A 41,480-nucleotide genomic window follows, 5' to 3' on the forward strand; every position below is an offset into this window, starting at 1 on the left:
TACAGTATAAACCACCCATTTTTTTCTACTCTTCAAACTATCCACCTCGTTTTCTGAAACATTCACTATATAGTATTTATGTAAATCTTAAATAATTATAACACTAAAAAAAATAAATTTGCAGAAATATTTATAAAACTAAGGGCTGTTTCAAAATAATTTGTGAAACAACCCTTTAAATGAATCAATTAAACATTTAAGAATTTTCTAACGGACACTACGCTGCCTGCTCCCCCTATAATTACGCCGGCCAGCACAAACAGTGCCAGCATGCTGGTGAGCACATATTGGGGGCTAATCAGTTGGATCATCATAAATGCAGCTGATGCTTTAACATAAAGTACCCTGTACAGATAATACAATATAATATTTGACACTACAGCTCCCACTACGCCTATTATTATACCTTCTATAATGAAAGGCCATCTTATGAACCAATCTGTGGCTCCAATATATTTCATTATGCCTATTTCTTTTCTTCTCGAATAAACTGTTATTTTTATGGTGTTTCCTATCAAAAACAGTGAAACTCCTATGAGCACTACAAATATAATGCTCCCTACCCATTTTATAGTTCTGGTTATAGCTATAACCTTATCTACAATACCTCTTCCATCCTGAATACTGTATATACCAGGCATACCCTTTATGTTGTCAACTACCTGGGATATAATTTCAGGTTTCTCCACCTTAACTATGTATGAACTTGGAATTGGATTGTCCTTGTCCAGCCCTTCCACCAGTGACTTATTCTGTTCTCCCAATTGATTTTTAAATTTATCAAGTGCCTGACCTTTTGTCTCATAGTTCAGACTTACTATTCCGTCCATATCTTTTATCTTATTTTCAATATCCCTTTTCTGGGATGTAGTTATTTTATCCTCCAGATACACTTTTACTTCTACCTTGGATTGGATTTCCAGCACCCCTTGTTTGATAGTAAGCATTGTAAGCATGGATATGCCGAATATAAAAAGTGTAGCCGCCACCGTGGCTGCTGCTGCTATGCTTATAGTCTTGTTTCTCTTTAAACTTCTAAATGCATCTTTTATAAAAAAGCCCATGGCACTAATCCTCATAACCGTATGCACCCCTTTGCTCATCTCTTACTATAATGCCCTTTTCTATTGCTATAACCCTTTTCCTCATGGAATTTACTATATCACTTGCATGGGTTGCCATCAATACTGTAGTTCCAGCATGATTTATGTCATTTATAGTATCCATTATATCCATAGAAGTATCTGGATCCAAATTTCCCGTAGGTTCATCTGCTATCAATATGGATGGATTATTCACTATGGCCCTTGCCAGTGAAACCCTCTGCTGTTCTCCACCTGAAAGCTCATGGGGAAATGATTTGTACTTATGTGCCAGTCCAACCAGAGATAGTACAACAGGAACCTTTTTTCTTATTTCTCTCACAGGGGCCTCAATGACCCTCATGGCAAAAGCTACATTTTCATAAACATTAAGGGTGGGGATCAATCTAAAATCCTGGAAAACAACTCCCAGTTTTCTTCTATATAAAGGTATCTGTCTTCTCTTCAAATTCGTAACATCTACATTGTTGACTATTATACTTCCAGTTGTTGGTTCAACTTCCTTCAAAATAGTCTTCACAAATGTACTTTTCCCCGCACCGCTGGGTCCAACTAAAAACACAAACTCTCCTTTTTCAATATCCAGATTTATATTAGATAATGCAAATATGTTGTTGTTGTAGACCTTGCTCACGTTCTTAAACTGTATCATCTAAACCTCTCCTTATATTTAACAAGTTTTTAAGCTTGTACATTACAAGGTTCATTATATCATAATAATGTAAAAAACCAAAAGTTAATTATATGAAATTATTATTAATAAAAGCGGTGTCATATTAAATTCATATAACACCGCTTTTTACCATATTTATTTTAAAGTGAGTCCCTTTTTCACAGCTTTAGCTATGTCTTCTCCTGTAAGTCCATAGGCCTTCAAAAGTTCATCCGGCTTTCCACTTTCGCCAAAAGTATCTTTCACACCTACTCTTATAACCGTAGTAGGCAGATTTTCACTCAAAACTTCACATACAGCAGAACCAAGTCCGCCAATGATGCTGTGTTCTTCTGCGGTTATAACCACACCTGTTTTCCTGGCAGCTTCCACTATAGCCTCTTTATCTATGGGTTTTATTGTATGGATATTTAAAACGGACACCTTTATCCCTTCTTCAGCCAGGGTATTATAAGCCTCTAATGCTGCATCCACCATTATTCCCGTGGCAATGATAACTGCATCTCTCCCCTCTCTGAGTTTTACAGCTTTCCCAACTTCAAATTTATAATCCTCATTGTCATTTATAACAGATACCTTAGATCTTCCCAGCCTCACATAACAGGGTCCCTGCATTTCAGCCACAGCCCTGACCGCAGCCTCTGCCTCCACCGCATCACTTGGACAGATGACTGTCATGTTGGGAATGCTTCTCATAAGAGATATATCCTCTATAGACTGGTGGGAAGCTCCATCTTCTCCTACGGTAAGTCCTGCATGGGTAGCACATATTTTAACATTTAAATTTGGATAACATATGGAATTTCTAATCTGTTCAAAAGCCCTTCCAGTTGCAAACATGGCAAAGGTACTTACAAATGGTATTTTATCACAGGTGGATATCCCCGCTGCTGCTGCCATCATGTTGGCTTCTGCTATACCCATATCCATAAACCTTTCTGGATATGCCTTCTTAAATTCAATAGTCTTGGTGGATTTTGAAAGATCCGCATCAAAAACCACTATTTTTTCATTTTCAGCTCCCAATTCCTTTAAAGCTTTTCCATAAGCTTCTCTAGTTGCTATTTTATTTGACATTACTCTTCACCTCCTATATCTTTTAGTGCCTGTTCACATTGTTCTATATTTGGTGCAGAACCGTGCCATCCCACTTGATTCTCCATGAAGGATACTCCCTTGCCTTTCACAGTCTTGCACACTATTACAGTCGGTTTATCCTTAACTGACTTTGCCTCTTCAATGGCATCTGTGATCTGCTTAAAATCATGTCCATCTATTTCTATTACATGCCACCTGAATGCCTTGAATTTGTCACCAATAGGGTAGGCGGACATGACCTCTTCACAGGTACCATCTATCTGAAGTCCATTTGCATCTACAAAAGCTGTCAAATTATCCAGTTTATAATGAGCCGCAGCCATGGAAGCTTCCCAGACCTCTCCTTCTTCAAGCTCTCCATCACCCAGCAGGGTATAAACTCTATAATTTTTTTTATCAATTTTACCGCCAAGTGCCATACCGACAGCAGCAGACACTCCCTGACCCAGAGAGCCTGTAGACATGTCAACACCAGGGACTTCGTTCATATTGGGATGTCCCTGAAGTATAGATCCCAATTTTCTAAGTGATTTCAATTCATCTACATTAAAATATCCTTTTCTGGCAAGAGTACTGTATAGTACCGGAGCTGCATGTCCTTTTGACAATACAAATCTATCCCTATTTAGATCTCTTGGTTTTTCAGGATCAACGTTCATTTCATAAAAATATAATGTAGTCAAAATTTCCACTGCAGACAGGGAACCACCGGGATGGCCTGAACCAGCCTTTGTCAGCATCTTTATTATGTCTTTTCTTATAACTGAAGCAATTTTTTTGAGTTCCTCTATGTTTTTTCTCACAACTTTAACCTCCTACTGATACTGCTAATACAGTTTCAGCTTTATTTTAACATAAAATTTTACTTTAACCTACATTAAAAAGTACAAAACTTCGCCCCTGTGCTTTTTAAACACCGGGGCTTATAATCAATAGTAAAAAAAATAACCAGTTTTTACTATTAAAGTTAAAAATTATAGGCTATTAGAATTCAACTGAAAACTCATTGAAGTCCAACACTTACTAAAAGTGCACCATCTACTTTTTTCATATCATTATCTGTCATATGACCAATTTTTTCTTTCAATCTTCTTTTATCCAGGGTTCTTATCTGTTCCAGCAATACCACCGAATCCTTATTGAGACCATAGGCCTCCGAGGATATTTCCACATGAGTCGGAAGTTTTGCTTTATTTATCTGAGAGGTAATAGCTGCAACGATTACGGTTGGACTATATTTATTACCTACATCATTTTGTATGATAATAACAGGCCTTACCCCCCCTTGTTCAGACCCAACTACAGGGCTTAGATCAGCATAAAATATATCTCCTCTTTTCACTATTGTTGTCATCTGGCAAATCACTCTCCGAAAGCTTCGCTTCATATTCTTTTAATTCCTTTATGTCACTTGCAAAGCCCATTTCTGAAAATTCAAGATTAAGTTGTGCCATTTCCCTATATCCTTTTTCCATTTCTGATATTTCATTCAACCTTTTTTTCTCACTAATATATAATATGATAACTTCCCTAATAAATTCACTCCTTTTTTTGCAATCTTCCTTAAGTGCCTTGTTGAATTCATTATATAGTGTTTCTGAGAGGTCTATTACTAATCTTTTAGAATTTGACATATACAAATTAATACCTCCTATTACCCTACGCAAAAGATATATACAAGCTCATTATAGTACCAAATCTGCAGGCATGTCAAAGAAATTATCTATAATTTCACCAATTTTCTACTTGTATTTTTTGCCATAGGGTTTTTTATCTCTATAACTATTCTAATATAACTTTTCAATATTCTCATTTAAGTATATTACAATTTATATGTAAAAATTTTCAGATATTAATTTAAACACTGTATGTATCAATTTTTATATCATCACAAATGGCACCTATATACGTAAGTACTTATTGCATCTGGAAAAATCAATATTAGGCATTAACCAATCCTAATAATTATGTAATACTATACTAATACAGATATAATTTCATATATACATATTATTTATACTGTACCAATTTTTAAATTTATATTCATAATATTGTCATATATAAAAGCAAAGTATGTAAAATTTATTGAAAAATGTAAATTGCCAATATACTACATAATTATATAAATCGCCATCAGGGCTGCACGCAAATGCTTCATAATTTCGCATATGTAATATCAAACCTACTATTCATAATGCATACTGCCAGCTGTTAAAATGCCGGCAGTCATCTTCGTTACCTTATCAAATAATTTTTTACTTTTATCACTTCCCCATTTTTTATATACACCCTTGGAATCCTCTTGCTCATCATACAGAGTACCTCATAACTTATGGTACCAAGAATTTTTGCTATATCCTCCGCATTAAACCTCAAGCCGTCCTTTTCTCCTATAAGCACAACTTCGTCTCCCACATTGACCTCACCTGCATCAGTAACATCCACCATACACTGATCCATACATATATTACCTACTACCGGAGCAAATTTCCCATTTATTATGACTTTTGCCTTACCAAACAGCATTCTGGTATATCCGTCTGCATACCCTATGGGCAAAGTTGCAATGACACTTTTCCTTTTGGATTGAAATTTTCTGCCATATCCCACATACTGTCCGGCTTCCAGTGTCTTTACATGAACTACACTGGCCTTTAAAGTCATAAGAGGTTTTATATTCAGTTCATTCTTGTCCACCTCATTGGAGGGATAATATCCATAAATTATTATTCCAGGCCTGACTGAATCGCAGTAGGTATCCGGCAGCTCCATTATAGCTGCACTGTTGGCTATATCTCTCATGTTTATCTTTATTTTCTTCTCCATCAGCTTATCGTAGAATAATTTATACTTTTCAAATTGCTCCTGGGAATATGTTTTATCCAATTCGTCTGCTGTAGAAAAATGTGAAAACAGACTTTGTATTTCTATATTGGGCAGCTGGCTTATCTTATAAATCTCATCTACGCTGTCATCATTTATTAAAAATCCTATCCTGCCCATTCCTGTATCCACAGCAATATGTATCTTTGCAGTTTTTCCTTTGTCTACAGCTGCTTTGGACAACTTACAGGCATACTCATAGGAGGGCGCTATGGTTTCTACATCATAATCCAATATATCGCCAATAAGGGTATGAGGTATTATGCCAAGCACCATTATGGGTGATTTAATCCCCTTTTGCCTAAGTTCTACTGCCTCATCCAAAACAGCTACTGCCAGCCTTTCCACTCCATTTTCAAGAAGTACCTGAGAAACCTCGAAAGCTCCATGTCCATAGGCATCAGCTTTCACAACTCCTATCAACCTCTTATGACCAACTTTTGATTTTATCTGACCTATATTGTATGTAAGGTTGTCTAAATTAACCTCTTCCCATACCGGTCTGTAATTTCTAAACATCAATGCATCACCTCTGTATAATTGAATGAAAATCAACAATTTTAGTCCGTTAACTCAATTATATACCTTTTTCACAAAAATTGTGAGTACAATATTTCAATATCAATTTATCTCAAACATATTTTCATTCATATCCAGGTTTGCCTTGAAATCAGTATAGTGTACATCTACTCTCTTTCTGCCTGTAGAATCAAATATTTTTAGATAAACAGGTATATTGTGCTTTAAATTCACATACAATTCAGCCCTGCTTATATTTTTGTTGTTTCCAGGTATATCCAAATGAATAATCTGATACTCCTCCTCACTTACCTTTTTAAAGGAATTATCAATCTTTTCATTGGTATAGAGCAGCGATATATACTCTTCTACAAAGCAAAGCTTAAATAAGCTGTTGAAATTTTTATCCATACTGTATTTATCCTTGTTATCAATGTCCTTCACAAAAACTTTATTTCCCCTATAAATAATTACTCTATCTTTACTCAGATCAAATCTATCTCCATACCTGCTGTCATAATACTGTCTGCCGCTGTAATTTACTTTCTGTTTGTCATTTTCTATTTGAATGTTCACACTGCAGGTGTAGCTATTCAGATCCTTTAAATAATATATTACTTTTTCTGTATTTTGAATATTCCTTCCATGAAATAAAAAAATAACAAGTAAAACAAAAGATATACCTATCACTATTAACAGCTTTTTATTCACGTCATTCCTCCTGATTTACAGCTTTTCACTATTAATCTATTCTATTATATCTTCTGATATTACTTTTTTTTGAGTCTATTTCACTGCATCAATTCCTTTATCGAAAAAGGCAGCTGTTCCAAAATATGACTGGCATTTACACAAAACATGTCCCGGGACAGCTTTTCCCCTGAATAACCATGTACAAACGCAGCTATACATGCTGCCTCAAAAGGACAGTATTTCTGAGCTGCAAAAGAAGCTATAATACCAGTCAGACAGTCTCCCATACCTCCGGAAGCCATGGATGAATTTCCCATGGGATTTACAGCTGCTGCATTTCCATCCGTAATAATGGTATTGTAACCTTTTAAGAGTACAATCACCTCATTTTCAGCTGCAAAATCCCTGGCTACCTTCAGCCTGTTTTTCTCTATATATTCAATGTCAAAGCCTGTAATTCTAGACATTTCACCAAGATGAGGCGTCAAAATAACTTTGCATTTTCTACCCTTTAAAATATGGAGATTTCCCTTAAGTACATTGATTCCATCCGCATCAATAACTACATTTTTCCTGGATATGCCCAAGACTTCATCAACTAAATTCAAAGTACTGTCTCCAGTCCCCATACCCGGTCCTATGGCAACAGCATCACTTTTCTCTATTGCCTTTTTCAAATTTAAATCATTTTCCAGCTGAATTGTCATGCCTTCTACCAGTTTTGAACTCAATATTGGCTGTATATCTTTATGGCACCCCAGGGTAACAAGTCCTGCACCGCTCCTAACAGCTCCCTGGGCACATATATAGGCAGCTCCGGTAAATCCTTGAGATCCACCCAGAATAAGCACCCTTCCATAGTCCCCTTTGTGTCCCAATTTATTTCTTTTCTTCAATTTATTTTTTATATAGCTTTTATCCATTATGAATCGGGGTTCGATAAACTTTTGGACAGCCATTTCTGGAATTCCTATATTCTCTACAACCACCTCTCCCGTATACTCATCACTTCCATATCTTAAAAAGCCCTGCTTATACAATTGAAATGTGACAGTCTTATCTGCCTTTACACAGTTACCCATGATTTCTCCAGTATCTCCATTAAATCCAGAGGGAACATCTATAGAAACAGTATATTTGCTGTTTTCATTTATCGATGATATGACAGAATCCTGTATACCCCGTATGTTTCTGGAAAGTCCTGTGCCAAATATGCCATCAATAACAATCTGGCTTTCTTTTATACTTTCCCTAAGCGACAGCATATCCTTCAAAGAATTTACATTGTCCACGCTTATGTGCAGATTTTTCAATATATTATAATTTATACTGCATTCATCGCTCATACCTTCTTCTTTTCCCACTAAAAATACATGAACCTTTTTATCTAAATTATACAGGTGTCTTGCTATGACAAAACCATCTCCGCCATTGTTCCCTTTTGCACAAATTATACAGAAGCTATGGCAGTTTTCCAGATCTATATTCTTGACAACTTTCAAAGCTGCATTTTCCATTAAAACAATACTTGGTATTTTAAATTCACTTATGGCACACTCATCTATCTTCCTGCATGTCTCTATGGATGCCATTCTCAATTTCATCCACCTCCATTACCGCATAAGCTATAGCATTATCCACACCATGTGATATACTCAGATGGATTTTATAGTTTCCGCACTTATTTGCTATTAATCTGGCTTTTCCCTTTAATATCACATTGGGTCTGCCAGAAGCCGCCCTGTCTATTTCAACTTCTTTGAAATCAAATCCTCTAAATCCGGTACCCAACGCTTTTACCACAGCTTCCTTTGCCGCAAATCTTCCAGCTACAAATTCAGGCCTTAAATTTCTATTTTTAAGGTACTCTATTTCATTTTTGCTGAAAACCCTGTCCATAAAATTTGCATGTTTACTAATGGCTTCTTTAATTCTTCTGATTTCAACTATATCCACTCCGATTCCAAATATCAAAATAATTACACCCCCGTTCAATAATTTAATTATACAGCATTTATTACATTTTTCATTAAACAATAAATAAATTTTAATTAAAAAAAGAGGATTTCTCCTCCTTTCTAATATGCTATATAACTTACTTGTTTATCAAAATCCAGAATATATTCATCTACATAATCTCCTATTACATCAACCAGATGTATAGGCGATACCTGATTGTCATACAACAACTTCAGCAGATTATGTACCTTATATCTTTCAGGACTTATACTTTTAATACACTCCCGCTGTACATTTACCAGCTTCCCATCCATTACATCATGTCTCTCCACTTCAATTCCATAGGATTGAACTTTCACAACTTCATTCTGATATGGCACTGACACCTTTTCCTTTAACAACCTGTAAAAATATAAGTATTTCATATTCCTTACTATTTTATTAAAACTAAGATTTTCAACTATCATAAACTCTTCCCCCCGTAATCAGCTAATATTATCAACTAAAACCATATTAGCATATAACTGCAGAAAAATGTGTCAGTTCATGATTAGCCGAATTATAAATTATCTCTCATATATGACAATAAAAATCTTTCACCTGACTTGTGAAAAGTATAAATATACTTTTATGCTATTTATTAACAGTTTTTATTGAGTTTTTGTGTCGAATTTAGATGTATAATGACTATTTATTCTTTTATAATTTCTTTACATAAAATTATAAAATGATATTATTTTATCTGCAAAATCTATGTTTCCCTATAATCTTTATAAGGGGTCTCGACCATATCCATGAACTAGTGGCTGTAGCAGGATTAAAATAGTATATAGCTCCACCGGAAGGATCCCATCCGTTTAGTGCATCTCTTGCCGCATTTATGGAACTCTGTTCCATGTTGGCATGAATCTGGCCATCCACTATAGCAGTAAAAGCACCCGGCTGATATATTACCCCTGGCACCGTGGATGGAAATCTAGGATCCCTGGTTCTGTTCAGTATTACAGCTCCCACGGCCACCTGACCTTCATAAGGTTCTCCTCTGGCTTCACCATTTATCAAACGAGCTATCAGCATTACATTCTGGTTGCTGCTCCCACTTCCTGAGGCAGTACTTCCGCTTGAGGTATTTATTCCCAGTGCCGCCAGGGTGGCATCACCTGCTACACCATCAGGAGTCAATCCGTTTTTGGATTGAAAATACTTCACAGCAGTATAAGTCTGATATCCATAAGCCCCATCTACACTTCCATTATAATATCCCCAATTTTTAAGTTTCGTCTGGATTTGTATTACCGCATTTCCTTTAGAGCCATATGAATAGGCTATGGCCTTTACTGCATTGTTATAAGGAACCAAAAAAAGGGAAGTGGATATATATGTCAGTAATATAGCCAGGATCAGCACTATTTTTGTTTTTAAATTCATAACCTTTTTGGCCATATGACCATCTCTCCTTTAGTATTTATTGAATCTATATTTATCCCTGCTCGAGCATAGTTTATGCACAAATGTCATAAAAAATACATAAAAAAAAGCTGCCAAAATGGCAGCCTTTTTATCCCACTTTTCTCAATCTCTTTTTCCAGCTGGGTATCAATATATCCTCAACAATATCATTTATCACCACTATACCGCACAATTTATCTTCATCATCCGTTACAGGCATGGAAAGGAGATTGTATTTTGAACATTCTTCTATAGCCCTGTTTATTCTTTCATTATGGTTTATGCTTACTACATCATCCACCATGATTTCTTTCAATTTGGTTTCAGCACCTGCCAGTATCAGGCTCTTCAGCGATATAACACCTTGAAGTCTTCCTTTATCGTCCACAATATATATATAATAAGATACTTCATCATCTGGATTGATCTCCCTGAACAATTCAATGGTTTCATTAACTGTTATATTTACATTAAACGAAATAAAATCTTTTTTCATAATGCTCCCCACAGTTTCATCATTGTAATCCATGAGAGTCCTTACTTCTTCAGCATCTCCCTTTTTCATATTTAAAAGTATTTTTTCTGCTGTATCTTCATCGACTTCATCCAGGATATCCGCAATCTCATCCTTAGGCATATTAAACAACACTTCATCCCTCTTGGACTGGCTTAAATTTTCCAGAATATCTGCCTGTATCTTCGGTTGTATTTCTTCTAAAGTATCTGCTGCCAGACCTTGATCCAAACTCTCAAACACCTTTTTTCTATAATTCACATCCATATCTTCCAATATATCTGCCAGATCTGCCGGATGAAGTTTTGAAAGTTTTTTATATGGCACAGAGAGCTTCAAATTATTATTCACCATTTCAAGGGATTCTACATTGTCCCAAATTATAAGGCTGTCCTCTGGTTTTTTATTGAATATATCATAAAGTTTATTTACAATATGTTCCACACCAAGTCTTCTGCTTAAAGCCAGTACACCTGTATCCACAGCTACTACCCTGTATTCACCAGCTATCTTGGCAATCCTGAGATCATTCACTCTCACTAATTTTTTACCGTTTATATCCACAATCTGTTTGTCCAGAAGATGCTTTGACAAAAGGTAGGAGTAACTCTGAAGTATTATTCCCCTTATACCTTCCCCTTTGATTATTATTCTTCCATCATCATCATAAAAATCTATATTCCTGCATTCGCAGTCGGATATTTCCATACCTTCCTTTATCCTGTATCCTATAGCTCTCGGCATACCGTGATCCGTGGATACATATATATCCAGAAGTTTTCCCACATACTCGTTGAATTCATTATAGACCTTCTTATAAAGAACTTTACTCAAGAAGAAACTAGTTAACTTTTTCATAAATATTCCTCCTTCGATCTACGGAGAAATATTTAAATCACAAAAAAGTTAAAAGCAAATTGACTGGATTATCTTGTGAAATCTATTAAAATACTTCTCCGTATATTTCTATTAAATTTTGTACAAAGCTGCACCGACCTCCATAAGGTCCGTTTTCCATTTGACCACACCACCCAAATTAAAAAAATTAAAAAAGAGCCTTAACGGCTCTCCATATACACTAAAACTTTTTAATCGTCCGAGTTTTAGCACTATATAGCTTTAGACAATCTGTCAAGCTGCATTAAATAAAACCTTAATCCGGTAATATCTGTTGACCCATTGGCATCTCTCGATGTTTCCGGGCATCAGCATATGTCTATATAGGAGCCTCACCTAACATAACACGTATAAAATATTATCATTTACATTATAATTATATTACAAATTTACCAGAATGCAATAAGTAAATGCTAAATTTATCAACATTTATCTAATAAATTTTTACTCCCTTCTTTATTATATGTTATACATCTATTTTGATACACAAATTATCCATTGAAATTAACGATTAGGAGCTAAATAGTATAATCATCAACTGATCAGAGCTTATTATTTTTCATGTGTTATAATAAAATTAAAAGAAAAAACCAGAATGGAGAATGCAAATTGCAGCTAAATAAAAATTTTCTACCCATATGCAAGAAAGATATGGAACTGAATAATATAGAACAATTGGACTTTATATTTATAACTGGAGATGCTTATGTGGATCACCCTTCTTTCGGCACTGCCATAATATCCAGAATTTTAGAAAGGGAAGGTTTTAAAGTTGGAATAATATCTCAGCCGAATTGGCAAAGCATAGATGATTTCAAAAAATTGGGCAGACCCAGACTGGCATTTTTAATCAACTCCGGAAATATGGATTCCATGGTGAACCACTATACTGCCACCAGAAAAAAGAGACATGAAGATCTCTACTCTCCAGGCGGAAAACCAGGCTGCAGACCTGACAGGGCATTAATTGTATACTGCAACAGAGCCAGAGAAGCCTACAAGGACGTTCCCATAATAATAGGAGGAATAGAGGCCAGCTTGAGAAGATTTGCCCATTATGACTACTGGAGCGACAAAATAAGAAGAAGTATTCTTTTGGATTCCAAATCCGACATACTGGTATATGGTATGGGGGAGAAATCCATAGTACAAATAGCAAACCTATTGAAATACGGCATGAATATCCACAATATCACAGATATAAGGGGAACTTTATATTCTTCCAGAAATAAAAGCCAACTAAAAGAATATGTAGAAGTGCCTTCCTTTGAGGAAGTACTGGAAGACAAGAGAGCCTATGGAGAAAGCTTCAAGCTGGAATATCTGGAACAGGATGCGGTAAGGGGAAAAATACTGGTGCAGAAACACGGTGATCAGTACATTGTTCAAAATCCGCCACAGTATCCATTGACGGAAGAGGAAATGGATATAATATACTCCCTGCCCTACACCAGAACTTATCACCCAATATACAAAAAATTAGGAGGAATACCTGCCATAAAGGAAATACGTTTTTCCATTACCAGCCACAGAGGCTGCTATGGAGGCTGTTCCTTCTGTGCTCTGACTTTCCACCAGGGAAGAACTATACAACACAGAAGTGAGAAATCCATAATCCAGGAGGCAGAACTTCTGACCACGCTGGATGACTTTAAAGGTTATATACATGACGTGGGAGGACCCACTGCAAATTTCAGACACAGAGCCTGCAAAATTCAGGAAAAAGCAGGAGTGTGCAGAAACAGGCAGTGCCTATTTCCCTTTCCCTGTAAAAATCTGATTATAGATCATAGTGAATACTCGAATTTGTTGAAAAAAATAAGAAAAATACCTGGCATAAAGAAAGTATTTATACGTTCTGGAATACGGTATGATTATCTGATAAACGATAAAAATACAGATTTTTTCACAGAACTGTGCAGGTACCACATAAGCGGGCAGCTGAAAGTGGCCCCTGAACATATAAGCGACAAAGTACTGTCACAAATGGGGAAGCCAAGAATGGATGTTTATAATAAATTTGTAAAAAAATACTTTGAAATAAACAAAAAGCTGGGTAAGGAACAGTACCTGGTACCTTATTTAATGTCCAGTCATCCCGGAAGTGATCTAAATGCAGCCATACAACTGGCGCTGTATATAAAAAAAATGGGTTATACCCCGGAACAGGTTCAGGATTTTTACCCTACGCCCGGAAGCTTGTCTACAACCATGTACTACACTGGTATGAACCCTCTAACCGGCGAGAAAGTCTATGTACCGAAAAAACAGAAGGAAAAAAACATGCAGAGAGCTCTTTTACAATTTAACCTTCCCAAAAACTACAGACTTGTAAAAGAAGCTCTGACTGCTGCCGGTCGTAATGATTTAATAGGAAACGATTCTCACTGTCTGATTCCCAAAAATCCACCCAGAAAAAAGCATTTTTCATGAGTAAACTCCACCTGTGTCTAAAAATTCAGCTGGGCAGCGATTTTTTTCTCACTTTGTTTAAGGCATAGATCAATACAATTATCCAGCTGATATCACCTAATATGGTCTGTGCCAGTATTTTTATCCCCAGCAGCCAGGTTATAAATTCTGCAGAAGTTATAACTGCAGCAAGTATCATCAAGTATATTCCAAATTTATTTGGATTGTTTTTTCCCATAAATGCCAATGTAAAAAATATTACCAGAGTATTAAACACTACATATGCCCAGTATACATAGGAATCTTTGGGAAGAGCGAGAGAATATCCCCATATCAGTGAATACTGATTAACATTTTCCAATACAGCTTCATAATTATAAATTACAAACACATATAATCCACACAATAGAATTGATATTATAAATATGTAATAAAATTTAATATTGTCTTTTCTCATAAAAATGTACATTACAGTAAAAGCCATCAGCGGAATGGCAATTAGATTTAAGAAAAAAGGTATCTTCAGCATATATAAGTATTTCATGTCATCATTTAAAAATAAAATAATAATGGACATATATCTTAACATCATAGCTATCAGAATAAAAAAGGTTATTATTTTTACCTTGGCAGGTAAAAATTTAATCCACATAAGCCCTTGAGCGATCATTATGAACACAATAAACAGCAGACAAATATAAATATAAAATATCATGTACTCTCCTTCTCTCAGCAGCACTTTACTTTATATTTATTAATATCAGGCGGTTTATATTACTACTTTAAACAAAAATCATATATTTCCCTGATTTTCTCAGTTCATCTTTACTCCCAGGACCTTTATTCCACCCTTTATACATTCTATTTCAAGAGGAAAATCGGGACCTTTTTCACCATCTATATCGGTGACTATATTTTCACTGCACTCCACTTCTATCTTATCCGACTTAAAGTATATGAGACCTGCGGTATTTTCCAGATGATCTCCCCTAAGCATCTTTATAAAAAGTGTAATGGTATCCTTTATGACTCCTGCTTTTATTATTATGACATCCAGCAGTCCGTCATCTATCCTTGCCTTATAGGCAAGATTTAAATTTCCGGCAGTCTGCCCGTTAAAAACCATCATAAGGTACATAAGGTACATATCCCCATCAAAAAAAGCAGTTTCGGATTTGACCTTTATTTTAAGCTTTCTCAAATTGGGAAGCTGTTCCAGCCCCTTCACATAATAGGCCAATTTCCCTATGGTATTTTTTAAATTCACATCTGTCTTTTGTGATACATCAGTAAATAGTCCTGTACTCGCCACATTTATAAAATACTTGTCATTCACTCTGCCTAAATCCAAATTTCTAGGCTCACTGTTTATTATCTGTTCACAGGCCTTTTCAACATCTTCAGGTATGCCTATAAACTTTGCAAAATCATTTGCAGTGCCTACGGGAAGAATGGCTATGGGTATATCTATATTTAACCTTTTCATATAATTTACAGCAGTGTCTACTGTTCCATCTCCTCCTGCCACCAATATGTATTTATATGTCTCATCTATTCCCTTAAAAGCTTCTTCCATATCAACTTCAAAGCTGATTCTAAAAGGGATTATCTCATATCCATATTTCTGATGTATTTTGATAACCTTATCTATGCCTGATATTATAGCGTTTTCTCCGGAATATGGATTATAAATAAATTTCACTTTATTCATATTGAACTCTCCTATATTTATATTGTAAATCCAGGTGTTAAATTTTTCATTATATCACCTGATATTATATCACCTAGTATAATAAATCCACAAGATTACCCGGTAGCCTTGTGGATTTATTTACAAATTATTAAATTCTAACTTTGAGATATACTAGGACTGGATATACTGCTGAGTGCATCTCCAGCCTGTTCATTGGATTTGGAATTAGTCGCCAAATCTCCTAAAGATACAATCCCCACAAGGCACTCATCTTCCACCACGGGAAGTCTTCTTATCTGCCTTTCACTCATTATTCTGGATGCATCTCTTATATCCATATCAGGAGAACCTGTTACAGGATTTGAGGACATTACATCTCTTACAGTCCTGGAATTATAGCTCTCACCCTTAACTGCTGATCTTACAGCTATATCCCTGTCTGTTATAATTCCTATAATCCTGTCGCCATCACATACAGGAACAGATCCTACATTGTTCTGCTGCATAATCTCAGCTGCCCTTTCTATGGTATCGCCAGCTTTTAAACTAACTACAGATTTAGTCATTATATCCTTAACCTTCATTTATAAAACACCCCTTTGTATTTTAGATTACAAAGTATATTATGTCCTGAGTTAAGAATTATGTTGCTTATAAATTATTGGTATTTTTGGTCTTCCTCTTATGTATATATATGGAACAAAAAGCTATAATGCACAAAATCATTATGGGCAATATGAATTTTACAGAAAAAGGATCGGATAAATTTTTCCCCATCAACGAATAAGTTACCATCTCCGGCAAAGTTCCCAGCAGTGTCCCAAAAATAAAATCGCTATATTTCATCTTTGTAAGCCCCGCCGCATAGCTCAATGGATCGTAGGGAAACACAAAAGACAATCTCATTACAGTCATGATTCTAAATCCATACTTCTCTATATTTTTGTCCAAATTCAACGCCTTTCCCTTCAAAATCCTATTTACAAATGAACGGCCAAAATATCTGGATAAAAAGAAAGCTACAGTAGCAGAACCAAAACATCCAACCATACTGAGCAAAACAGCTATATGGGCATTGAATATATTCCCCGCTATAATGGACATAATGGATGCAGGAAATATAATAAGAAGCGGTCTCAATGTATACATGATAATGAAGACAATAGCAGAAAGCCTCCCATAACTCTGTATGTAACTTTTAATCTTATATACGTCTATATTGTAGAACTTGTCTTTATAGACAAATAACAAGATTATGATAAACAGAACCAAAACAGCAAATATTATAGATTTATTGATATTTTTTCTACTATTTTTCATAAATCTCCAACTATCCTTCTTATCAATTTATTCTTGAATTCAGACAGAGTTTCCTGCAAAAGAGTGCTTATCTCCATTTAGGGAGACGGAAACATCAGTACCGGTGCTTTCGAGGGAAAAACTATGCAGCTAAATTAAAATGCAAAACATATTTCAATAAAAATTTACAAATAAAAAATTTTACCACTTAACTATTATTAAAAAATGAGTTATAATTATTTTATGTAATTATATACTTTTTACTCATTTTAAGCAATAAAATATTCTATTATTTTTAAGGAGTGACCCTCAATGGCTAAAATAAAAATAGCTAGAAGTACCGTCCCAAATGCGTTTACACTCACTAATCTCAGTTGTGGTATAATATCTCTAATAATGTCCTTTGAAGGAAATTATATATGGGCCGGTTTATTTATATTACTTGCATGTTTAGCTGACAGATATGATGGAAAAGTCGCCCGATTTTTGAAAGTATCCAGTGACCTTGGAAAAGAATTGGATTCACTGGCAGATTTAGTTTCCTTTGGAGTGGCTCCTTCGGTTCTTGCATTTAATCTATATAATTTTTCCAGCCTGGGTCTACTGGGATATCTACTGGTATTGTTGTTTCCAATATGCGGAGCCTATAGGCTTGCAAGATTTAATATCACTGATTTCGATGGAGAATTTTTTGGTATTCCCATAACTTTTGCAGGTATGTTTATGGCACTTTACTGCCTGATCACCATAAAACGTCATATGGCTCCAGAAGTTACAATTTTACTTGTAATAATACTTTCCTATCTTATGGTGTGCAAATACAGGTTTAAAAAATTTTAATCAGTTAAATATTATAAAGGAGAATAGGATATTTACTTATTCTTCTTTTGGATCATCTTCATATATCGTATCCAAATTGTTTAGAAATAACTCCTCATCTATTTCCGTTTCCATATACTGCGCCTTCATTTTTCCCTTGATAATTTCAGTCTTCATTTTGCAATACTCAGCATACTCCCCAGTGGATTTATCTATGGCGCTTACAACCTTGTCAATCACATCCCCCAATTCATTTACCCTATGAAGGGCATCCTTGATTTCTTTCTTATGGGCAGATGCAATGGAATTCAATTCTCCTGCTCCCCCTATAAGCAGTCTGTAACAATTGGTTAATTTAGACAATAAATCTGTCAGGTTATTTATATCACAATAATACTCTTCAATTATCTTCCTATGAGACATATCTATCACCCTGACTAAAATTTATAGTATACTATATTATTTATATTAAAATTATAATAAATTATAACTCTATGCCCTCCTTAGACTAACCTTCATAGAAAACATTTTTTCAAACAAAGATGACTTATTATTCAACCTTAAAAATATTTTTCCTACATTATCGCTTTTTATATCAATATACAGACATTTATCAGCCAAATTCATATTTTCAATTGAAGTATTCAGCTTATGTGTATGATCCAGGGCATCTGCTATCCTCAGAACAGCTATCAACTTCAACAGCTGCTTTTTTTTCATTTCATCGTACAGTTCAATATCACAGTCTACATTTTTTCCGTGACTTCCTGCAATTACAGCCAGACAGCGTCTCAATTGCCAGGGAACATTCTGAAAATTTTCTTCCTGCAATATTATATATTTAGTATGCCACTGATGCCTTGACTTGTTTATAAAACATCCTACATCGTGCAAAATTGCACTGCAGCTCAGAAGATCTCTGCAGTCTCTTGTCAAATAAAAATCTTTATCTAGTACATCATATATTTGTCCGGCGAAACCTTCTACCTTGATTTCATGGTCCATAATATTTCTCACATTGTATTTTTCCGCTGTTTTTAGTACATCATCAATTTTCACATAATTATATATATTGATCATGAAAAAATCCTTTCACTTAATTTATACACTAAATATAATATGAGAGGACTGCTTTCTATATGAACTTATTTTACTACAAGAGATCTATTGAACACTTTATAAAAATAATCCCTGCATTCATTAACCATGCTTATTTCAAGCAGAGATTCCTTTTTTGAAACTATATTTAATATGACTTTTTCCTTTTCAACCTGGATATCTATATCTAAAACATTGCCATCATATGCCCTGTCAAGGAATTTTGAAATATAAAATATAAGAGACAATTTTTCGATTATTTCAACATCATCAGAATCCAGAATCTTGCCAAAATAATCAGATTTTCTAATTTTATTTTCCTCAAAAGTGGACACTACAAAAGCTGCCATTATCTGCTCTCTATGGGTAAGTCCGTATATTTTCAAGTTTCTCACTATATAAAAAGAATATTTTTCCTGACTTCCAAAGCCGAGAGAAACACCACAGTCACCCAGCATAACTGCCGACTTCAATATTCTATAATCTTCATCCCTCATGGGCAGTATATCTGAAAAGGCCGTACATAATTTCCCTGCAAAGCTCCACACCAGTTTTAGATGCTTTTTATCCGAGCCATAATTATTTACTATATTGCTCAAGGAAAAATCAAGTATATTTTCAACAAGCGGAGGATAACTTTTTATCAATTTACCGTAAATCAGCCCCTGCCTCAGTCCACTTTCACTGATACAAAGTTTTTTAGTGCCGCAGTACTTCATCGCTGTAGCTATACAGCAAATGGCACCTACAAATATATCTGCCCTGTCTCTGGATATTCCCCTTACTTTTTTATACTGGGAAATCTCCATGTTTTTTAGAAAACTGTAGATGCCCATCACATCCTTGGAGGAAATCACGTAATTATGTGGATTATTAAAAGGATAATTTATTTTATTTCTATGTATTTTCCCTATAGTTCTGTGACTTCCTCCAACACCTATAAGCGGCAGGCCGTTTGCCTTTTTCAGCCAGCTTATTTTATCAAAATTGGATACGAGAAAAGACTCAAGCTCCTTTATTTTCTTTTGATTGCCTCCCTTGATAGACATAAATCTATCAGTGAGAGTAATTGCCCCCATGGGGATACTTATAGACTCTTTCATCTTTCTATCTTCAACCAGTATGAACTCAGTACTGCTTCCACCTATATCCATTAGAAGTGCAGAATTAATATCAATACTGTTTACTACTGCCAGATAATCAAAATATGCTTCTTCACTCCCTGAAAGCACTCTTATGTCTATTCCTATTTCTTTCTTTGCCCTGTCTATAAATTCCATTTGATTTGAAGCCTTACGTACCGCTTCCGTGGCCACTGCAACTATCTCAGTTACATTATTTGAATCACAGAGCCTTTTAAAATGAGATAATACAATAATAGCCAACTTGATTTTTTCTTCACTTATGGCCCCTTCAGCTGTCATACCCCTTCCCAGCCTCACTATGGATTTTAATTCATCAACAAACTCATAGTTTTTGCCATTTGTAACTTTTACAATCAGCACTCTCATGGAGTTAGAGCCGATATCTATTACAGCCAACTTTTTCATAACCTATCTCCTTATAATTTTAATATATTTATATACTATATAAATCACAAAAATATTTCAACAAATATTGGGAAATAATTTTAAAAGTATGTTATTTGCATGTTAAGATATTGTTAAAAACACAGTATTCACTATCGTCAATAAAGTATAATTTAATTGTACATACTATAATTAATTATTGTACTTAAAATTTATATTGGAGTTGATGCATATGAAAAACGTTAAATCATCACAGACAGTAGCAGCCATAGATGCAGGTTCCAACTACTTGAGAATGAGTATTGCCGATATAAGTCCCGACGGCAGCATCAATGTGTTGGAAGATTTAATCAAACCTACCAATATAGGAAAAGATACTTTTTCAAGCGGCAGAATATCTGTGGATACCATTCATGATACATGTAATGCCATAAAAGGATTTACACAGGTAATGAAAGATTACAAAATAAAAAATTACAAAGCCGTATGTACCAGTGGAATACGAGAGGCTGAAAACAAGCAGTATATCCTGGAACAGATAAAACTCAGGACAGGAATAGAAGTAGAGGATATAAATGTATCACAAGAGCGTTTTTATATGATGAAAGCTTTGAAATACGATATGTCTGAATCTGATTTTTTCAACAAAAAAACCACATTGGTGATAAATATAACCACAGGCTCAGTGGAAGCCTCAATTTTTGAAGATGACAAATTAAAATTTACAGAGCATATTCAGATAGGATCCTTAAGATTAAAGGAAACTTTTGCAGGTTTGGAAAATAAGATTATGAATTTCTCCAATTTAATGAAAGAATATGTAGAAAGTAAGCTATACTGGATAAAATCCGGCACCAGACATTTAAAAATAGAGAATCTGATTATAATAGGAGGTGAAATACATACAATTGTCAATTTAATCAACAGCAGGGGCAGCAGCTCGAAAATAGAAAATGTAATACTGGGAAAAGATTTCAAATCACTGTACAATGAAATTAAAAATATGACAGAAGATCAGATTACTTTCAAATATAAAATCAGTGCCAATAAAATAAATCTTCTGCTTCCCACACTGCTCATATTCAACTGCTTTTTCAAAATGGCAAATACAGAGAGTGTATACAACCCCGACATAAGTCTGAGGCTGGGAGTTCTGCAGGATCTCTCCGATAGGATTTTTAATCTTCCCCGCAGGACAAAGCTTATAGATGATATATTGAGCTCCATAGATCACATTGCCAGTAAATATAAAATTGACAAAACCCATTCCAACTACGTGGAAAAAATTGCATTGTCTATATTTGATCAAACTTTAAAAATTCACAAGATGGGTGAAGCAGAGAGACTGTATCTGCAGGTATCCAGCAGACTCCATGATATGGGTCAATTTATAGATGCGGTAGACCCTGAAATTCAAGCCTACAATATAATAATAAATCAGGATATAATGGGGTTTTCATACAGAGAATTAAACATAATAGCCAGCACAGCCAAATATCATTGGGATATGATGCCTAAAGAATCAGATTACAATTATTCTATTCTGGATTCCAAAGACAAAATGACTACATCCATGCTGTCCGCCATTTTAAAATTATCGGAGGCACTTGATACATCTCATCTCCAGAAAATAACAGATATAAAACTTACAAAGAGCGGTGATATGTTATTTTTCAACATTACATCAGAAAAGGACATAAGCCTTGAGGAATGGGCTTTTAACAGCAAAGCAAACTTCTTTCAGGAAGTTTTCGGTATAAAACCAACAATTTAAGGAGGCTCGATTATGGGTAAATTTGACAAAAGTAAAAATTTTATAAACAGGGAACTAAGCTGGATAGAATTCAATAAAAGAGTACTTGAAGAATGCAGAGACACAAACCATCCTCTCTTTGAACGTTTAAGATTTCTTTCAATTACCTGTTCCAATTTAGATGAATTTTTCATGGTAAGAGTTGGATCCCTCATGGATCAGATAAAAGCAGGTTTCAACAAGGCGGATCCTGCAGGATTGACTCCAAAAGAACAGCTGGAGGAGATATATTCAAGCGTGACAAAATTAGTGGCAAAACAATGCAGCTATTATAATCGTTCTTTAAAAGTGGCTCTTGGCAAGGAAAATATAAAATTTTTAAAACCTCAGGACCTGGATGAAAATCAGCATAAATTTATAAAAAACTATTACCGTAAAAACGTTTTTCCTGTCCTGACTCCAGTACTTTTAGACAGCAGCAGCGCCTTTCCCCTGCTTTTAAACAAGAGTCTGAATATAGGGCTTATGGTTGAAAAAAAAGGAGTCAAATCTTTTGCCACGGTCCAGGTACCCTCGGTACTTCCAAGAATAGTGGTTATACCAAGTGAAACCAGCTTCGATATAATTCTCCTGGAGGATATTATAAAATCCAACCTGAAAACTCTTTTCGGCACTGAAAATATATTATCCTGCGGATGCTACAGAATAACAAGAAATGCAGATATGACCGTGGACGAAGAAGGAGCAGAAGATCTGCTTGAAGCCATAGAAGAATCTCTAAAGCAGCGTAAATGGGGTGCTGCAGTAAGACTGGAGCTTGAAAGGGGAATAGGCAAAGACATAGTGAGAACCCTTGAAAAAGAGCTGGAGATCTCCAGAACTCAGGAATATATTTTAAATGTTCCACTGGACTTGACCTTTTTAAATAAGCTCATATCCGTAAAAAAATATAAATACCTGTGCTACGATCCCATAAAACCGGTAAATCCGCTGAAACACGTAGAAGATGAAAGTATTTTCTCTATTATATCAAAAAAAGACATACTTTTAAGCCATCCTTATGAATCCTTCGAACCTGTTATAGAGCTTGTAAGACAGGCTGCGGAAGATCCTATGGTACTTGCCATAAAACAGGTTCTCTACAGAGTCAGCGGGAATTCCCCCATTGTAAGATCCCTTATAAAGGCAGCTGAAAATGGCAAGCAGGTAACGGTACTGGTGGAATTAAAAGCAAGATTTGATGAAGAAAACAATATAATATGGGCAAAGCAGCTGGAAAAAGCCGGATGTCATGTGATCTACGGATTAGTTGGACTTAAAACGCACTGCAAACTGCTCTTAGTAGTCAGAAAAGAAGAGGACGGCATAAAAAGATACGTTCATATGGGCACCGGCAACTACAATGACGTAACTGCAAAAATATATACGGATCTGGGACTTTTCACATCGAATCCCTATTTTGGTGAAGATGCATCTGTAATATTCAATATGCTTTCAGGCCGTTCCATTCCCACGGAGCTGAAAAAAACCTGCATAGCACCGCTCAATCTGAGAGAAAGATTTTTATATCTCATAAGGCGGGAGACAGATAATGCACTAAAGGGCAAACCTGCCAAAATAATTGCCAAGATGAATTCACTGGTAGATAAGCATGTAATTGAAGCCCTGTACAATGCATCCTGTGCAGGCGTAAAAATACAATTAATCGTAAGAGGCATATGCTGTTTAAGGCCAAATGTAAAAGATGTAAGTGAAAATATAACTGTAACAAGCATTGTGGGAAGGTTCCTTGAGCACAGCAGGATATATTATTTTTACAATGATGGCGAAGAGGATCTGTACTTATCCAGTGCAGACTGGATGAACAGAAATCTGGACAGAAGAGTGGAACTTCTATTTCCCATAGAAGATGGTGATGTGAAAAATAAATTAAAGAAAATACTTAATATACAGCTAAACGACACAATCAAAGCCAGGATATTGACCAGTGACGGTTCTTATTCCCATATAGACAAACGCGGTGGAAAACAGGCCCTGGACAGCCAGAAATTATTTTATGAATCAACTTTAGACACAGATAAAGGTCATTTAAACAAAACAGAACGTTCCAAAAAAAAGTGGCGTGAAGAGGGCTTCGAAGTACGCCGATCCCAGGAATAAAAAAACAGGCACTGTAAAAAGTGCTTGTTTTTATTTTGTCCTATATATGCTTCCAGCCTGTTCCTTGAACATTTTGTAGGCTTCCAATGCTTCGGCAGCTTGTTCCGTAGAAAGGGAATTATATCCAGTCTGTCTGTCGTAGCTGAACCCTCCATCTGACTTATAGCTCAAAAGCACATCCATTAAATTCTTTCCATTCCTAGTAAACTGACTGCTTGTAGGATCCACTCCATTGCTGCAAAGAGCAATAATAACCTGAGACAGGCTTTGGCTGTTTACAGTCCCCATGGAAGAATATTCTCCACTGCTGTCCTGCATGGAAGAAAGTTTTTCGATACCCGCATCTATGACCTGTTTCACGTCTTGTCTATCCGCATAGGGTGCCAAAGCCGTAAGTGCCATGGCAGTCATATCTGTATCCGCTTCATCACCGGCAATACTCCATCCATTATCAGCTGTTCTGGCAGCTAATATCTTGTCTATAAGTTCATCTCTGGTAATAAGGGCATTGCCCGGCACCTCAAAATTTCCGGAATCCAAAGCTATAAGCCCGAATACAGCCGCATTTGTTCCCTGATTATCTATATTGGAATTATTGTATATCTTTTCCACCAGATTATATCCTCCAAAATTTGTAGGATCCTGCCCCAATAAAGATAGAGCAATGGTCATTCTCTCATAATCTGTAGGATCAAGAGAATCCACCTGTGATGAGCTCAGTTTATTTTCAAGGGAGGTTAAATAGCTTGAAGGAACTTCCTTTCCATATCTGCATACCACCAATGCCTGCCATTCATCTTCAATTCCATCTTTTAAAATCTTATCTACAGTTGTATCCAGTGCACTTTCTACCTGGGACTTGTAATTGTAATCCTGGGAAGCCGGGTTCAACTGAAAAGTATATTTTACTGCATTTTTCAAATATTTATTTCCTGCAGAGTGAACCTTGTTTCCTATATTCAAAGTATAAATCTCACCCTGTTTATATCCTCCTTCCGGAGCATCTACCTCTATTTTGCTGCTGTCAAGCAGTTTTATACCGACATCTACTATATTTCCAGTACTGTCGGTCACAGCTATAGCATTTTTGGTTTCTTCATCAAAACCCACAGGCTTATTGAATTTTACGGTCCAGGGCTTATTGGAATCAGTTATGGATTTGTCCACTGAAGCTGCCCTGGCAAAAAAAGGCTGAAACAACATTGCCGAAGTCACTACCGAACACAAAACCACATACTTCACTTTTGATTTTAACATCTTATATTCCCCCCACATTCATTTTAATTGCTGTATCCATCTTTAACGTATTTCCATATTACAGCATCACCGCTGTTGAGTACATATTGTCCACTCCCTGTAGTCGCCTTTACAAATTGGGATTCTCCCTTTTTCCTCACATAATAACACCATCCTGATAGAGGACCTTCTGCTTTTTCCTTCAATCCATTTATATCAGAGAAATAAACTGTAGAACCACTTCCTTTTGCAGTGTAACTTATTTTTGCTCCATCAAGAGCTTTTTGAGTTACATACCCTACAGTCTGTCCATCTATACCATTTAAATTTTCTCTCAGAATAACTGCATTTCCATGAACTGCATCAATAATTTCAATGGAAGACTCTGCTTCCGGATTCTGGGAATCAGTCCCGGATGTACCGGAACTTTTAGAAGCTCCCTTATGATTTGTGGAAGCCTGACCAGTTTTGCCATTTTCTTTTGAAACCCCATTTGAATTAATGGAACTGGAAGTTTCAGTTGATTTACCGGATGCATCAGAACTTTCCTCTCCATTTTTATTAATACCATTTGGGCTTTTCCCAGTCTGAGATGTATTGCCTGATTTATTTTGCTCATTTTCAGCACTCATCTGCTTGTTTGAAATAGTACTGTTATATACGCTCTGTGCCTTTATTGCAAAGATGAATATCACAGCACAGACCACAACAGCAGCTGCAATTATCATATATTTTTTCTTTTTATTTCTCATCAACCTTATCCTCCTTTTCAGTGTCCATATAACTGATAATAAGCCTTCTCCTATAACGCTGCAGCACCGGCAAGAACCTGTTGTAAAATATAATAGAGAATACAAAAGAACTGATTCCATGCAGAATATCAAAAGTCAACCCTGAGAGGTATGCAACCGCAATGGCCTTTAAGCTTATAGGCTTTACAAAAGCCAGTATATATTGTATGTTCATAATCCAATCAAACATAAAACCAAATAAAAAGCAAAGAATGGAAAATTTAAAAGCTGAAATTTTTCTGTTGTTTTTTCCCAGCATTCCTGAAATAATTCCCACAAGTCCCCAGGAGAACATCTGCCAGGGAGTCCAGGGACCCTGCCCGAAAAATATATTGGACAAAAATGCAGTGGTGCTTCCAATTAAAAATCCCTCATAAGGCCCAAAGGCAAAACCAGAAATAGCCACTAAAAAAGTAACAGGTTTCACATTCGGCAAAACAGCAAAAATTATCCTGGCAACAGCCGCAAAAGCACTCAGGGTAGCTATGATGGCAATTTCCTTGGTACCTGCGTGGCTTTTTTCAAAATAAAAATAGCTCATAAAAAGTATTGCAAAAACCCCCACAGTACATACAAGAGAAATCCCGGTTTGAAAACTGCTCCTAACTGTGAGCACCATAAGCACTATGATTATAAAAGAAGTGACTGTGATAATCAATTTTTTCATATTGAACACCTTTCAAGGGCTTCTTCCAAAGTAAATATGCTATTGTCCCTGTCTCTAAACAATTTATTCATGGAAGTCGTATAAAATATTCCATCTGCCAGTACCTGCTTCTTATTCCCATCTGCCACAATGCTGCCATTGAACATAATCATATATCTCCTGCAAAAATTACTGGCAAAATCCGTATCATGAGTTACCAAAATAATAGAAGTTCCCTTTCTATTGAGATTTTGAAGCAATTTCCCCAATTTATATTTAAGTCCGCTCTCAAGACCTCTTGTAGGTTCATCCAGAAGAATCATATCAGGCTGCAGTACAAGTATGGACGCTATAGCCACCCTTTGGCGCTGTCCTCCGCTTAAATCCCTGGGATTTTTATTCCTTAAATCATATATTTCAAGCTCTCCTAAAATATCTTCCACTATCTTTTCATCGTATATTCCATAATTGTCCATAGTGAATTTAACTTCTTCATAAACACTGTCTTTGGACAGGTAATCATTGGGATTTTGGGATACATATCCTATATGCCTCGCTATCTGCTTTATATCCATCTTCGAAGTATTTTCTCCATAAAGCTCTATGCTGCCTTCGTGCTTCACAAGTCCCAGGATAGCTTTAAGGAGGGTGCTTTTGCCGGCGCCATTGGCTCCCATTATGGCAATGAACTCACCATCTTTCACGGTAAAATTTATATTTTCCAGGATCTCCTTATTTCCATATCTGCAGTTTAATTTTTTTATAGAAAGCACTTCCTTCTCATCATCCTGGATTGCAGCAGCAGCAACTTCATTATCAGGTTTAACACTAAGAGAGCTGTTTAAAATATTCACCCTGGCATCTTTAAAATTTCCGGGCATTTTACTGAAATTCATTTTTTTAAAAAACTTGAGATAATCGGGCATAAACATAAACTGACTTTTATTACAATTAAAATAAAAATCCTTTTTGTCTTTAAACAGTTCCAAACTCCCGTTATTCATGACGGCAACGGAATCCACCGTATCAAACCATCTGTTCACTCTCTGCTCTATAACTATTATGGTTATTCCAAGTTCCTCATTTATTTTTCTCGTTATATTCAGCATTTCCTCCGCAGAAGATGGGTCCAGCTGGGAGGTGGGTTCATCCAGTATTATACAGCCCGGCATGTATACAAGAGCAGAAGCCACCGCCACCTTTTGCTTTTCTCCTCCAGAAAGAGAAGTTATATCCCTGTCGGCAAGATGAAGTATTCCTGAAAACTGAAGTGCCTCATAGACCCTTCTCCTTATAACTTCCTCATTTACACCTATGTTCTCAAGTCCAAAAGCTACCTCCCTGTGGACTTTGTTCATCATAAGCTGTTTTTCAGGATCCTGAAATACCATGGTAACTTTCCCTGCCCTTTCCCTATGGTTCATATCCTTTAAAGTCTTTCCATCTACCTTTATTTCTCCGCCTATGGTTCCCCCATAAAAGTTAGGCACAGTTCCCACTATCGCTCTGGCAAGAGTAGATTTCCCGGATCCGGATTTTCCTGCTATTAGCAGGAAATCATTTTTTTCCAGCTGCAGATTTATGTTTTTCAAAGATCGCTTCTTCTCCATGGGATAAGTAAAATTCAAATTGCTAATCTCTATATATGCCATACTTTCTCTCCTCGCCGTTTAATATTACAATTAATGAAACAGCTACTATAAAGGCAAAAATCACGGCTATCCCGATATTGATGAAATTTACAATAGTTACACCATCGTATATGTTAAATTGTACCCATCCTTTAAATTGAGCTATTCCATAAAATATAATCAGAGCAGTGCTCAAAACAATTACCTGCCAGTCCCTTGCCTTAAATTTCTGCCTCTCATAGACACTTCTGTTCCCGCTCAAAAAGCCCCTTACATAAGCCGCCTCTCCTATATTGAAGGAACCTTCCATAGAATCCTCCAGTAGTATTGACATAATAGGAATATAACTTGCAGCTTTTTCTCTGGTTTTTTTCTTGTCAAATACCACACCTCTTATTTCATAGATTTCCTTCAGATTTTTAAATCTATTCTTTAAACTGGGTATAAGCTTGAAGCTTATCATAAGCATGAGAGTGGATTTGGGCATTATGGAGGAAAAATAAGAAACCGCTCTGTCAGAATCAATCATAAGCTCAAGTATTATAAAAAGATATATTACCGCCAAAAATTTGAATGACATAATCACCGCATATAAAAATGCCTCCAGAGTAAACCTTTTATGAAACAGATAAAACAATGTAGTTCTCCCTGAACTGACAAAGAGCACATTCAGTAAAATTATAAAAAAAGCTATAGGCATAAAATAGTACAGCGCCATTTTAAATTTATGTTTCTCACTGCAAAAAGCCATTATAGATAGCATAAACATATAAACAGATGCCAGCAGCACCGGATTGTCATTGGAAAATATTATTATCATCATGCACAGGAAAACTACGGAAGCCGTCAGCACGTGGTATTGTTTGAAATCAATGAAATACCTGGATTTTTCCTCATCTTTGTAAGTCACGAAATTCACTTCCTTATCAGCTGCCTAGAGAATGGCCGCAAGCAACAGCCATTCTTTAAGTATTCCCCAAAATATCATTTTACATTAACTACACAACTTACCGTTTCAGCATGTGTATTGTATTGGGGTTTTACAGTTATAGTTGCAGTTCCCTTACTTACTGCAGTTACATTCCCATCTGCATCCACTGCAGCAACGGAAGGAGTATCGCTTGTCCAAATCAATGCTTCAGTGGTATTATCCGGTGCAGCAGCTGCTGTAAGTTTTTCAACATCTCCCACATTTAAATCTAAATCTGATTTATCCAGGGTTATGGAATCTATATCTCTAAACGGATTGGCAAAATCTGCTGTAAAAAACATATCTATCTTGTCACCATCTTTAAGTTTATACGAATCTATACCACCTTGTGCAGATTCACCATTTATATTATAGGACCAACCACTGTAAAGTCCTCTATCATCTGACTTTTGCCCGTCTATCATATTCACATAATGTCCCCAGGAAGGATCGTTATAAATCTCATAAGATATGTTATTTTTATAAAACATGGTTGTAAAAAGTCTATATACTGTCTCTCCATCTTTTACTTCTCCGTCCTCAGCTTTTATGTCTTCATTTAAAATGTTCCCATTATATCCTGTAATATTTAAAGACACATTTATAGCTTCACCCTTTTCAACCGTTATACTGCAAGAAGATGATTTGCCACCGTCTTCCACAGTTGCCGTTATATCAGTTTGTCCGGGTCCCACTGCAATTACATTTCCATATTCATCCACTATGGCGACAGTGGAATCATCACTTTTCCAATTTACTTTTTTATCGGTTGCATTTTCAGGACTTACAGTTGAAGTTAATTTTAAGGTTTCCTCTTCTTTTAATGTTGACCGGGTTTTATCCAGGGTTATGGAATCCACAGGAATGTCGGTGGTATCAACATCCGTAAAATTCTTGTATACAGAACCCTTTCCATCTTTAAAAAGTTTATAGGCTGTAATAGCCCTTAGTCCCTGTTCTGTAGCATAGGAATCTACAGTTTTATCTGTATTCCACGGGCTCCAGAATCCAGTATTGTCACTTACTGCAAATTTAAACAGGGCACTTATGGGATTCCCTCCGCTTTTTATAAATCTATCATCTGAGGCAGGATCTATTCCATTGTCACAAAGACCTATTATGACCATCTCCACACTGTTTGGATTTTCAATTCCATAGGATGCATATCCTCCATCTTCACTTTGCATGGAAGAAAGTTTGTCTACAGCAGAATCAACAGCTGACTTCACATCTTCCCTGTCTTTATAAGGTGCAAGGGCTGAAATTGCCATGGAAGTCATATCAGGATCTGCAGTATCTCCAGAATAAGTCCATCCTCCATCACTGATTTTATAACTTAAAATCTTATCCACAAGTTCCTGTCTTATACCATCAGGTACAGTAAAGTTGGCAGAATCCAAAGCTATTAGTGAATATACATAATCATTGACTCCCTGCATGTACTGCTCACCATTATATATTTTTTCCACCAGATTCTTGCCTGCAAAATTTGTAGGATCTCCTCCTGCCGCCACTATTCCAATTACAGTTCTGGCATAAGTGGTAAAATATTTAAAATATTCATCTTCGGAAGTACTTTTTATTTTCTGTTGAAGATCTGTAAGATAATCAGATGGAATTGGTTTTCCAAGTTTATTTAATTCCATAACCGTCCAATCATCTGGTGACGAAGATATTTTTGAAGTTACGCCATTTATAAGATTATTTATATCAGTATCATAATCCACAAAGTTCCTGTATACAGAACCTTTACCCTGGTTAAACAATTTATAGGCCACAAGAGCCCTAAGCCCCTGTTCTGTGGCAGAAGGATCTACACTCTTGATCACATTTCCATCCACACCATAAAATCCGGAGTTATCGTCAGCTTTAAAACTCATTAGGGCATCTACAGGATTCTTGCCATTCTTTATAAAAGCAGTATCTTTAACAGGATCTATACCACTGTCACAAAGAGCTATTATAACCATCTCAACGCTGTTTGGATTTTCCACTCCCCAGCTTGCAAACCCCCCGTTTTCACTTTGCATGGAAGAAAGTTTATCTACAGCAGCATTCACTGCAGAATTTACATCGGACCTATATTTGTAAGGTGTGAGAGCCGAAATTGCCATGGAAGTCATATCAGGATCCGCAGTATCTCCATAGAAGGTCCATCCGCCATCGCTGGTTTTGTAACTCAAAATCTTGTCTACAAGATTTTGTCTTGTCCAGTTTACTCCATCAGGTACTGAAAAATTTGCCGAATCCAATGCTATTAACGAAAATACATATGCACTTATTCCTTGATCTGCCATAGACTTTTCATCATAATTATATATCTTTTCTACCAGATTCTGTCCTGCAAAATTTGTAGGATCTTCTCCTGCTGCCACTACTCCAAGAACGGCTTTGGTATAATCTGTAGGCTGTTTCAAAACTTTATCCGGAGTATCTTTTATTTGTTGCTCAAAATCAGAAAGATATTCATCTGGAACTGCTTTCCCAAGTTTATTTAACTCCATAGCTGTCCAAGCATCTATTGAAGAAATATTTGAAGTTATTCCATTCACAAGACTATTTATATAAGATTCATAATCATTATAATTTTTTGCCTTTTCATTTGTAACAGTAACTGCACAACTAGCAGTTTTGCCACTGTTTTTAGTAGTAACTGTTATAGCTGCGTTACCCTGTCCAACAGCTGTTACAATTCCATTTGAATCCACTGCTGCTACCTTTTCATCACTGCTTGACCAAGTTACATTTTTATTGGAAGCGCCCTCAGGTTCTACAGTTGGAATCAATCTCAATACATTTCCCTGTGCCATCGTAACTTCCGAAGTATTCAATGTCACACCTGTAACATCTATAGTAGAAGAAGAACCACCGCCTCCGCCGCTGGAAGATACATTTACTGTTTTGGTAACACTGCCCTTATCCTGCCCGCTATCTTTTTCAGCCTTTATATCATGGGAACCTGAAGTTGTTACAGTTATATCTGCATTTCCATTTTCATCTGTAGCAGCTGATGATTTGCCGTCTACACTTATAGCGGCACCATAAACAGGTTTTCCCGCGCAGGTAAATTTCACCGTTATTGATTTTCCTGCTTGAATTGAATCAGGTATACTTAAACTCAGCGGAACAGCAGTAGTACCCGGATCCACCAGATCATGCCAGTCCCATTTATGATAATCAAGGTTCAAGGTACTTCCTGGCTGGATATTTACACTTTGAATACCTACTCCAGTACGAGTTCCATTTAAATATATGAACCAGTCAATACCATAATATCCTGATTTTCTATCCGAATCAGAAAGTCCGCTTATTGGCACGGAAGAGTTTGAATCTATGGATGTTATAAGTCCTGAAGACTCATTTACACTTGCCATGCTCTTAAGATAATCAAGAGCATTTTTACTGCTGTATATATCAAAAACCTTCTGTTTGATAATAGTGCCATTATCCCGGCTAATAACAAGAGTAAAATTATTGCCAGTTGTAGGAACAACAACTCCGCCGCCTCCTGTACCAGGCTTGGTTTCATCCCCTATGCCGCCGCTGGTGGACTCTCCATTGAAATAATGGATAAGGTCGTCCAGAATTACAGCCGGAACTACCGAAGTTCCCCCCAAAGCAGTGAGCATTGTCTTATCAGACATGTTTTCCTTTAAAAAATCTGCTGTCTTTGAAGCAACCGTATCATCGGTCAGAACAACCGGTGCAGATTTTGTAGCTGCAAGAGCCGCACCGGAAAGAGCATCTGCGAACTCATCTCCATTAGGTCCATTTCCTCTTGCTATATATACATTGTTGAAATTAAGATCGGATTTGAAATTTTGGAGTACAGCCAAATTGGTATCAAATCTGGTGGCTCCTCCAAGTCTCATGACATTTGTAAAAGAAGATTCCAGACTGCTGGATATAACTCCTGTGCCGCCTATTATGTAAGTTTTCACTATATTCCTGTTTTTCAGATAATTTTTCACTATCTGGGGAAGCTCATCGTTTTGGGACAGCAATATAGGCATCTCTTTTTCAGCAGCTATTGCAGATATTGAAAGACTGTCGGCATAGCCGCTGCCGGAGGCAACTGCAATATTACTCACATCTCCCAATTCTTCCGCTACTTTTACAGAAGTCTCGTATCTATCTTGTCCACCTAATCTTTTTATCTGGCTGACACCAATCTCCTTAAGCTGTAATTCCACATAATCTGATAGGGAACCTGTTCCTCCAATTACAAATACTCTGTCCGCTTTCAGTCTTTTAAGCTCTTTCACAATTTCATCACTTAGGGAATCCTGCTTTGAAAGTATTATGGGAGCATTGTATTTTTTCGCAAGAGGTGCTGCACAAAGTGCATCTGCATAGCCATATCCCTGGGCTATTACTGCAGTAGCTGCGCCATACTTCCATCCCTCCTGGCTTATTTTCAGAGATGTTTCAATTCTATCCTTCCCCCAAAGCCTATTTTCATTTGCAGCTGTGCTCATATTGCCGGTGCCGGCCGAATCTGCCTGTACATTCCCGGTAAAACACGATAAAGCAATCCCTGCCAAAAATAAAAGCATTACAATTTTACTAATGGTTTTTCTCATATCATAATCCCTCCTCACAAACAAATATTTGATTTCAATAAAATTTTTCATAATATGGCAAAGAGACCCTGGCGGGCCTCTTTTTTATATCTCAGCAAAATTATCTATATCTCTATTTCTTATAGATAAAGTATACAATATCTTCTTTCCCTCCGAAAAAATCAACAAAATGTCAGGCAGGCTTCCTGGCTCAGATTCATCTTACTCCCTTATCTTCCCAGATACATTACTAGTGACATAAACAAGGTTTCATCTTCTATACAGTAGCGGTGGGACTGCAGTATTTTTTATACTTTTCCTTTTAAATATTAAAATATCACCTAACATCAAATATTAAATTTTTACAAATTATTTGTTACTCTATTGTTAAGTATATGGTATAAACTTTATTCAGTCAATAGATATACATTTAAACAGATACGACAAAATGGGGAATGTATTTTATAAAATACATTCCCAAATCATCACAATATATATCGTCTATTCACAGTATCTGCATTTAAGTCTTTTTTCAAATTCTTCTATAAGCTTATCCCTGAATTTAGGATGGGCAATTTTTATAAGCTCCTTATGTCTTTCCCTCAAAGACTTCCCTTTAAGCTGGGCTATCCCATACTCTGTAACTACATACTGTATATCATTTCTGGAAGTTGTCACTGCCTCCCCTTCATTCAGGAAAGGAACTATTCTCGATATTTTACCGCCTCCTGTAGTGGAAGATATGGCCATAATGGATTTACCTCCTTGGGCCATACTTGCGCCCCTTATAAAGTCAATCTGCCCTCCCACTCCGCTTATTTGTTTCACACCTATACTTTCGGAAGATATTTGTCCAGTTAAATCAATCTCCACACAGGAATTTATGCACACCATTTTATGATTTTTCATAATCACCATGGGATCATTTACATAATCCACAGGATAACATTCAACCATGGGATTGTCATCTACAAACTCATACAGCTTCTTGCTCCCCATAAGAAAAGTCGTAATTATCTTCCCCCTGTGGATAGTCTTTTTTCTGCTTGTAATGACTCCAGATTCAACCAAATCCACAACCCCGTCAGATATCATCTCAGAATGTATCCCCAGGTCCTTCTTATCTTTTAATGCAGACAGCACCGCATCCGGAACAGCACCTATTCCAAGCTGAAGGGTTGAGCCATCTTCTATAAGTGATGCACAGTACTCTCCTATTTTTCTCTCCACATCTCCTATCTTAGGAGATGCCATTTCAATTATAGGCTTGGAAATTTCAACTATATAATCTATATCCGAAATGTTTATAAAACAATCTCCCAGAACTCTAGGCATATTTTCATTCACTTCCGCAATCACCAGTTTTGCGCATTCTGCCGCCGGCTTTATATAATCATCAGATACTCCAAAGCTGCAAAAGCCATGCTTATCCGGCCTGCTTACCTGAATCAAGGCCACATCTACAGGTATATAATTTTCTCTAAACAGTTTGGGAACTTCATGAAAAAAACATGGAATATAGTCAGATCTTCCTGAATTGACTGCCTCTCTTGTATTTTTTCCCAGAAACAAAGAAGTGTAATGGATATGATCTTCCAGTCCTTTCTGTACATATTCGCTTTCAGACATGGAAATCATACTGTATAATTCTACATCTCTATATTTTGTCTTGTTTTCTACCATAGCATGAAGAAGGGTCAGAGGTTCAGCACAGCCATGTCCAAAAACTACATTATCGCCGGATTTGATTTTAGATACGGCTTCATCAGCACTGACCAATTTATTCTTATACAAATCTTTAATTTTCATAAAAACCATTTCAACATCACTCCTTCAATATTAGTAAATAAGTATAGAATATAAATTTTGACAAGTCAATAAATATTTAAGAAAAAATCCATAAAAAGTTATTTACACCTGCGGCAATTCATATCTATTTATTTTTATATGATATCCTCTAATAACATTTTACCGGAAATCAGCTTTGAAAGATATATATTTCTTATATTTACAAGATCACTGCACATGGAATTATTTTCGGCCATCTTTTCATATAGTTTTAAAACCAATTTATTAAATTTCATAATTACATTGTCAGGTGGAATAATAACGGGAATATTTCTCAATTCCCCTAGAGAAATGTACTTCTGACTCTTTCCCATCACTCTGGCTCTTATATAGTTCTTAATTTTATCCGAAGACAGATACAGGAAAATAAAAGCCGACATCTCCTCAGCTGCAGATGTCTTTATAAGCCCTATATTTTTTATGGCATAATCTATATATTTATCTTGGACAAGCAGCGTGTTCCCTATAGTGCCAATCATGGTTATCAAAATATCAAATTTTTCCACCCTGCTTCTCCTGTTGATTTCCCTGAAATCCTCTCTGGATATTAATTTCACATTTTTGAACTGAATCCCGTTGTTTTTTATATTTCTGGAGGTTATAAGCTTATATCCTTTTTCTTTTCTCTTAGGTGATTCATGAGTTCCATCCGTCACATGAACAATATCTTTCATTTTTTCAACTTTCCATCCCCTGGGAATTGAACCGAATTCGGTTTTCTCAAATTCTTCTTTTTTAAATGGTCCAAAATCTACAAACCAATATTGAAAAATAGTATATGCTATTTCACTCATGATTTTATTCATATCATGGTTGATCTTAATTCTGCTATCCAATGGACAAAGCATTGAAATGATCTTTTCCTGCTGACCCATAGGCGGTAAATATACTTTTAGGTTCTCGATAATCCCTTTTGTAATGAGGTTGGCAGTGCTTTTTTTACGAATCATGGAAAGCAATTTATTTTGTGTTTCATCCCACATTAAAAAATATTTTAGGAAAAGTGGATTCATGATGTTTTTTCTCACCCGTATTACTGAAACATGCTGATTTACCCGGCCTCCCACTATATCCTCAGGGACCAGAGTAAATCTCAAATTGGAATTTGCCCTCATATTAATTAATATATCCCCTTCTTCCAGTTTCACAGTTTTCATTCTTTCAGCTGCATTATATTCAATAAACACAAGTTCCTCATAATTAAAGACATCCCTGCCAATATTCCGGCTTCTTACAAAAGGCACTCCTGATTTCCCGTAAATTTTTCCGGTATCCTTTACAGCTCCTCCTCTGCTTACCTTAAAACAGATACTGCCAAGTTTAACTTTCCTCCATGAATTTTGCATGTTTCAATTCCTCCAGGTTATATTTTATCAATATATCCAGCTTGCTGCTCTCCCTCATCTGGGCATATAATTTATCAGTAAGCCTGCCAATTTCATTTCTAAATGCAATATTTTCAAAATCATGTTTTCCCGTCAGACAGCACTTATCCTGCTCATCTTCAATTTGCTGCAATCTATTTTCCATCATCTCTGCCTCCTAAAAGTATTTTTTCATCATAGTAATTACAATTAAACCTATTTTCAAATTCATTTATCAGTTCATCTCTAAATTTTGGATGCGCAATTTTTATAAGTTCCCTAGCCCTCTTTCTCAATGACTTGCCTCTAAGCTGTGCAATTCCATATTCCGTAATCACATACTGCACATCATTTCTTGAAGTAGTTACCGCTGATCCTCTGCTTAAAAAAGGTACTATTCTTGATATCGTACCTTTCCTTGCAGTAGACGGTATGGCTATAATTGACTTTCCATCCTCAGCCATACTGGCTCCTCTCATAAAATCAATCTGTCCCCCAACTCCGCTTATCTGTCTTAGCCCCAAGCTCTCAGCAGATATTTGTCCCATTAGATCTACTTCCACACAGGAATTTATGCACACCATTTTATAATTTTTCATAATAACCATAGGATCATTTACATAACTTACAGGATAAGACTCAACCATGGCATTATTATTTACAAAGTTATACAATTTTTTAGTACCCATTAAAAAAGTCACAACTATTTTCCCCGGATGAAGAGTCTTTTTTTTGTTCGTTATGGCTCCAGACTCCACCAATTCCACAATCCCATCAGATATCATCTCAGAATGCACTCCCAGGTCCTTTTTGTCTTTTAGAAATGAAAGCACAGCATCAGGAATTGCCCCTATTCCCAGCTGAAGAGTTGAACCATCTTCTATGAGTGATGCACAGTACTTTCCTATTTTCCTTTCCACTTCCCCAATTTGGGGAGGCTTCATCTCAACTATAGGCTGTGTATCTTCAACTATATAATCTATATCAGAAATGTGTATAAAACAATCTCCCAGAACTCTCGGCATATTTTTATTGACTTCTGCAATCACCACTTTTGCACATTCCGCTGCTGCCTTTATATAATCATTGGAAACTCCAAAGCTGCAGAAGCCATGATCGTCAGGCTCACCAACTTGAATCAGCGCCACATCTACAGGTATATATTTTTCTTTGAAAAGTCTGGGTATTTCATGAAAAAAGCAGGGAATATAGTCAGATCTTCCTGAATTCACCGCTTCTCTTGTATACCTGCCTACAAACAATGAATTATAATGAATGTATTTTTCCACTCCTTTCACCGTATATTCACTTCGAGACATTGGTATCATGTGATATAGTTCTATATTCTTATATTTTTCCTTATTCTTTATCAAGAAATGGAGAAGCATCAGGGGTTCTCCACATCCATGGCCAAAGACTACATTATCACCGGATTTGATTTTTGATATGGCTTCTTCATAACTGACCAATTCGTTTTTATATAAATTTTGCAATTCTCCAGCAATCATTTTAATACCACCTTTATCGGTTTATTCTGTGAAAATAAAAAAGAGAATCCACGGGGATCCTCTTTTCCTATCTCAAATACAATTGTACACAAATTAAAATTCACTGCACAACGTAAAGGACATGTGAAATGTTGTTTACGCAACACTTACAACCTCTATCTATGCAATAATCTGCTCAAATCATGCAATATCTCCCCCTCCGAAAGAATTAACAACATATTAGGCAGGCTTCCTGGCTCAGATTCATCTTACTACCTTGTCTTCCCGGATTTATTTCACCAGTGACATAAATAAGGTTTCATCCTCCATACAGTAACGGTGGGCTGCAGTGTTTGTCACACTTTTCCTTTTAATTGCCATTTTAATGCCATCTAAAATAGCAACACCTAACAGTACATATTAAATTTTTACAAAATACTTTTTCTTATTATTCAGTATATATCAAAATTTTTTACAGGTCAATAAAGATCTTGACCCGTCTTAAAAAACTAAAGCTTAAAATTGCCTACCATTTCATTTAGTTTTTGAGCAAGTTCAGACTGTTTCTGGGCAGTCAACGCTACCTGGGATACTGATTTTATAGTATCATTTATATTTTCATCTACAATATTTACACTTTCTCCAGATTCCTGTGATGTCTGTGCCATATTCTGTACAGCTTCAGTAATCTGGCTGAAAATTACAGTAAGTTGCTGGGACATGCTTGCTATTTTCTCTGACATCTGGCTTATAAACTCAGAATCATTATAGTATTGATTTCCCACTTCTCCCAATTCAGCAAACTTGGGATTTACATTTTCATTGATAAATGCCAATATTTCATCGCTGTTGTGGGCTATATTTTTAAAGGCTCCCTGAACTTTTACTATAGTATCTTTTATACTGCTTACCGCTTTCGAAGACTCTTCCGCCAGCTTTCTCACTTCTTCCGCCACTACTGCAAATCCTTTTCCATGTTCTCCTGCCCTGGCAGCTTCTATAGCTGCATTTAAAGCAAGCAGATTGGTCTGCTCTGCAATATCAGCAATGGTATCAGCCATGACTTCTATATTCGAAACCACTTTACCCTCTTCTATGGCTTTCAACATGTTGCTCTCTTTCTCCCCATAAATCTTCTTAATTTCCTTTATTGATTCCTCTCCTTTTTTCTGAATATCCGTGGCCCTGCTCCTGGCACCAACAGCCACATCCGTACCTTCAGCAGCATTATTTGAAAGTTCGCTTACACTGGCATCCACTTCCTGCATGGAAGCTGCTATTTCCTCAGATGTGCTGCTTGTTTCCTGTACACTGTCTGATATCTTGTTTATGGCACTTCCCACATTCTCAGATCTTGCCGACAATTCCTCTGCTGTAGCGGAAAGCTCCTGGCTGGAAGCACTTAATCCCTGAGAATTTTCAACTATTGTCCCTATAAGCTTTCTTATATTATCCTGGGCTTTCATAAAGGAAGAACATGCTTGTCCTAGCTCATCACGACGCCTCACTTCAAATTTATAAGACAGATCATATTGAGAAAATTTTTCCCCCAATTTCTTCATCAGCTGTATAGGCTTATTGAGATCTTTAGAAATCAAAAGCCCTATGCCAACGGCTGCTATAAGTCCGATTGCCATGAGAACAATCACATATATCCTATTCATATGGTGAATTAAATGATTGCTTATATCCGCATTTTTGGCCATATCCATGTTTAAATTTATCATCTCCGATAAGGTCACCATTATGTATCCTGAACTCCCGTTTTGTGCAAGTTCACTTTCTGCCCTGGCAAAATCCCCGCCATTGACTATTCCCGTGATTTCATCTATCACACCCATATATTGATCATTTTGAATTTTAAATAAATTCCATTTTGTTTTCGTCTTTTCATCTAAATTCAAATTTTGTCCTTCATATTCCTTCATAAATTTTGAAATAGTATTTTTATCGGCTGCAATGTCATTTTCCGCCTCCTGTCTGGCTTCTTCATTGTCCCTTTGATAATATACCACTTTGAATATGTCGGCCGTTATATTGGACAAGCTGGAATTAATCTCCGAAAGCACATATACATTCTTCAAATTGGTATTGTACATCTTTTCGGAATTTTCAGCTACTTTCTGCAGTGACATTATCCCAGAAATCCCTACTAATGCGATGAGGAGGGCCATAATTAAAAATGATGTCAATAATTTTGTTTTTACCCGCATGTTTTTCAAAAAATTCATCTTTTCTACCTTCCTTCTTTAGTGTAAAATTTATTACTCAACTTTCGCACATTAAAATAAAGGCGGAAGCCTGAATTTTTAAGATATAAAGCAAAGAAACATTCCTTTTGGTATAATAGAATTGTCAAAAACACCATACCAAGGAAAGGAATGTTTCTTATGA

At 36.2% G+C, this 41,480-nt stretch carries 36 protein-coding genes and 3 riboswitches (1 of these 39 only partly in view); of the genes, 4 read left to right on the plus strand and 32 right to left on the minus strand.

What is annotated here, in order from left to right:
* The 14 genes from CLLU_RS03355 to CLLU_RS03420 all read right to left on the minus strand — a co-directional run.
* Positions 1 to 36, minus strand: the start of a protein-coding gene (locus tag CLLU_RS03355; protein WP_106008167.1) for a S41 family peptidase. Its footprint begins 1,137 nt before the window's first position; the window shows 36 of its 1,173 coding nt (coding positions 1-36); the start codon lies at positions 34 to 36; the stop codon falls past the left edge of the window.
* 152 nt (positions 37 to 188) lie between these two features.
* A complete protein-coding gene (ftsX, locus tag CLLU_RS03360) occupies positions 189 to 1,079 on the minus strand; it encodes a permease-like cell division protein FtsX (protein ID WP_106008168.1) in 891 nt (296 codons plus the stop codon).
* On the minus strand, positions 1,069 to 1,755 hold the full coding sequence (gene ftsE, locus CLLU_RS03365) for a cell division ATP-binding protein FtsE (RefSeq protein WP_106008169.1): 687 nt from the start codon (positions 1,753 to 1,755) through the stop codon (positions 1,069 to 1,071). The genes ftsX and ftsE overlap by 11 nt, the downstream gene beginning before the upstream one ends.
* 156 nt (positions 1,756 to 1,911) lie before the next feature.
* Positions 1,912 to 2,853, minus strand: a complete 942-nt coding sequence (locus tag CLLU_RS03370; protein ID WP_106008170.1) for a transketolase family protein — start codon at positions 2,851 to 2,853, stop codon at positions 1,912 to 1,914.
* Positions 2,853 to 3,677: a transketolase gene (locus tag CLLU_RS03375; RefSeq protein ID WP_106008171.1), complete on the minus strand. Its 825-nt coding sequence runs from the start codon at positions 3,675 to 3,677 to the stop codon at positions 2,853 to 2,855. The genes CLLU_RS03370 and CLLU_RS03375 overlap by 1 nt, the downstream gene beginning before the upstream one ends.
* A 200-nt stretch (positions 3,678 to 3,877) precedes the next feature.
* The gene (locus tag CLLU_RS03380) at positions 3,878 to 4,228 is read right to left on the minus strand and encodes a type II toxin-antitoxin system PemK/MazF family toxin (protein WP_106008172.1); all 351 of its coding nucleotides are present in this window, start codon (positions 4,226 to 4,228) and stop codon (positions 3,878 to 3,880) included.
* Positions 4,188 to 4,508 (minus strand): CopG family transcriptional regulator, encoded by a 321-nt coding sequence (locus tag CLLU_RS03385; protein WP_106008201.1) that lies wholly within the window; start codon positions 4,506 to 4,508, stop codon positions 4,188 to 4,190. Before CLLU_RS03385 ends, CLLU_RS03380 begins: the two co-directional genes overlap by 41 nt.
* A 601-nt stretch (positions 4,509 to 5,109) precedes the next feature.
* On the minus strand, positions 5,110 to 6,276 hold the full coding sequence (alr, locus tag CLLU_RS03390) for an alanine racemase (protein ID WP_106008173.1): 1,167 nt from the start codon (positions 6,274 to 6,276) through the stop codon (positions 5,110 to 5,112).
* Positions 6,277 to 6,378: 102 nt separating this feature from the next.
* Complete coding sequence (locus CLLU_RS03395) at positions 6,379 to 6,987, minus strand: germination lipoprotein GerS-related protein (RefSeq protein ID WP_106008174.1); 609 nt, start codon at positions 6,985 to 6,987, stop codon at positions 6,379 to 6,381.
* 80 nt (positions 6,988 to 7,067) lie between these two features.
* Positions 7,068 to 8,567, minus strand: a complete 1,500-nt coding sequence (locus tag CLLU_RS03400) for an NAD(P)H-hydrate dehydratase (protein ID WP_106008175.1) — start codon at positions 8,565 to 8,567, stop codon at positions 7,068 to 7,070.
* Positions 8,527 to 8,943, minus strand: a complete 417-nt coding sequence (acpS, locus tag CLLU_RS03405; protein WP_106008202.1) for a holo-ACP synthase — start codon at positions 8,941 to 8,943, stop codon at positions 8,527 to 8,529. Before acpS ends, CLLU_RS03400 begins: the two co-directional genes overlap by 41 nt.
* A gap of 104 nt (positions 8,944 to 9,047) precedes the next feature.
* Positions 9,048 to 9,395 (minus strand): DUF6514 family protein, encoded by a 348-nt coding sequence (locus CLLU_RS03410; RefSeq protein WP_106008176.1) that lies wholly within the window; start codon positions 9,393 to 9,395, stop codon positions 9,048 to 9,050.
* Positions 9,396 to 9,666: 271 nt separating this feature from the next.
* Positions 9,667 to 10,371 carry a spore cortex-lytic enzyme gene (gene sleB, locus CLLU_RS03415; protein ID WP_106008177.1) on the minus strand — a complete coding sequence of 235 codons (705 nt, stop codon included), beginning with the start codon at positions 10,369 to 10,371 and terminating at the stop codon, positions 9,667 to 9,669.
* 115 nt (positions 10,372 to 10,486) lie between these two features.
* Positions 10,487 to 11,749, minus strand: coding sequence for a magnesium transporter MgtE N-terminal domain-containing protein (locus CLLU_RS03420; protein WP_106008178.1), 1,263 nt, complete (start codon positions 11,747 to 11,749; stop codon positions 10,487 to 10,489).
* 222 nt (positions 11,750 to 11,971) lie between these two features.
* Positions 11,972 to 12,139, minus strand: a riboswitch (M-box (ykoK) riboswitch).
* Between the two features lie 258 nt (positions 12,140 to 12,397).
* Between CLLU_RS03420 and CLLU_RS03425 the strand changes: the two genes are divergently transcribed.
* Positions 12,398 to 14,221 (plus strand): YgiQ family radical SAM protein, encoded by a 1,824-nt coding sequence (locus CLLU_RS03425; protein ID WP_106008179.1) that lies wholly within the window; start codon positions 12,398 to 12,400, stop codon positions 14,219 to 14,221.
* A 25-nt stretch (positions 14,222 to 14,246) separates the two neighbouring features.
* On the opposite strand, the gene CLLU_RS03430 is transcribed toward CLLU_RS03425, so the two are convergent.
* The 4 genes from CLLU_RS03430 to CLLU_RS03445 form a co-directional block, all read right to left on the minus strand.
* Positions 14,247 to 14,915: a hypothetical protein gene (locus tag CLLU_RS03430; protein WP_106008180.1), complete on the minus strand. Its 669-nt coding sequence runs from the start codon at positions 14,913 to 14,915 to the stop codon at positions 14,247 to 14,249.
* A 99-nt stretch (positions 14,916 to 15,014) separates the two neighbouring features.
* On the minus strand, positions 15,015 to 15,911 hold the full coding sequence (locus CLLU_RS03435) for a YegS/Rv2252/BmrU family lipid kinase (protein WP_106008181.1): 897 nt from the start codon (positions 15,909 to 15,911) through the stop codon (positions 15,015 to 15,017).
* Positions 15,912 to 16,048: 137 nt separating this feature from the next.
* A complete protein-coding gene (locus tag CLLU_RS03440; RefSeq protein ID WP_106008182.1) occupies positions 16,049 to 16,477 on the minus strand; it encodes a CBS domain-containing protein in 429 nt (142 codons plus the stop codon).
* Between the two features lie 67 nt (positions 16,478 to 16,544).
* Positions 16,545 to 17,213: a TVP38/TMEM64 family protein gene (locus CLLU_RS03445; RefSeq protein WP_106008183.1), complete on the minus strand. Its 669-nt coding sequence runs from the start codon at positions 17,211 to 17,213 to the stop codon at positions 16,545 to 16,547.
* Positions 17,214 to 17,504: 291 nt separating this feature from the next.
* On the opposite strand from CLLU_RS03445, the gene pssA reads away from it, so the two are divergent.
* Positions 17,505 to 18,032: a CDP-diacylglycerol--serine O-phosphatidyltransferase gene (gene pssA / locus CLLU_RS03450; RefSeq protein WP_106008184.1), complete on the plus strand. Its 528-nt coding sequence runs from the start codon at positions 17,505 to 17,507 to the stop codon at positions 18,030 to 18,032.
* A 36-nt stretch (positions 18,033 to 18,068) separates the two neighbouring features.
* Here pssA and CLLU_RS03455 read toward each other — a convergent pair whose 3' ends face one another.
* The 3 genes from CLLU_RS03455 to ppx form a co-directional block, all read right to left on the minus strand.
* Complete coding sequence (locus CLLU_RS03455; protein ID WP_106008185.1) at positions 18,069 to 18,434, minus strand: hypothetical protein; 366 nt, start codon at positions 18,432 to 18,434, stop codon at positions 18,069 to 18,071.
* 69 nt (positions 18,435 to 18,503) lie between these two features.
* Positions 18,504 to 19,091 (minus strand): HD domain-containing protein, encoded by a 588-nt coding sequence (locus tag CLLU_RS03460; RefSeq protein WP_106008186.1) that lies wholly within the window; start codon positions 19,089 to 19,091, stop codon positions 18,504 to 18,506.
* 65 nt (positions 19,092 to 19,156) lie between these two features.
* Positions 19,157 to 20,659, minus strand: a complete 1,503-nt coding sequence (gene ppx / locus CLLU_RS03465) for an exopolyphosphatase (protein ID WP_106008187.1) — start codon at positions 20,657 to 20,659, stop codon at positions 19,157 to 19,159.
* A gap of 211 nt (positions 20,660 to 20,870) precedes the next feature.
* Here ppx and CLLU_RS03470 point away from each other — a divergent pair, with 211 nt between their 5' ends.
* On the plus strand, positions 20,871 to 22,412 hold the full coding sequence (locus tag CLLU_RS03470; RefSeq protein ID WP_106008188.1) for a Ppx/GppA phosphatase family protein: 1,542 nt from the start codon (positions 20,871 to 20,873) through the stop codon (positions 22,410 to 22,412).
* A gap of 12 nt (positions 22,413 to 22,424) precedes the next feature.
* On the plus strand, positions 22,425 to 24,551 hold the full coding sequence (locus CLLU_RS03475) for an RNA degradosome polyphosphate kinase (protein ID WP_106008189.1): 2,127 nt from the start codon (positions 22,425 to 22,427) through the stop codon (positions 24,549 to 24,551).
* A 30-nt stretch (positions 24,552 to 24,581) separates the two neighbouring features.
* Here CLLU_RS03475 and CLLU_RS03480 read toward each other — a convergent pair whose 3' ends face one another.
* The 11 genes from CLLU_RS03480 to CLLU_RS03530 form a co-directional block, all read right to left on the minus strand.
* Positions 24,582 to 25,808, minus strand: coding sequence for a prenyltransferase/squalene oxidase repeat-containing protein (locus CLLU_RS03480; protein WP_106008190.1), 1,227 nt, complete (start codon positions 25,806 to 25,808; stop codon positions 24,582 to 24,584).
* A gap of 23 nt (positions 25,809 to 25,831) precedes the next feature.
* Positions 25,832 to 26,539 carry a DUF4430 domain-containing protein gene (locus CLLU_RS03485; RefSeq protein WP_158255870.1) on the minus strand — a complete coding sequence of 236 codons (708 nt, stop codon included), beginning with the start codon at positions 26,537 to 26,539 and terminating at the stop codon, positions 25,832 to 25,834.
* On the minus strand, positions 26,529 to 27,245 hold the full coding sequence (locus CLLU_RS03490; RefSeq protein WP_106008192.1) for an ECF transporter S component: 717 nt from the start codon (positions 27,243 to 27,245) through the stop codon (positions 26,529 to 26,531). Before CLLU_RS03490 ends, CLLU_RS03485 begins: the two co-directional genes overlap by 11 nt.
* Complete coding sequence (locus CLLU_RS03495) at positions 27,242 to 28,876, minus strand: ABC transporter ATP-binding protein (protein WP_106008193.1); 1,635 nt, start codon at positions 28,874 to 28,876, stop codon at positions 27,242 to 27,244. Before CLLU_RS03495 ends, CLLU_RS03490 begins: the two co-directional genes overlap by 4 nt.
* A complete protein-coding gene (locus CLLU_RS03500; RefSeq protein ID WP_106008194.1) occupies positions 28,857 to 29,765 on the minus strand; it encodes an energy-coupling factor transporter transmembrane component T in 909 nt (302 codons plus the stop codon). Before CLLU_RS03500 ends, CLLU_RS03495 begins: the two co-directional genes overlap by 20 nt.
* Positions 29,766 to 29,839: 74 nt before the next feature.
* A complete protein-coding gene (locus CLLU_RS03505; protein WP_158255871.1) occupies positions 29,840 to 34,408 on the minus strand; it encodes a cell wall-binding repeat-containing protein in 4,569 nt (1,522 codons plus the stop codon).
* A gap of 158 nt (positions 34,409 to 34,566) precedes the next feature.
* A riboswitch (cobalamin riboswitch) is annotated at positions 34,567 to 34,747 on the minus strand.
* A 141-nt stretch (positions 34,748 to 34,888) separates the two neighbouring features.
* Positions 34,889 to 36,196, minus strand: coding sequence for an acetyl-CoA hydrolase/transferase family protein (locus CLLU_RS03510; RefSeq protein ID WP_106008203.1), 1,308 nt, complete (start codon positions 36,194 to 36,196; stop codon positions 34,889 to 34,891).
* A gap of 134 nt (positions 36,197 to 36,330) precedes the next feature.
* A complete protein-coding gene (locus tag CLLU_RS03515; protein WP_106008196.1) occupies positions 36,331 to 37,581 on the minus strand; it encodes a restriction endonuclease subunit S in 1,251 nt (416 codons plus the stop codon).
* Positions 37,556 to 37,765 (minus strand): hypothetical protein, encoded by a 210-nt coding sequence (locus CLLU_RS03520; RefSeq protein ID WP_106008197.1) that lies wholly within the window; start codon positions 37,763 to 37,765, stop codon positions 37,556 to 37,558. Before CLLU_RS03520 ends, CLLU_RS03515 begins: the two co-directional genes overlap by 26 nt.
* Complete coding sequence (locus tag CLLU_RS03525) at positions 37,755 to 39,107, minus strand: acetyl-CoA hydrolase/transferase family protein (RefSeq protein ID WP_106008198.1); 1,353 nt, start codon at positions 39,105 to 39,107, stop codon at positions 37,755 to 37,757. The genes CLLU_RS03520 and CLLU_RS03525 overlap by 11 nt, the downstream gene beginning before the upstream one ends.
* A gap of 205 nt (positions 39,108 to 39,312) precedes the next feature.
* A riboswitch (cobalamin riboswitch) is annotated at positions 39,313 to 39,512 on the minus strand.
* Between the two features lie 83 nt (positions 39,513 to 39,595).
* Positions 39,596 to 41,317, minus strand: coding sequence for a methyl-accepting chemotaxis protein (locus CLLU_RS03530; protein WP_106008199.1), 1,722 nt, complete (start codon positions 41,315 to 41,317; stop codon positions 39,596 to 39,598).
* Positions 41,318 to 41,480: the final 163 nt, after the last annotated feature.

Origin of the sequence: Clostridium luticellarii (genome assembly GCF_002995845.1) — a bacterium.
Taxonomy (GTDB): Bacteria; Bacillota; Clostridia; order Clostridiales; family Clostridiaceae; genus Clostridium_B; species Clostridium_B luticellarii.

Excerpts from the sequence above, each read along its gene's own strand:
- CLLU_RS03420 (WP_106008178.1), bottom strand. The coding sequence starts at position 11,749 with ATGAAAAAGTTAACTAGTTTCTTCTTGAGTAAAGTTCTTTATAAGAAG.
- ftsE (WP_106008169.1), bottom strand. The coding sequence starts at position 1,755 with ATGATACAGTTTAAGAACGTGAGCAAGGTCTACAACAACAACATATTT.
- CLLU_RS03525 (WP_106008198.1), bottom strand. The coding sequence starts at position 39,107 with ATGATTGCTGGAGAATTGCAAAATTTATATAAAAACGAATTGGTCAGT.
- CLLU_RS03410 (WP_106008176.1), bottom strand. The coding sequence starts at position 9,395 with ATGATAGTTGAAAATCTTAGTTTTAATAAAATAGTAAGGAATATGAAA.
- CLLU_RS03370 (WP_106008170.1), bottom strand. The coding sequence starts at position 2,853 with ATGTCAAATAAAATAGCAACTAGAGAAGCTTATGGAAAAGCTTTAAAG.
- CLLU_RS03445 (WP_106008183.1), bottom strand. The coding sequence starts at position 17,213 with ATGAAAAATAGTAGAAAAAATATCAATAAATCTATAATATTTGCTGTT.
- CLLU_RS03480 (WP_106008190.1), bottom strand. The coding sequence starts at position 25,808 with ATGTTAAAATCAAAAGTGAAGTATGTGGTTTTGTGTTCGGTAGTGACT.
- CLLU_RS03530 (WP_106008199.1), bottom strand. The coding sequence starts at position 41,317 with ATGAATTTTTTGAAAAACATGCGGGTAAAAACAAAATTATTGACATCA.
- CLLU_RS03485 (WP_158255870.1), bottom strand. The coding sequence starts at position 26,539 with ATGAGAAATAAAAAGAAAAAATATATGATAATTGCAGCTGCTGTTGTG.
- CLLU_RS03440 (WP_106008182.1), bottom strand. The coding sequence starts at position 16,477 with ATGAAGGTTAAGGATATAATGACTAAATCTGTAGTTAGTTTAAAAGCT.
- CLLU_RS03515 (WP_106008196.1), bottom strand. The coding sequence starts at position 37,581 with ATGCAAAATTCATGGAGGAAAGTTAAACTTGGCAGTATCTGTTTTAAG.
- ftsX (WP_106008168.1), bottom strand. The coding sequence starts at position 1,079 with ATGAGGATTAGTGCCATGGGCTTTTTTATAAAAGATGCATTTAGAAGT.
- pssA (WP_106008184.1), top strand. The coding sequence starts at position 17,505 with ATGGCTAAAATAAAAATAGCTAGAAGTACCGTCCCAAATGCGTTTACA.
- CLLU_RS03455 (WP_106008185.1), bottom strand. The coding sequence starts at position 18,434 with ATGTCTCATAGGAAGATAATTGAAGAGTATTATTGTGATATAAATAAC.
- CLLU_RS03470 (WP_106008188.1), top strand. The coding sequence starts at position 20,871 with ATGAAAAACGTTAAATCATCACAGACAGTAGCAGCCATAGATGCAGGT.
- ppx (WP_106008187.1), bottom strand. The coding sequence starts at position 20,659 with ATGAAAAAGTTGGCTGTAATAGATATCGGCTCTAACTCCATGAGAGTG.
- CLLU_RS03385 (WP_106008201.1), bottom strand. The coding sequence starts at position 4,508 with ATGTCAAATTCTAAAAGATTAGTAATAGACCTCTCAGAAACACTATAT.
- CLLU_RS03510 (WP_106008203.1), bottom strand. The coding sequence starts at position 36,196 with ATGAAAATTAAAGATTTGTATAAGAATAAATTGGTCAGTGCTGATGAA.
- CLLU_RS03505 (WP_158255871.1), bottom strand. The coding sequence starts at position 34,408 with ATGAGAAAAACCATTAGTAAAATTGTAATGCTTTTATTTTTGGCAGGG.
- alr (WP_106008173.1), bottom strand. The coding sequence starts at position 6,276 with ATGTTTAGAAATTACAGACCGGTATGGGAAGAGGTTAATTTAGACAAC.
- CLLU_RS03495 (WP_106008193.1), bottom strand. The coding sequence starts at position 28,876 with ATGGCATATATAGAGATTAGCAATTTGAATTTTACTTATCCCATGGAG.
- CLLU_RS03380 (WP_106008172.1), bottom strand. The coding sequence starts at position 4,228 with ATGACAACAATAGTGAAAAGAGGAGATATATTTTATGCTGATCTAAGC.
- CLLU_RS03430 (WP_106008180.1), bottom strand. The coding sequence starts at position 14,915 with ATGATATTTTATATTTATATTTGTCTGCTGTTTATTGTGTTCATAATG.
- sleB (WP_106008177.1), bottom strand. The coding sequence starts at position 10,371 with ATGGCCAAAAAGGTTATGAATTTAAAAACAAAAATAGTGCTGATCCTG.
- CLLU_RS03460 (WP_106008186.1), bottom strand. The coding sequence starts at position 19,091 with ATGATCAATATATATAATTATGTGAAAATTGATGATGTACTAAAAACA.
- CLLU_RS03475 (WP_106008189.1), top strand. The coding sequence starts at position 22,425 with ATGGGTAAATTTGACAAAAGTAAAAATTTTATAAACAGGGAACTAAGC.
- CLLU_RS03520 (WP_106008197.1), bottom strand. The coding sequence starts at position 37,765 with ATGGAAAATAGATTGCAGCAAATTGAAGATGAGCAGGATAAGTGCTGT.
- CLLU_RS03435 (WP_106008181.1), bottom strand. The coding sequence starts at position 15,911 with ATGAATAAAGTGAAATTTATTTATAATCCATATTCCGGAGAAAACGCT.
- CLLU_RS03490 (WP_106008192.1), bottom strand. The coding sequence starts at position 27,245 with ATGAAAAAATTGATTATCACAGTCACTTCTTTTATAATCATAGTGCTT.